Genomic DNA, 43,986 nt, shown 5'->3' on the forward strand with positions numbered 1-43,986 from the left:
TTTTATCGCGTAAAAAAGAAATATCGGATAAAGTAAAAGATCGATTTTTAGATTCAGCAAAGAAAGTAGGGTTTGATCCAAATAAATTAATTTGGCTATCTCAGCTGCGAATTACAAAATAAAATATTTAGAATTTAAACCTAACAAAAAACCTCTCAATTTTGAGAGGTTTTTTGTTTTATTTTAAGTTTTTCTTTTCCCAATCAATCGGAAATTCACAACTTTGATATTCTTTTCCAATTTTTACATAAGCATCACCAACTTGACGTTTTACCCAATCCATCAATAATGTACGTTCTTTGTCTTGAACAGCAAATTTTTGAATTCGATAATAATCATCTTCATAATTAATTTTATGTTCTGGATAGAATTTGTTAACCTTTAAGATTCTTAACGCTTTTCTATTGTCGAAATCATCTTCGAAAACTTGTGAGATATCTCCTTCGTTTAATGTCGCAACAGCTGTAAACATTGGTAATGGTAAGGTTATTTTCTCGAAACGGTCATCGCCAGAGTTTTGGTTCATGATATTTCCTGAGTTAAATTTTGTGTATTTATCATCAGAAAATCTTAGTGCTGCATCTTTGAAAGTCATTTTACCATCATTAATTAATACTCGAATTGAGTCTAATTTATTGTTAGCTGTTTTGATTTCTTCTTCAGTAGGTTTCAATGTAATTAAAATGTGACGTAAGTCTAATTCTTGACCACGACGTTTTTCTAATTTGATAATATGGTATCCAAAATCAGTTTTGAATGGATCAGAAATTTCACCTTCTTGTAAGTTAAACGCTACTGCATCAAACTCTTTTACCATTTTACCACGAGAAACCTTTTTGTATTCACCACCATTGCTCGAAGAACCTGGATCTTCTGAATATAAAATTGCTTTTGTTGCAAATGAAGCACCTTCTTCAATTTCTTTTTTGATTTCTTTTAATTGATCAATGATTTTTTGTTGATTTTCTTCTGAAATCTGAGGATACATCACAATATGGCTAATAGAAAGTTCGTCCTTAACATCAGGTAATTCCCCTTGGTGTTTTTCGAAAAACAAACGTACTTCTTCTGGTGTAGCATCTGCACCTTTTACAACCATTTCTCTTTTCTGACGCGCATAAATATTATCTTCAACGATATATTTAGTTTCGTTTTTCATTTCCGCCATTGTACGGAATCCGAAATAGTCTAAAATTTGTTTTTCACCTCCAGCTTGTGCAATCCAACCTTCGATTTGACCATTTAACTGACGTGTTACTTCGTCTTGAGTCACTTTAATTAAAGTATCTTGTTTTGCACGATCAACCAACATTTTGTCTAACATAATGTCGTTTAAGAAATCACATTTGTTTTCAACTTGCATTCCTTGTTGTTTTGACATTAAGTAATCACGATCTACATCAGACTCTAAAACAATCTGATCTCCTACAACAGCAGCAATACCATCTACTTTAGCCAGACGTTGTGGTGTTGATTTTGCTGTTTGTGCAAAAGTATTTACCGTCAATAATGTTGCAATTAACAACATCATACTCGATTTAAATTTCATATACTTTAATTTCATTTTAATATTATATGCTTGATAAAAAACTTATCAATGAGCAAATTTAACTTTTTTTGTTAAAGTCCAACATATTTTAATTTCCTTTAACAAAAGAATTGATTTTTTAGTTTATTGTTAAGACTAAATTAATCCAAATGTTTTTAATGAAACATTCCAAGCCGATTCAAAATCAAAAAGATTTAATCCATGCTTTTCTTTGTGTTCATTCGCAAAGCTAATCAACTTTTCGGTTGGCATATTACCAACCATATCACTTTTCGACATTGGACATCCGCCTAAACCTTTTATAGCACCATCAAAACGACGACAACCATTGTTATAAGCTGCTTTCACTTTTGTATGCCAATCGGTATAAACAGTATGAAAATGAGCACCGAATTCAATTTCTGGATAATGTGGAATTAAATTTTGGAACAAATCAACAATTGTTTTTTCATCTGCAACGCCTATTGTGTCTGAAAGATTAATAGATGAAATTCCGATATCAGCCATTTTTTTCGACCAATCTTTCACAATTTCTCCATTCCATACTTCGCCATAAGGATTACCAAATGCCATAGACAGATAAATTAACATGTGTTTACCATTTTCATTTGCAATTTGATTGATTTCTTGTATCATTTCAAAAGCTTCTTCGCGACTTTTGTTGGTGTTAAATTGTTGAAAATTTTCTGAAATAGAAAATGGAAATCCAATAATATCTACTTTTTCGTGTTCCGCAGCTTTCATCGCGCCACTTCTATTTGCGACAACAACAGACAATTTAGACTTCGAATTTGTTTTATCAATATGGTCCAAAACCTCTTTTGTATCTGCCATTTGCGGGATTGCTTTAGGAGAAACAAAACTTCCACAATCAATGGCTTCAAAACCAACAGTCAATAAACGATTTAAGTAATCTATTTTAGTATCGGTTGGAATAAAATCTTTGCGTCCTTGCATGGCATCACGTGGACATTCAATAATCTTAAAAGTAGTTGCACTCATTTTTTTGGTTTATTTGCGCCTTAAAGGTAGATAATTTAGTAATTTTGACAAAAATTAAAACGCAATGCAAACAGAATGGAGAGAAAAGTTGGTAACACGCTTTTTGAAATATGTTAAAACTTATACTGAAAGTGAGGCTTTCTTAGATAAATTTCCAAGTACAGATCGTCAATGGGATTTAGCAAATTATTTAGTAGACGAATTAAAACAAATCGGTTTAGAAGATGTTTCGATTGATGAAAATGGCTATGTTTTCGGTTATGTGCCTTCTACAGTAGATTACGAAGTGCCTACAATTGGATTTGTTTCGCATATGGATACTTCACCAGATTTTTCAGGAGAAAATGTACAACCTCAAATTTGGGAAAACTATGATGGAGGAGATATCAAATTGAACGAATCAATGATTTTATCTCCAAACGAATTTCCTGAATTAACTCAATATAAAGGTCAAACCATCATCACTACAGACGGAACAACTTTGTTAGGTGCTGATGATAAGGCTGGTGTTGCAGAAATTGTAACAGCTGCAGAATATTTGATCGCTCATCCAGAAATTAAACACGGACGTATCGCAATAGGATTTACACCAGATGAAGAAGTTGGTCGTGGTGCTGATTTCTTTAATGTAGAAAAATTTGGAGCAGAGTGGGGATACACAATGGATGGTTCTGAAATAGGAGAATTAGAGTACGAAAACTTTAATGCTGCTTCTGGTATTGTTACAATAAAGGGGAAATCTGTTCACCCAGGTTATGCAAAAGATAAAATGATCAATGCATCTAATATTGCAATGGAATTTGCTGCACAATTACCAAGTGATGAAGTGCCTGAATTAACTGACGGACGTGAAGGGTTTTTCCATTTAGCTAAAATAACTGGAAATGTTTCTGAAGCAAAAATGGTGTATATCATCCGTGACCACGATATGGAGCAATATGAAGCGCGAAAAGCTTTATTCTTGCAGATTGCAGCAGATATTCAAGAACGTTTTGATCACGAAGTGATTACAGCAGAGGTTTCTGATCAATATTTTAATATGATTGAGAAAGTAAAAGAAAAATTCCAATCTGTTGAAATCGCAGAACAAGCGCTTAAAGATTGTGGTGTTACTCCAAATATCAAACCTATTCGTGGTGGTACAGATGGTGCACGTTTGTCTTTTATGGGCTTACCTTGTCCTAATATTTTTGCTGGTGGTCATAACTTCCACGGACCGTATGAATATGTTCCTGTAGAATCTATGGAAAAAGCAACTGAAATTATTGTTCGTATTGCAGAGTTAACTGCTGAAGAAGCAAAATAGAAGTTACAATAAAGCATAAAATTAATAAGTTTTCTAGTTTGGTTTGAAATTTGTGTAAATATCAAGACCAAATTAGAAAACTTTTTTTATGAAAAATATAGTATTATCAGCAATAGCTTTATTCGGTTCTTCGTTTGTATTTGCACAAGAAGAAATAAATATTGGGGATTTTAATATCTTAAAGGTTTATGATAAAATACCTGTTGAATTAATTTCTTCTGATAAAAATTTAGTCGAAGTTGACGGAGTGAATGCGAGTGATGTGCAAGTAGAAAACAACAAAGGTGAACTGAAAATTAAAATGACAGGAACTAAGTTGATGCAGGGAGGTGAAGCGACGGTAAAGGTTTACTATAAATCGTTGTACGAAATTCAAGCCAGTCAAGGTTCTCGCATTTATTCTGACGACAAATTGAAATCTCAATCTTTAAATCTAACTTCTAACGAAGGTTCTTCGATTAAATTACCAGTTGATATCAATAAATTAGAAGTTAAAATTAATTCCGGTGCAGAAGTTATTTTAACTGGAAATGCAGAATTTCAGACGGTTGTTGCTAATTCAGGAGGAAAATATTACTCAAAAACTTTATCAGCAGAACACTCAACGCTTACAACTAATGCAGGTGGTTTTATCGAAACAACTTCTACAAAATCTGTTGATGCAAAAACAAGAGCGGGTGGTGTAATTGATGTTTATGGTGATCCTGAACAAAAAAATCAGAAAAAATTAGCAGGAGGAAAAATTAATTTTAAGTAATCATAATTTTTGTTAAATAAGAAAGCCACTCGGTTGAGTGGCTTTTCTACTTATAATAAGTGGATGTTTATTTATCTAATACTTCCATGTCAAAGTATAAAGTTGCGTTTGGTGGAACAACTCCTCCAGCACCTCTTGCACCATAACCTAATTCTGCAGGAATGATTAAGAATACTTTTGCACCTCTATTGAACATTGTTAAAGCTTCCATCCAACCTTGGATTAATCCTGTAACTCCAACTGTTGCGTCTAATGGTTGATTGCGATCAAATGACGAATCTAATTTTTCACCATCGTTTAAACGTAAAGTGTAGTGAACTTGAATTGGATCTCCTTGAACAGGTTTAGCTCCATTTCCTTCTTCTAAAATAACGTATTTTAAACCAGATGGAGTAGACAATGCTTTCGCTTCTAATTCCTTTTGACGAGCAATTTCTGCGTCTTTTTCTGCTTTTAATTTAGCTTCTGCTTCTGCTTGTTTTTTTGCATGATTTGCTTTTGCAGCATCAAATGCTTCAGCACCATTATATTTTGCATATTTATCACCTTTGCGAGCGATTTCTACTTTCTCAATAGTAACTGGAACAACTGGTTTATCGTCTCTTGTTTTTTCTACATTTGCAATAGAATCAACAACTTCTAAACCTTCAACAACTTGTCCAAAAACAGTGTGACGACCGTCTAACCATGGAGTTGGAACTTCTGTAATAAAAAATTGAGATCCGTTTGTTGCTGGTCCTGAATTTGCCATAGATAAAACTCCTTTTTTATCGTGTTTTAAAGTTGCGTCAAACTCATCTTCGAAATCGTAACCAGGTCCTCCTGTTCCTCTTCCATCTGGATCACCTCCTTGAATCATGAAATCCTTAATTACACGGTGAAAAATAATTCCATCGTAAAAAGGAACTCCTTTTGCCTTTGCTTTATTTTCTTTTGTTCCTTCAGCTAACCCAACAAAGTTTGCAACTGTCATTGGCGCTTGTTCTTCGTATAATTTGATTGTCATTGCACCATGATTGGTTGTCATTTTTGCATACAATCCGTCTTCTAAACTTTTAAATTCTTCTTTACTCATCGATTTTGGAATTTTAACGCCACAACTAACAAGGGTAGTGATGACCGTTAAGATTAATAATATTTTTTTCATTTTACTTTATCGTCTTTTTTGTGTCTATTAGTGTTTTTTAATTTTTAAGACTTTTACATCCATAATTATAGGAGTGTCTGGCGCTATTTTTTGAGTATCACCATAACCTCCATAAGCTAAAAACGAAGGTAACAATAATTTTGCATTTTCACCTTCTTGGATTAATTGCAAACCAGCATGCAGTCCTCTTGCAATATCAGCTTTCCCTAAAATTATTTTCTGAATTTTATTTTCGTTGTACGAATATAAAATGTGATTATCAAGATCAGTTACTTGGTATTCAAATTCGATATAATCTCCGTTATTTGCTGTTAAAGGAGTTCGTTGTCCATTGTTCGAAATCCAAAATCCAGAATTAGTTTTTACAAATTTTAGGTCAGATGTTTTCATATACTCATCAAACCATTGCAATTCTTCTTGATGCAATAATTTTCCACGCTCTTGCGAACGCTTCATAAAATCGTCGTTGGAATAGGAAACAGGATATTGTATCACTTTTTGATCACAACTCATCAATGCGAAGATGGTGAAAGTGAATAAAATAACTTTTTTCATTAAATCACGATATTGGCTAATTTTTCTTGGTATTCTGGTAAAAGTGATTGGAAATATGCAATCGTTTCTTCCATGTTTAAATCAGATCTACCTCCGGCTGCATTCATGTGTCCTCCACCATTAAAATGTTTGCGAGAAAATTCATTGACATCAAAATCTCCTTTCGAACGTAACGAAATCTTAATGAAATTATGATGTGTATCTTCGATAAAAATAACTGAGAAAATAAAATTTTCTACACTTAACCCATAATTAACAAAGCCTTCTGTATCTCCTTTCTGAAAACCATTTTGCAACAAATCTTCACGTTTTAAGAACATAAAAGCTGTACGATGTTCTGGTAAAAAAGTGAGATTATTTAACGTCAAAGACAATAATTTTAAACGACCTTGTGTTTGCGAATCATTTACATACGAAGTTACTTTGTCAACTTCAACACCTTTATCGATTAATTCAGCGACAATTCTGTGCGTATTTGCAGATGTATTACGAAAACGGAAACCACCTGTATCAGTCATTATTCCAGTATAAATACATTCAGCTATACCTTTATTGATTTTGTCTAAATCATTCATTGCTTCGATAAAATTGTAGACCATTTGACAAGTCGCAGGCATTTCAATATCCGAATACATAAAATCAAACGTATCGGGTTCTCGGTGATGATCGATTAATATTTTTGGTGCTTTCGAACGTTCAACCCAGTTTCCTAAATCGTCAATTCGTTTAACCGTATTAAAGTCTAAGATAAAAATTAATTCTGCTTGATGTATAATTGCTTCAGCAACTTTTGGTTTATAATCTGCAATTACAATCTCCTTCGCTGAAGGCATCCATTTTAGGAACTTCGGAAAATCATTTGGCGAAACAATGTTACAAGTATGCCCCAATTGTTTCAAATAATGATACATAGCCAAAGTAGAACCTATCGCATCTCCATCAGGATTTTTGTGCGGTAAAATTGCAATTTTCTTTGGTGTTGATTTTAAAAGAACTTTTAGCTCCTCGAAATTTGTCATTTGCATAGTTGCAAAGATAAACAAACAACTTAAAAAGTAGAATGACTTTTTTAAAATATAGTTATAACAATACTTTGATATAGAAATAATTTAATTATAATTATTATTTTTGAAGTCAATTTAATAGAAAAATTATGTCAGAACTTCCAATGATATTATTGATACTAGTTGGTTTTTTCTTTTTTCTTTTTTTTAAAAATATGAATAAGAAAAAAACAGGTAAGAATAGTAATTATATAGACGAAACTATGAATTTTACAAATCATTCCTTAAAAAAAATAAAAAAAGGAATAGAAAAAGAGATTAGTAAATCATACATAACTGGTAAATCTTGGGCTTTGTTAGAAGATAAATCTAATGATAGTTTTTTATTTACTTTTATAAATAATGGAGATTTGTTAATGACAATTAATGGAATAGTAAAACATGGTGCTTATGAACTAATTGTTGATAACAATTCAATTCTAATGACAATTAATGGAATAACAGAGCAATATGATATTTTAAATATTAAAGACGATTACATTTTTTTATATAAAATATCTACAAATGAGAATATGACTCTTGTAAATAGAACAAAGTTAAAAGATGGGTTAAAGAAGAATTTAGAAGTTGTTAATGATTTTTCTAATAATGAATTTCAAAAATATACTTTGCCAGAGAATTATTTACACGATCATTTTTTTCTAAGTGCTGTAACTAATTGGGAAATTAAAAATCCTAAAAAAAATGTATTTGATTTTATAAATGAAAAAGAAAAAATGTATAAAGATATTTATATATATGACAAGTGGAAAGAGTATAATCCCACAAAATCTCGATATAATTTTGGAGAATTTTTAGTTTATAAAGAAAGAGAATTTAAAAAAGGTAGTTAAATTAACTACCTTTTTATATGATTTACAAATCTCTTTTTTTGATAATCAGTAAAGATAAACCTAAAAATAAAATGATGTAAAAAACGTTGATTCCAAAATATTCCCATTGAATAGAATCTGGAACAAATAATTTACTTTTCATCAAGGCTTGTTGTATATCTACTGAAGGATAATCGATGATTTTTCCGTTTGAATTTAAAGGTAAATAATTTGATAATAGCTTTATTTCTTCAGGATTACTTGGTGGTTGTTTTCCAAATCGAACTAAAAATTCGATAGCTTTTACAACAGATTCTACGATGTTTAATACAATTAAAGATAAAATTGCAAAAGCACTTTTCTTTAATAAAAATGATAAAAACATGGCAAATACGATATAAGCGAAGATTTCAATAAAATATCCACCTAAAAACTCAATACCGTTCACGAAATCAAATTTTTCGCTAAAATAAGAGCCTAATCCAAAAACCAATACACCAACTAAAAAAGTTGAAATCAATGAAATAACAACATTCATTAAGACTTTTGAATTGATAAATTCTGTTTTAGATAAACCGTCTATTGTGTTTTGTTTGAATGTACCGAAAGAATATTCATTGGTAATATTATTAATAACAATAATGGCTAAAAAGAATTTTCCGAATGCAACTAACCATGTGATATTGTGCCAAATTACTGGGAACTCTAATGCACCAAGTTTAATGAAATCTATTTCAACTCCATTCATCATTGGTTTGAAATTAGGTAGTGTAATTCCCATTAAAAGAATCATCAAGAAATATAAAATGATGAAGATTCTCGTTCCTTTGTTGTAGAATAATTTGTTCCATTCTATGTTGAATAATCTGATCATGTTAATTTTGTTTTTGGATAAGTTGGAAAAATTGTTGCTCTAAAGATTCTTTGCGTTTTACTAAATGATTCACGACAATTCCTTGTTCATAAAGCATTTTGTTAATTTCTGCAGGTTCCTTTTCTTCTGCAAGCACAGCTAAAAGTTTGTTATTTTCTTTGGTTACTTTCGAAACAAAAGAGAAAGTTTTTAAGGTGTATTCTAAACTTTCCATATTTTGTGCAGCAACTTCAATACTTCCAAAACTCGAATTCATTTGGTCTACAGAACCGGCATACAACATTTTTCCTTGATTAAGCACCACTACATGCGAACATACTTTTTCAACCTCGTCCAATAAATGACTTGCTAAAATAATAGTTGTTCCTTGCTGTGCAATTTTAATAATCAACTCACGAATTTGAATAATTCCTTGTGGATCTAAACCATTTGTAGGTTCGTCTAAAATCAAAACTTCAGGATCATTTAACAAGGCTGCAGCAATTGCTAAACGTTGTTTCATTCCTAAAGAATATTGTTGAAATTTATCTTTTTTACGAGAAAGTAAGCCAACTAATTCAAGTTTTTCATCAATCTTCGCATAATTTGCTTCTTTGATATCGGCTACAATTTCAAGATTTTTTTGAGCTGATAAATAAGGATAAAATTTAGGACTTTCGATAATAGCACCAATTTTCTTCAACGAATCGTTGTCTGGTTCTTTTCCGAACCATTTCCAAGAGCCTGCTGTAGGGTTAATTACGTTAAGAATCATTCCTAATGTTGTCGATTTTCCACTTCCATTTGGTCCAAGTAGTCCATACACGTTTCCTTTCTCGACAGAAAAAGTAACGTCGTTGACAGCTGTAAAACTGCCAAATTTTTTAGTTAGTTGAGTTATTTCAAGAACTTTATTCATCGTAGTTGAATTTGTTTATCTTTATTGGTATAGTTTTTCGTTAATTTGTTACAATTTAGAATTAATTTAAATAATATGAAAACCATTTTATACACCTTATTTATCATTGTTTCGATACAGTTAAATGCGCAAGACAAAAAAGTTTATCAAATTTATAATAAGAACGAAAGAAAAACTGATTTTGGTAAAATGATCAAAGAATTATCGAAATATGATGTTGTTCTTTTTGGTGAACATCATAATAATGCGGTTAATCATTGGTTACAATTGCAGACAACAAAAGCGTTGTACGAAGTAAAAGGAAATCAGTTGATTCTTGGTGCGGAAATGTTTGAACGACATCAACAAAATCAATTAACAAATTATCTGAAAGGTACTATTTCGGATATTGAATTTCAGAAAAACACAAAACTTTGGAGTAATTATAAAACGGATTATAAGCCATTAGTAGATTTTGCGAAAGAGAAGAATTTAGATTTTATTGCAACAAATGTAACACGTCAATATGCATCCTATGTGTCAAAAAATGGTTTAGAATCGTTGGATACCATATCAACAAATGAAAAATTGCTTTTAGCGAGACTTCCAATTACGATAGATTATGAAGCACCTGGTTATCCGGAAATGATAAAAATGATGGGAGATCATGCTGGTATAAAAGCGAAACAATTTGTCGCGGCACAAGCATTAAAAGATGCAACGATGGCAGAATCTATTTTAAATAATTGGAACGAAAACGCTCTCTTTCTTCATTACAATGGAGATTATCATTCGAAAAATTATGGTGGAATTTATTGGTATTTGAAATTTTTTCGACCAAATCTGAAAATTGCAGTAATTGAAATTCTGGAAACAGCTGATTTAAATGAAAAATTATCTGTAATCAAATCCAAAAACGAAAATATTACTACAACAGAATTTATTATAGTTTTTCCTAAAGACTCACCAAAAAGCTATTAATTTTAATTGATCACAGCGTAGTTTATTGATTTTTTTTAATATTTTGCATCTTCTAAATTTTAAGTAAACAAATAAAAATACAATGGACAGAAGAAATTTTATTAAATCAACTGCAGCTGCTTCAACAGTCGCATTAGTATCACCTGACTCTTTGTTTGATTTTTCATCAAAAATCGATAAAGTGAGAGTAGGTTTAGTTGGTTGTGGAATGAGAGGGCAGGTGCATTTGGATGAGCTGTTAAAAAGAAATGATGTAGAAGTTGTTGCAATTGCTGAACCAGACCAACGAATGATAGATCGTTGTAATAAGATTTTTGCAAAACATAATAAAAAGCCTGTAACGTATTTTAAAGGGTTAGATGGTTACAAAAAATTATATTCAGATAAAAAAATACATGCAGTAGTTATTTCTACGCCTTGGGAGTTTCATGAAGAACAAACCATTGCAGCGATGAATGCTGGTAAAATTGTTGGTTTAGAAGTTTGTGGAGCAATGAATTTACAAGAATGCTGGAATTATGTAGATACATACGAAAAAACTAAAGTCCCAGTATTTATGATGGAAAATGTATGTTACCGTCGTGATATTATGGCTGTAATGAACATGGCACGTAAAGGAATGTTTGGTCAAATTTTGCATGGACAAGGTGGATATCAACATGATTTGAGAAATGTATTATTTAATGACGGTGTCAAAGCCTATGGAGGTGGCGTTGAATTTGGAGAGAAAGGTTTCTCAGAAGCTGCTTGGCGTACCAATCATTATGTGAAACGCAATGGAGAATTATACCCGACACATGGATTAGGACCAATCGGAACAATGATGGATGTTAACCGTGGAAATAGAATTACACATATTACTTCAATGGCTTCTAAACAAGCGGGATTGACGGATTATATCGTTAAAAATGGCGGTGCCGATCATCCAAATGCGAAAGTAGAATTTAAATTAGGACATATCGTTCAAACTATGTTAAAGTGTGAAAATGGAGAAACCATCTTATTAACACACGACACTTCTTTACAACGCCCATATAACTTAGGTTTCCGTCTACAAGGTACGGATGGTATTTGGCAAGATATCGGTTCGGGCGGATTTAGCCAAGGGTTTATTTATTTTGAAGATGAAATGAAACATTCACACAAGTGGGCAAGTTCAGAAGATCATTTAAAAACGTATGATCATCCGTACTGGAAAAAATATGAAGCTCAAGCTGAAGGTGCTGGACATGGTGGAATGGATTTCTTCTTGATGAATGATTTTATCGAGTGTATCAAACAAAACAAAGAATTTCCATTTGATGTTTATGATTTAGCAACTTGGTATGCTGTGACACCATTAAGTGAAAAATCTATCGAAGGTAATGGAGCGTCTCAAGAAATGCCAGATTTTACAAGAGGAAAATACAAAACAAGAAAACCAGTTTTTGGAGCAGAAGATTATGGAATCTAAAACCTTATCATTAGTCATATTAGCAGGAGGAATGGGAAGTCGCTACAAAGGTCAAAAACAAATTGACCCGATTGGCCCAAGTAAAGAAACCTTGATGGAATATTCTATTTATGATGCGTTTTCATGTGGAATAAAACATTATGTTTTCATTATAAATGAACAATTTGATGCTGATACAAAAAAATATTTTCAAACGATAATCGAGAAAAAAGGTGGTTCGGTTGAATTTGTCCTTCAAACGACCTATACTTCAGTGCCAAGAGGTATTTATGATAAAATAGAAAAACGTGAAAAACCTTGGGGAACCGGGCATGCATTAATGATTACAAAAAATCATTTAAACAATCCATTTATCGTAATTAATGCGGATGATTTTTATGGTCGTAAAGCTTACGAAAAAGCAAACGAGTTAGTACAAGCAGAACAAATTACGGCAAATACGTACGGAATGGTTGCATATAAATTGGCAAATACAATTAGTGAAAATGGATCAGTATCTCGTGGAATTTGTACAGTGCAAAACGGACTTTTAGAGAATGTGGTAGAACGTACAAATATCTATGCCAACGAAAATGGAGAAATTGTTTTCGAAGAAAATGAACATGTCGAATCGTTGGATGAAGATGTTGAAGTTTCGATGAATTTCTTTGTATTACATCCTTCAATTTTTAGAAATTTAGAAGATAAATTTGCTGATTTTTTAAAAGAAAATGCATCACATTTGAAAGCTGAATTTTTCTTGCCAAAAGTTATCAATGATATGATCAAAGAAGATCAATTGGAAGTGATTGTACAAAATTCTGATGAAAATTGGTTTGGAATGACATATCCTGAAGATAGAGTAGTGGTTGTTAATTCGATTCAACAATTAGTAAAAGATCAAAAATATCCAAATTCACTTTGGACTTAAAAATAGAATGGAAGAAATATTAAAACATTATTTCGAAAATATTGATCAAATAGTTGTTAATCCAATCAGTTCTGGTTGGATTAACTCTACTTATGAAATCAATCAGCAAGGAAAAAAATACATTTTACAGAAAATAAATACAAAGGTTTTTCCTCATCCCGAAATTATTTCAAACAATATTCAACAAGTTTCTACTCATCTTAAAGCAAAGAATTATCCCAAACAACTCATCGAAATTATTCCAGATTTGAAAGGAAATCTTTTAGCTGTAGAAAATGAAGAAACTTGGCGCTTAACATCCTATATTTCTAATTCTGTTTGTTTTGATAAAGTAGAATCTGCTGAACAAGCTTATGAAGCGGCGAAGACTATAAGTCAATTTCATTCGTTTCTATTGGATTTAGATATTGAAGAAATTCATCCGTCGATTGATGGTTTTTTGGATTATCAAAAACGAATGCAAGATTTTAATGAAGCCTTACAAAATGCTTCAGAAGAACGATTACAAGAAACAAAATACGAAATCAATTATATTTTAGACAATGCATCAAAAGTAAAAGAATATTTAGCAATTGATTTTCCAAAACGTGTCGTTCATGCGGATGCAAAATTGAGTAATTTTTTGTTTAATAGTGAAAATCATTCACAAGCAATCGCTCTAATAGATTGGGATACAATTATGCCAGGAAACATTTTGTGCGATTTTGGTGATATGATAAGAACCTATGCGAATCTAAAACAAGAAGATGATCCAACGGCAGAAAATATTTTTGAATCAAGCTATTATGAAGCAGTTAAACGTGGGTTTTTAGAACATTTAAAAAATGATTTACAAACTGTTGAAGTAGAAAATATGGATTTTGTTGCGTATATTGTAATTTATATCCAAGCGGTTAGATTTTTAGGCGATTATTTGAATAATGATGTTTATTATTCGATTACTTATCCAAAACAGAATCTTAATCGTACGATAAATCAAATCAATTTATTAAAAGCATTAACAAAATTTCATGAAGAAACTTCGATTCGAAAAGTATAAACCTTCAGATTTTAACGAATATTACACGCTTGTTCAGGACGATGATCAAATGAAGTATATTACCGGAAAAGGTCTGAATAAAGAACAAGCAAATCATAAATTCACTTCTATTTTAGAGAAAAGCTCGGTTGATGAAAACTTAGGGTTTTTTAAAGTTTATGATGATGAAGATAATTTTTTGGGAGATTGTAAATTAGTTTATAATAAACATATCGAAAATTCGCTGGAAATAGGTTATATGTTAAAGAAAGAATTTTGGAGAAAAGGTTTTGGTACAATGGTTTGCGAACATTTACTTTCTGAATCTCGAAATAAATTCCCCGATTTGAAAGTGATGGCGGTTATCGATCCTGATAACATTGCTTCGCGAAAGTTGTTAGAAAAATTTAATTTTGAATCGTATTGGAAAGGAATCGAACACGATCTTCCAACTGAAAAATTGATTTTGAATAAAATAAAATGATACACGTAAAAGATGTCGCTTCTGCGATGGAAGAAATAGCTCCTTTGGCTTATGCCGAAGATTTTGACAATGTAGGATTATTGGTTGGTGATTACAACGATGAGGTTACAGGTATTTTGGTCACACTTGATACAACACCTGAAGTAGTTGAAGAAGCGATTGAGAAAAATTGTAATTTAATTGTTAGTTTCCACCCAATTATTTTTTCTGGTTTAAAGAAATTGAATGGAAAAACTTATGTTGAAAAAGCTGTTATGACAGCTATAAAGCATGGAATTAATATTTATGCAACACATACAGCCTTAGACAACTCTAAAGTTGGCGTAAATTTTAAAATCTCCGAAAAATTAGCGTTATTCAATACAAAGATTTTAATTCCAAAAACGCAAACACTTAAGCAGTTGATTACTTATGTTCCTACAGAACATGCAGAAACATTGAAAAATGCATTGTATAAAGCTGGAGCAGGAAAAATTGGTAATTATGATTCGTGTGGTTTTACCGTAGAAGGAAAAGGAAATTTCAGACCAATTGATGGCGCAAATCCGTTTATTGGAGAAGTAGGCAAGTTAGAAACGGTAAATGAAACGCGAATAGAAATTGTGATGCCACAACATTTGGAAGGTGATATTATGAACGCTTTATTTAAAAATCATCCGTACGAAGAGGTTGCATATTCTGTTATTTCATTGAATAATTTAAATAATTATGTAGGAATCGGAATGATTGGTGAATTGGAAAATGAAATGGATGAAATGGATTTTTTCAATTATCTAAAATCACAGATGAATACGCCTGCTATTCGTCATTCGAAATTATTGAATAAAAAAATTAAAAAAGTAGCAGTACTTGGTGGGTCTGGTGCTTTTGGAATAAAAAATGCAATTTCGGCCGGAGCGGACATTTATATTACTGCAGATTTGAAATATCACGATTTTTTTACTGCTGAAAATAAGCTTGTTTTGGCAGATATTGGACATTTCGAGTCAGAACAGTTTACAAAAAACTTAATAACTTCGTATCTTAAAGAAAAATTTACTAATTTTGTGGTCTTTAATTCTGGAATTAATACCAATCCTGTTAATTATTGTTAACTATGTCTGAAACAAAAAATATCAAAGAACTAAGCGTCGAAGAAAAGCTTCGCGCGTTATACGACTTGCAATTAATTGATTCACGTTTAGATGAAATCAGAAACACAAGAGGTGAATTACCTTTAGAGGTTGAAGATTTGAGCGACGATGTTGCACAATTAGAAACGAGAATCCAAAAAGTAGTTGACGAAACGAAAGGTTTGGATGAAGAAATTAAATTGAAGAAAGAAGCAATTAAAAATGCAGAAGCTTTAATTAAGAAATACACAAAGCAACAAGATAACGTTCGTAACAACAGAGAGTTTGATGCTTTAGCAAAAGAGGTTGAATACCAAGGTTTGGAAATCGAATTAGCTGAAAAACGTATTCGTGAGTTTACAATCAAAATTCAACAAAAAAATACTCAAATCGAAGAGTTTAACACAAAATTAGCTTCGATGAAAGAGCATTTAGAGCACAAAAAAGCGGAATTAGATACAATTGTAAAAGATACAGAGAAAGAAGAAAATACATTAATGAAATTATCTATTGAGTATTCTGCTAAAATCGAACAAAGATTATTAGACGCTTACAACCGCATTAGAGGTTCTGTTAAAAATGGTTTAGCTGTTGTTCCAGTTCAACGTGGTGCTTCTGCTGGATCTTTCTTTACAATTCCACCTCAAAGACAAATGGATATTGCTCAACGTAAAAAAATTATTGCTGATGAGCATTCAGGTCGTATTTTAGTTGACTTGGAATTGGCTTTAGAAGAGCAAGAAAAAATGGAAATTGTCATCAAAGGATAATCTTCATTCTTAAAATATTTTATTTAAAACCAAAGTGTTGCATCATTTAGCAACACTTTTTTTTATATCAATAATTAATGTTCTAATTATTTTAGCACGTTATTTGTATTGAGCAAACAAGATTAGTTTGAAAATTTAGAAATTATGAAAAAAATTATATTTTTAGCAATGTTAGCTGTCTCATCAATTACGTTAACATCATGTATTAATGATGATGACGGGTATTATGATTATGTACCTGATATTGTAAACGTTGGTGAGATCAATTATGATGGTGTTTCGTTTCCGCTTAGAAATGCAGTTGTTGCGGATATTGAACAAGCAGATGGGGGATATTATTATAGTGTAGAGTTATCGACGAATCCTGTTCCTAAAAATGGTAAATTGAATGGATCTTATCTGTATTTAGAAGTTTACCAAAGAGACGATTTGAAATTTAACGGTACATATGTAACAGAATCTAATGAAAGAGGATTAGATTATATTGAGTATTATGAAAATCCGATTATGCAAGATTATGTACCCGTACTAAATTCAGGTTCATTTGCCTTATTAGATTCAGATTTTTCTTCTGGCTCTATTAATCTTACAAATTATTTTGATCCTTATGGTAGAAGTTTATTATCATCTAATTTTGCGCTAAGAGTAGTAAACGGAAAAATGTTAACAGGTGATTTTGATGGATTATTTGAATTTATTCAATTATACAACAAATCGGCAAAAGGTGAAGTAAGTGCAAAGTCAGCTTCTACGAATAGAGTAAAATCAGGTGTTAGAAGACCTTCAGCAAGAAAATAAAATTTGATTATCAATCATAAAAAAATCCGCTACAAATAGCGGATTTTTTTTATTGAATAAAGTTTTTTAAGCTTCTATTTCTTTTTCACGATTTTTAGGGAAACGTCTGTAACCTTTCAAATTAAATCTAAAATCTTTTTTCGTAGGACGAACAATAATACGTAATGAGGAATCATTCGTAAAATATGTTTGTGCCCAGTTTAAGAAAATAGCCAGTTTGTTACGAACTGTTAAGATTAACATCAAGTGTAAGAACATCCAAGTAAACCAAGCTATTCGTCCAGAGAATGAAAACTTAGGTAAATCTACAACTGCTTTACGCTTACCAATTGTTGCCATAGAACCTGGATCTTGATATTCGAAAAAAGTTAATTTATCTTCAGATAAACCTTGCCCCAATTTGTCAAAATTCTTAGCCAATTGTACAGCTTGGTCTCCAGCAACACGTGCTAATTGAGGATGTCCATGAGGGTACTTCGGTGTTTCCATCGAAGCAATATCTCCAATTGCATAAATGTTATTTGTTCCTAAAACTTTAGACGTACGATCTACTTTCAAACGATTTCCTCGTTGTAAATCTTCTCTTGCAACAGCACCTTCAGGCACATTTCCCATAACTCCAGCAGCCCAAATCAAATTACGAGTTTTGATTGTACGACCATCTGCTAAAGAAATTGTTTTTCCATCATAGTCTGTTACGCGACCATCTGTCCAAACATTAACACCCATATTCGTCAAATATTCGTAAGACTTTTTGTGTGCTAAATCAGACATAGGACCTAATAAATTTGGACCTCCTTCAATTAAATAAATATTTAATTTAGAGAAATCTAAATCTGGGTAATCTTTCGGAAGAATAAATTTTTTCATTTGCGCAATTGCACCTGAAAGTTCAACTCCTGTTGGTCCTCCACCTACAACGACAATATTCATTATTTCTTCCAATTCTTCAGGAGTTTCTGCAGAATATGCACTCTCGAAGTTTGTTAGTAATCGATTTTTAAGCGTTAGTGCTTCATTCGTCGATTTCATTGGGAATGATAATTCCTCAATTTGTTTGTTCCCGAAGAAATTTGTGGTACATCCCATGGCAACAACCAAATAGTCATAAGAAAAATCACCAATTGTGGTTTCAACTTCGTTTTTCTCTTTGTTAATTCCAGTTACTTCTGCTAATCGTACGCTTACATTTTTACTGTTTTGAAAAACTTTACGTATCGGGAATGAAATATCACTCGCGTTGATAGCAGCTGTTGCAACCTGATAAAAAAGAGGTTGAAATTGATGGTAATTATAGCGGTCAATAAGTGTAACAGAAAAGTGTGGGTTATTATTTAATTTACGGGCTAATTTAAGTCCGGCAAATCCAGCACCTAAAATGACAATCTTTTTCTTTTCCAAAATTCACTTTTTTGTAAAATTACGAACAAACTAAGAAACAATGCAAGATTTATTAAAAATTATTCTGAACCTTAGAGATTTACTATGATATCGGATTGATTATTAGATTTTTTAAAATTTATGTTTTTTGTCAGCTTTTGATAAAATGTTAAAAACATTTATGATTTAACGATTTTCGTCTCGTTTTAAACTTGAAAAATGAGATGAAATAGAAATTATTTTAAGGTAAATCATTTTAAGAATTGAATCAAATTGTCGAATTTTAGTCAAAATTATATTTAAAGAATACAGGTTATGAGTAAATTATTTGAACCGATTAAAATAAATGAATCAATTTCATTAAAAAATAGAATAATCATGTCGCCAATGTGTCAATATTCTTCCGAAGATGGCTTTCCTAATGATTGGCATTTTCAGCATTATGTTTCTCGTGCGGTAGGAAATGTTTCGGCAATTATTGTAGAAGCTACAGCAATTGTTCCCGAAGGTAGAATTTCATATGGAGATTTAGGGATTTGGAAAGATGAACACATCGAAGCTTATCAAAAAATTACAAAAGAAATTAAACGTTACAATTGTGTTCCTGGAATTCAATTAGCGCATGCAGGACGTAAAGCAAGTACTGAAATACCTTGGAAGGGTTATCATCAAATAAAATCAAACGAAGAAAATGGTTGGAAAACGGTTTCAAGTTCAAATTTACCTTTCAATGAAACAGATGAAATTCCAAATCAATTATCAGTTGATGAAATTAATGCAGTAACAAAAGAATGGGGAAAAGCTACAGAACGTGCTATAAAAGCTGGTTTTGAGATTATAGAAATTCATGGTGCACATGGTTATTTGGCTCATCAATTTTTATCGCCATTGATTAATAATCGAACAGATGAATACGGTGGAAGTTTTGAAAATAGAATTCGCTTTGTTTTGGAAATTGTTGATGAAATAAAAAAATACATGACGACTCAATCACTTTGGATTCGTTTATCCGCTTCGGATTGGGCTGAAAATGGATGGAATTTAGTAGAAACAATAGAATTGTGTAAAATTCTGAAATATAGAGGTGTTGAAGTAATTGATGTTTCGTCTGGAGGTGGAGTGAGTCATCAAAAAATTGAAGTGAAGAAAAATTATCAAGTTCCATTTTCTAAAGAGATTAAAAATCAAGTAAATGCTATAACAGGAGCAGTTGGATTAATTTTTGAACCCAATCAAGCAGAAGAAATTTTACAAAATAATGAAGCAGATTTAATCTTTTTAGGAAGAGAATTGTTAAGAGATCCTTATTTCGCATTGCATGCAGCGAAAGAGTTAGGAGAAGACATTAAATGGTTGCCACAATATGAAAGAGCAAAAAATAATCATTACAAATAAATAGATGTTAACATTAAATAAAATTCATCACATAGCAATTATTTGTTCCGATTACCAAAAGTCAAAACAGTTTTATACTGAAATTTTAGGGTTTGAAGTTGTACAAGAAGTTTATCGAAAAGAACGTGATTCTTATAAATTAGATTTAGCTTTGCAAAATTATTACTGCATCGAATTATTCTCTTTTCCAAAACCAGCAAAACGTATTTCTCGACCAGAGGCCTCTGGCTTGAGACACATTGCTTTTGCTGTTGGGAATATTGAAAATGAAGTTGAAAAACTAAAGCAGTTAGAAATAAAGGTAGAACCAATTCGTGTGGATGAATACACGCAGAAAAAGTTTACTTTTTTTGAAGATCCTGACGGTTTACCTATAGAATTATACGAAGAATAAAAAAATAAATGGTACAAAAGAGTTTACTTGCTTTAGCAATGGGAGGTTTAGCCATCGGAATGACGGAATTTTCGATGATGGGAGTTTTAGAGGATTTTGCAAAAGATTTGAACATATCAATTCCAAAAGCAGGGAATTTTATATCAATGTATGCGATGGGTGTAATGGTTGGCGCTCCAACATTAATCATGGCTACAAGTAAGTATTCACCTAAAAAAGTATTGATATTTTTTATGTTGTTGTTTACTATTTTTAATTCACTTTTTGTCATAGCTCCAAGTTACACCACATTATTAATTGCTCGCTTTATGTCTGGTTTGCCTCATGGTGCATTTTTTGGAGTTGGCTCTGTTGTTGCAGCACAATTAGCTACTAAAGGAAAGGAAGCGCAAGCGATATCAATCATGTTTGCAGGATTAACTTTTGCCAATTTAGTAGGTGTTCCTTTGGGGACAAAATTAGGGCAGTTGTATTCTTGGCGTTTAACATTCGGAATTGTAGCAAGCCTTGGATTAATCACAATGTTAGCCATATCGTTATGGGTGCCTAATATCAAAAATACAAACAAAGGAAGCTTGATAGAACAACTTAGTTTTTTCAAAAAATGGGAAGCTTGGGTTTTAATCGTCATGATTTCAATCGGTACATCAGGTTTATTTGCTTGGATTAGTTACATCTCTCCATTAATGACAAATGTCGCAGATTTGCCAAAAACACAGGTTCCTATTATTATGACATTAATTGGTTTGGGAATGTTTGTTGGAAATTTTATTGGAGGAAAATTAGCCGATACAATGTCTCCAAATAAAGCAGCAATTATATCATTTGCGTCAATGGCAGTTTGCTTAGTTATTGTTTATTTTACGTCACATATTCAAGCAATGGCATATATAATGTCGTTTATTACAGGATTGATCGCTTTTACAATTGGTTCTCCAATTCAAATGATGCTAATCAATAACGGAAAAGGATCAGAAACTTTAGCAGCAGCAGCTGGACAAGCGAGTTTTAATATTGGAAATGCGTTAGGTGCATTCTTAGGAGGAATTCCAATTGCATTGGGATTAGGTTTTAATTCGCAATTATGGGTCGGGTTTATAATGGCAGCTGTAGGAGCTATCATCGCAGCACTATTTTTTCAATTAAAATCAAAAAAAATATAAATCAAGAATTACTTGATTAAAAAAGGGATGTTCTATAGAGCATCCTTTTTTGTTTATATTTGTATTAAATACGCTAAAATGGACAATTATAAAGCTCTTATCATTGATGATGAACACTTTGCTCAACAAGGGTTAAAGAAAATTATTCAACATGCTTTACCTAATTTTTTTAAGTTGATTGATACCGCAAGTTCTGTAAAAGAAGGTGTTGAAAAAATAAAAGAAAATCAACCTGATATTGTTTTTTTAGATATTCAAATGCCAGATGAATATGGCTTCAAATTATTTGATTATTTTGATGACATTACTTTTGATGTGATCTTTACTACAGCTCATTCAGACTATATTTTACAAGCAGTTAATCAATGGGGATGTCTGGGATATTTGATGAAACCAATCGCAATTTCAGATTTGAAAATTTTATTGAATCGTTTTGTAGAACGTCAAAGTCAATTGAATCATAATAATGAAGTAGTTACTGTCAACGACGATTTTGAAGAAGAAGTTGAAACAGAAAATTTAAAAGATACCTTTAAAAATGAACATGGAATTATTTTTATTCCATCTATAACAGAAGTCTTGGTTCTTAAAATAGACGATATCATTTATTGCAAAGCAGACGATAGTTATTGTACGATATTTACAAAAGATGATGCATATATGGTTACAAAAACCTTGAAAGAAGTCGAGAATTTAATTGATCAAACTAACTTTTTTCGCGTCAATCGTTCATATTTGGTCAATATAAATTTTGCTAAAAAATTCGATAAACGAAACAATGTATTGATTCTTGCATGTAAACCAAAAGAAGGCGAATCAAATTTACCTGTCACGTCGCTTGGCTATAAAATAGTATCAAATGTGGTTTCGTAACTTCATTCTACTAATCGCTATTTTTTGTTCAAATTGGCTTTCTGCGCAATTTGTCCTTACAAAACAATATACCTATGAGAACGGTTTACCTGCTAACGAAATTTTAAGTATTTACAAAGATTCACGGAATATTGTTTGGGTTGGTACTCGTTTTGGTGTTTTTGTAAAGGATATGGATAATTTCAAAATTATGAAGAGTTTTGAGAAAGTTCAGTACAATAATATTTGGAAAATTATCGAAGACAAAGATCATAATATTTGGTTTGGAAGCTATGGACAAGGAATATTGAAATTTACTGGTCAACAATACGAACTTATTAATACATCTAAAGGATTAGTTTCGGATAGGGTGCGTAATTTGTTTTATTTAAATGATTTAATCTATATTGCTACTCAAGGTGGAGTTTCTATAATTGATACAAAATCAAATAAAATTTATAATCCAGCTTTCGAGAAAAACAATAATATTGTATTCGAGGCTGTCTCTTTTTTTGAGTATCAAAACAAAGTGTATGTTACCACAATTGATCATGGTGTGTACGAAGTTCAACCGAATAAATTAAAATTAGCCAATTCCTATAATCGTATTAATTATAGCTTTGTGGATGAAAATAAACTGTATTTATCTTCAAACAAAGGTCTAAAAGTAATTCCAATCAACGATTTTTTAAATCATAAAACGAATTTTGAAACCTATGATTTACCAGTTTTTAGAAACCATAATAAATCTGAAAAACGACAATCTATTTTACTTGCAGGTTATGATATTGGCGCAGGAAACGGAATGATTGCGGAGTTAAGGAATAATCAAATTTTAAATCAAACCGATAAGTTTAGAATTGCTTCAGATTTCCCATATCGTATTTTTAGTAGCAAAACAGATGATTTGATTTATGTAGGAAGTGCTGATAAAGGGCTTTTTGAAGTTCATTTTAATCATTTTTTAGAGTTCTCGACAATTGATAATAAGCGAATAATTGAAACTTTTAAAATCAACAATACACATTATTTTCTAACACCAGAAGGACTTTATTTTAAACAAAATGATGTTGTCAATAAATTGATAAAAAGAGAAGAATTTTATGATTTTATGCTTCGTAATAAAGCAAAATATAAAGATTTTCTTAATCAGTTGAACAAAGATTTTTATGAAATCGATTTCAATTTAAAAGAAAAAAATCTTCGGTTTTATAAACTAATTATTCATGGAGATTCGTTTGTTATTGCTACAAATTTGGGCCTTTTTGAATTGGATTTTGAAGGAAATTTCAAAAGATATTTACCAAACAGAACAAGTCAGTTTACGTTTTTTAACAATCAATTTATTCAAACAAGTCCTGTCGGAGGAATTTTAATTTTTGAAGATTTTAATTCGTTGAATTATCGTGCCTATTCACCAGAACAAGGAAATGTACCGAAAGATGTGGTATCGATTTGTAAAAATAAAAAGGCTGTTTTTTTCGGCTCTTCTTTGGATGGATTGTTTAAATATGAAAATGGAAAATTTGTTTCGTATTTAGAAAATAATCAGTTTACAGAATCAAAAATTAAAATGATAAAATGTATTGGCGATAACCTTTTGATGGTTGCGACAGAATTTGCGAAAGTATACATTTTAGAAGTGAAAGGAGATGAATTGAAAACTAAAAAAATGTTTGATATTCGTCAAATTGGAGGAGAAAATATCAGTTCGATTGATATTTTTGATGAAAGTATTTTAATCGGAACGAATCGTAATTTATTGGTTTTTAATAAGGGAAAAACTTATATGATTAGTAACGAACAAGGTTTTGTCAATAAAGATATTCATTCATCAAATTTTGATGGAAAAATTGTGACACTTGGAGTTGAAAACGGATTTTATAAATTGAATTTAGAAAATTTGTTTAAACAAAATAATCATCCGAAAAAAGTTATCATTACAAGTTTTAAAGTGAATGATGAAGATTATGGAATTGATAAATTTGCATGGTTTGATTTGATTGATAAAAACTTAAAACTGAAAAATAATGAAAATAATGTCACCATTAATTTTTCTGTTGTTGATGTAAATTTTGCTCAAAATTTTAAATATCGTTATCGAATTAATCCAGATGAAAGTTGGAACGAATATTTTGGAGATGAGACAATTCATTTACGAAATTTACAATACGGAAAGTATAAAGTTCAGCTCGAAATTACAGATACCAATAATGGAACAAAGCAAATTATTGACCTTATTTCGCTTGATATTGACGAACCTTTTTATTTGAATATTTATTTTATTTTATCATCTATTCTTGTTGTTAGTTTAATTATTTATCGATATAATGCAAATAAAATCAAAACTTTAAATAAGTTTAACCAATTAAAAATTAATCAATTGAATGAAAAGAATCGACAAGAAAATCAACGATTGTTGTTGGAGCGTCAATTGACAGAAACTAAATTAACAGCGTTACAATCGCAGATGAATCCGCATTTTATTTTCAATGTTCTGAATTCTATACAGTTTTATATTTTGGACAATGATATTGATAATGCATTGAATTCGCTTGGTCGTTTTTCTCATTTAATTCGTCAAATGCTGAATCTATCAACAAAAGATGAAATTAGTTTGAAAGATGAAATTGATTTTTTAAAATTATATGTTGAGGTAGAAAATTTTAGATGGAATAATAAGATACAATTTACTATCGAAAAAGATGAAAATGTAGATATTCATCGGATTAAAATCCCTCCAATGTTGATTCAACCTATTATCGAGAATGCGTTTGTTCATGCGTTTGATCAATACAGTTTACAACCAACCATTAACTTGAAGTTAGCTTTGCAACAGAATTTCTTAGAAATTACGGTAGAAGATAATGGAAAAGGAATTTTGAATCAGGAAAAAGGTAATAAAAATTACGAATCAAAAGCGTTGAAAATTATCAACGAACGATTACAACTGTTAAATCACAATTTAGATGAGAATATTTTTATTTCTTTTCAAGAAAAAGGGTCAAGAGTAAGGCTGATTTTAAAAATCATTTAAAATTTTCACCCGATTGGTTGCTAATTTCACCTTGCTAAAAATACAATTTACGAAGTTAGATTCCGTTTTTTGTGATAGAATATATTCAGTATCTATATTTGTGTATCGATTTCAAACTAAGTATTAAACTTAGATACTTCGTTTTCTAAACCTATGAAGACATCATAAGTATCTTAAAAGGTACATTTGTTCGACGTGTGATTCAAAAAATTTTACACCAGGAAGCTACTGCAAAGTAGCTTTTTTTTATCTTTATACCTATGAAAAAGGTACAATTAGGAAATACAGACTTAGAGATCGAGCCAATTTTTTTTGGAGGAAACGTTTTTGGATGGACATTGAATGAAGAAGAATCATTCCGAATTTTGGATGCTTTCATCGATAGAGGATTTAATGCCATAGATACTGCAAACAATTATTCTTATTGGGTTCCTGGTAATGTTGGAACAGAATCAGAGAAAATAATTGGAAATTGGTTAAAGTCAAGAGGCGGTAGGGATCAGCTTGTTTTGGCAACGAAAGTTGGTGGACGAAATATGATTCAAGATAAACCAAATACAACCAAAGCACATATTCTAAAAGAAGTTGAAGAGTCACTTTCTCGTTTACAAACAGATTATATCGATTTGTATCAAACACATTATGATGATATCAATACACCTGTAGAGGAAACTTTATCAGCCTACAATAAATTAGTAAAAGAAGGAAAGGTTCGCTTCATTGGAGCGTCAAATTTTTCTTCAGAACGTTTGGGTGAATCTCTTGATAAATCAGAGCTTTATAATTTACCTCACTATAAGACGTTGCAGCCTGAATACAATTTGTATGATCGTCAACATTTCGAAGAGTTTTTGCAACCAATTGCTGAAAAATATAATTTAGCGGTAATACCTTATTATAGTTTAGCAAGCGGGTTCTTGTCTGGAAAATATAGAAACGAAGAGGATTTGCAAAAAAGTTTGAGAGGTGATGGAATAAAGAAGTATCTAAATGAAAAAGGTTTTCGAATTTTAGATGCATTAGAAACAATTTCTAATCGATACAATATCTCATATTCGGCAGTTTCGTTAGCTTGGTTATTAGAACAAAAAACGGTTGTTGCGCCAATTGCAAGTGCTACAAAAGAGCAACATCTTGATGCTTTTGTTGAAGCTGTTAATGTGAAATTATCTCATGATGATGTAAAACTTTTAACAGAGGCAAGTAATAATTAAATTGTATTAAATTCATAAAATGAAAGATTTTACTTCTGAAATTAATTATAAAACTGCAAGGAGTAGTGGAGCTGGAGGACAGCATGTAAATAAAGTTGAAACAATGGTTTTAGCTAAATGGCATGTTTTCGAATCTCAATTTTTTTCAGATGAAGAGAAGACGATGATTTCAGAAAAATTAAAAAATAAAATTAATGCTGAAGGTTATTTACAACTAAGTTCTCAACAGTCACGATCGCAATTAGATAATAAAGAAAAAGTGACAAAGAATATGATGGAATTGGTTGAAAAATCATTGATTATACCGAAGTTTAGAAGGAAAACAAAACCTACGAAAGCTTCTCAACAAAAAAGATTGAATCAAAAGAAACAACTCGCAGAGAAAAAAGACAGTCGTAGGTTTAGGTATTAAAATTAAATACGATCCATTAGAAATATCAAAGCACTACATTGTAGAACTGCAATAAGGATTATTTTAAAAATAAAAGATTTTTTTCTTGTTTTGTGACGATAAATTTGCATAGACATTAATGAACCTATTGTTCCACCAATTAATGTAATTAAACAAAGCGTCCATTCGGAAACTCTTCGTTTTCCTAAAATTGAGTTTCTTTTATCTATTTTGAATAGAAGAAACGCTATGGCGTTAATTGTAAGTAAAGCAATAATTAAAAAAGTAGTCATGTTATTAGTGTGTAATTTGAAAACTAAATTAATTAATCTTAAGAAAATATAAAAATTTTTAATGCAATACTTTGTTGTTTATCTTTGTATATCAAAATCATAATTAAAAAACTTCCAAATAATTGTAAAACATAAATTTAAAAATTATTATGCAAGATTTAAAAGGTAAAAAAGCCTTAGTTACTGGCGGTAGTAGAGGATTAGGAAAAGCAATTGCTTTGGCATTGGCGAAAGAAGGAGTAGATGTAGCAATTACGGGAAGAAATAAAAACAAATTAGAAGAAACCGTTACTGAAATCAAAAATTTTGGTGTAAAATCTGATTATTCAATTTTTGATGTTGCAGAAAAAAATGAAGTAAAAACACAATTAGAAAAATTAATTACATCATTTGGTGCATTTGATATTTTGATCAATAATGCTGGAATTGCAGCTTTCGGTAGTTTTTTAGAGATGGAAGAAAACGATTGGGAAGAGATTGTTCGTACAAATCTATTTGGACCTTATTACGTTTCCAAAACAGTAGTTCCTTCAATGGTCGAATTAGGAAGTGGGGATATTATCAATGTTTCTTCAACTGCTGGTTTAAAAGGAAACGCTGTAACTTCTGCTTATTCAGCATCTAAAGCGGGATTAATTGGTTTGTCTGAGTCGTTGATGTTCGAATTGAGAAAGAAAAATATTCGCGTTACAACTTTAACGCCAAGTACCATTGCATCTGAAATGTCAAAAGATGTTTTAAAAATTACAGATGGTAACCCAGAGACTGTTCTTCAACCAGAAGATTTTGCTCAATTAATTGTCGATTTATTAAAATTAGACAAACGTGCAATGTTAGCATCAGCTTCTTTGTGGTCAACAAATCCTTAAGAATTGATATTATAACATAATTAAAATCCAATTTCAAACTGAAATTGGATTTTTTTGTATTAAAACGCTTCACAATAAAGTAAGTTATATGTTAAATGTTTTCAGCCCAAAAGAAGAAAGTTATACTAACTAAGTTTAGTATTAAATTTTTTTAAAAATATATGTTTTAAGATTTGTTAACAAAGAAAGATTAGAACATTCCTAATATACAAAGTTTAAATTTTGATAAATATAAAAATTATTATTCATATCTGTCAAATTTATAATTTAGCTATGCATTTATCGAATAAATCGACTAAGTTTAAGGCTTGAAAATGCAATTGTAGTAATTTGCAGACCAATTTTTTGAATAGTAAGAATTAATAGATATATGAGAAATAGAAAGTTAAACAATGTATTAACACTTGGATTTGCGTTATTTGCAATGTTTTTTGGAGCAGGAAATCTTCTTTTGCCTCCGATGATTGGAGTAGAAGTAGGCTCTAATTATTTTGTTGCAATGCTTGCATTTGGTTTAACTGGAATTTTATTGCCATTTACTGGAATTTTGTCGGTAGTTTTTTCTGGAAATAATTTTAATGATTTAGGAAATCGTGTAGACAAACGATTAGCAGCTATTTTAGGAACAATTATTATGATTTGTATTGGACCTTTAATTGCCATTCCACGTACAGCTGCAACTACTTTTGAAGTTGGAATCAAACCATTTTTTCCGACGTTAGATCCTATTTGGGGTTCAATGATTTTCTTTGCAATTACAATTTTACTGGCAATCCGTCCTTCTAAAGTTGTAGATGTTATAGGGAATTATCTTACTCCTGTTTTATTAGTGTTATTATTTTTGCTAATAACGATGGGAATTTTGAATCCAACAGCCGATTTTATGCCTTCTGAATTAACAATGATGCAATCATTTTCCAAAGGTTTTATCGAAGGTTATCAGACATTAGATGTGTTGGCATCGGTTATTTTTGCAGGAATTATTATCGCAGCAGCGCGTAATAAAGGCTATACAGATACGAAAAGTAAATCTCAAATTGTTATCATTTCGGGCTTGTTATCTACAATGTGCTTATTATTTGTTTATGGTGGTTTGATTTATTTAGGAGCCACTTCAGGGGAAACAAATCCAACTATTACACGAGCAGAATTATTGATCGAAATTTCAAGAAATACATTAGGACATTATGGTTTAATTGCAATTGCCTTGTGTATGGCTTTCGCTTGTCTTACTACTTCTATTGCACTAACTTCTGCTGTAGGAACGTTCTTTGGACGATTAACAAACGGAAAACTAAGTTACTCTGTTTTAGTCGTTTTGTGTACCTTAATTTCATTTGGTTTATCCATAAAAGGTGTAGATGAGATAATCAATTTTGCTTATCCGCCTTTGGCATTTGTATACCCAATTACAATTACTTTAGTTATTTATATCGTGTTATTTGGTAAAATAGTAAAAAGTAAAATACCATTTGTTTTTGCTTTATTGGCATCTACAATTATTGCAATTTTAGGTTTACTAAAATTATTAGGTTATTTTGATGAATCGACTGTTTCAAGTTTAAATAAAATACCATTCTTCGAATATGATTTAGGTTGGGTAGTTCCTTCAATTATTGGATTTGGATTTGGTTTATTGATTGATAAAATAAAGAAATAAAAAAATCCTCTGAATAACTTTCAGAGGATTTTAACCAATCAAAACTACTATAAAAACACTAAAAGAATAATGATAATGTCTATCTTTTATTCTTTTACAAAGTTCTTAAAGTTATGATTATAAATAATTTATTTACGAAAGATTAATATTATGTCTGAATAGAATTAATTTATATTCATTTATTAATCATAATTACAAAGGTATTCAATCATTAATTTTAATATAAGTTTAAGATTATTTATTAACTTGAAAGAAAATCAATAAAAATAAAATGGAAGAAACTTGCTCGCGTTGTAATAAAGAAATAACGTGTAATGTAAATGATATTAATAATTGCAGTTGCTCTAAAATTGAATTGAAACCAGAAACGAAAGAGTTTTTAACAAAAACGCATTACAAGTGTTTATGCACTAATTGCTTGGAGCAATTGAATTATTTCGAAACTTTAGATAAAGAATACAAGTACCCAACCATGCCTTCAGAATTTGTTCCGCATATACATTATTACATCGAAAACGGGAATTGGGTTTTTACAGAATTTTTTCATTATCAAAAAGGTAAATGTTGCCAAAATGGGTGTAGACATTGTGCATATGGTTTTAAGAAATAAAAAATGGTTCAATTTGCATTGAACCATTAACCAACCTAAAAATACTATAAAAAAACTCTATTTTTATTAAGGATTCCTCTTCAAAAGATCAATCTCCATTATCCTTAACAACTATGAATAAATTATTTATACGACAAATTTAGGTCTATTTCTTGAATTGATAAATAATATCTTATTTATTTTTTTATCTAACAATAGATTAGATTTATGAAATTGGTAATGAAATGTTAAACCTACCTATATATGAGTAGTTTATTGGTAATCAATAAACCGTTTACGAGTGTTGTATTTTTAAGAAAAAATTTCCATTATTTTTTTAGAGACTTTTGTTGCTGTTGTATTATCTCCAGTTTCTTTTAAAGTTGTTGCGTAATCTTCTAAAAATGATTTAACTTCTTGATGATTAGAATTTTCGAAGTTTGCTAAATAATCTTCTAAACTCAAATTATTTAAAACCTTGTCAAAATAAATTTTAGCTTCGTCAAATTTGTTCATTTTTACTAACAATGGCGCAATGCTATGGCTAATGTAAAATTCGTTTACCGCAGCTTGTTCTGCATTTTCCTCTTCTTTAAAGTGTGTAGTACTTAAATAATTGATGTAAGCATTAACAGCATTTTCATTTTCTTCTAAAACTTCATAACAACGAGCTTTAAAAAATTTAATTTCGTAAAATTCATCTTCATTTAGTTTATTGAAAAATGTAATACTTTCTTTCGGATTTGTATAGAACTTTCTGTAACCGATAATAAAATCTTCAACAAAATCTACCTCTGTTTGTTCAATAGCAAAATTCAATAGATTTTGAGATTGCTCCTCTGTTAATTGTCCAATAAAAGCTTCCCAATAATTAACTAAAGTATTGAAATCGTATGCCAAATCTTCAACGAAAATCTGTGCTGCAATTCGTAAGAATTTATCTCCCAAAGAGTCAATTATCGTATGGTCTTCGTCAGAAAAATCAGTTGGATTGTACAATAAGTTTTCAATAATTTCTGATGCATTTTCTTCTGAATACTCAGTGTTTAATTGTTTCAAAGCATTGGTTACATTAAATTCCATTTGACTATAAATTTTAAAGTTAAAATCATTACAAAGATAGCGGATTTAGTGTAATAAGGAATCGCCAACTTCAAAAGTTAATGTCTTATTTTTAATGAGAAATAAAGATGTACTTTTTTGTGAGAATATAATTTTAGTTATCTTGTGGAAGTTTAAAAGATTAGTTTAGTTAAAATAAACGACTTATGTTCCGAATCTATACCATTGTATTATTTATTTGTAGTTTATCCTTTGTTAAAGGACAACATTTGAATGTAGGTGATCAATTTCCTGTTCATAAAATTGAGAATTTAGGTCAATCTCAAGATCTTAAAATAATTGTTTTTACGCCAAGTCTTTACAAAACAAATAATTACGCAAGTATGTTAACGACTTCTCTGCATCATTATTTTGTGAAAGGATTAGCTTTTGCTACAACAAATCCTCCTAAAATTAATGTAGTTTATGTTGTAAACGAAGAAGATAAATGGAGGAAGGATGCGCAACAATCATTAACGTTTAATGATTCATCGAATCAAAATAAGTTAGAAGGTGCGAAAGTAATTTATGATGAAGCTGGTAAAATTTATACTGCAATTGGGCTTAAACCTTTTAAACAGAATTCTATTTCAACTATAATTCCAACCTCTAATTCTAATTCACTCTTAGTCGAAAGTTCGATACTTTTTTTAGTGGATCAAAATAATAAAATTTTGATGAGAGATAATGATTATCGAGCACAAGGAGAGCATTTAAAACCCTTAGAGAAATTAGTTAAAAGAGCTTCTAAAATAGAAGAATTGAATGTAGATTTCACTAAAAATGTTACCTTAAAAGTAGGAGACAAAGCACCTAATTTTATTTTGAAAGGTCCTAATTACGCTATGAATTCAACAGAAAAACTATTGGATGATCAATCAAACTTCAAAGTGTTGACATTTTATCCTGCAGCTTTTAGTGGGCAAATATTACCTAATTTTAATACAATAGACACAAAAGCGCCAATGACATGTGCTGCTCAAATTCAATTAATAGATCATAACCCATTGTTACAAAATGTAAAAAGTTATGCAATTTCCAGTTCTACAAATTCTTTGTTAACATTATGGAAGACAGCTTTACGTACAACAAACATCACGTATTTAAATGATGAGGATTATGGGATTTCTTTGGCGTATAATTCGTACAATCGATTAGGATACAACAATAGAGCAACTTATGTAATTGATAAAAATGGAACTATTGTATATGCGAATCCAAATTTAACATTCGAAGATGAAGCAAAATTTCCTACAATTTTGGAAAAAATAATTTTGAAAAGTAAATAATAAGCTAAGAAAATTAGATGTCGAATTGAGTAATATCTTCAAATTTAGCATCGATTATATTTCCTAAATCTTCTGCATTTAGTAAAATTTGCAACCCTTTTTTTCCTGCGCTAATACAAATCTGATCTTGTATAAGTGCTAACTCCTCAATGTAGGTAGGAAATTGTTTTTTCATTCCAATAGGTGAACAACCACCACGAATATATCCTGTAACTTTTAATAAATCTTTCAAAGGAAGCATCTCGCAATTTTTATTTCCAGAAACTTTGGCAAACTTTTTCATATCAAGATGCGTATTCGCGGGTATTACCGCAACAAGATAAGGCGCTATATTTCCTTTCAAAACCAACGTTTTATAAATGCCTTCAGGATTTACACCCAAAGATTTTGCCACATGCAAAGCATCTATATGTTCTTCATCGACTTCATATTCGCGTAATGTATACGAAACATTTTGTGTATCCAATAATCGGACTGCATTTGTTTTTGCAGTTTTATTACTCATTCTAACTAAATTTAGACAAAGTTAAAACGAAAAACTATTTTTTGACTATTTATGAATTGAAGATTACGACAAAATTTTGAAAGAAAATCCTTAAACTAAAAAACTATTGCTACCTTTGTACCACTTATGAAGTTTTTACAACATATATTACGTTTACCTTTCTTTAGCACTTATTATCGTACAATATTTGCTCGGGTAGACTATGTGTATACTTCGTATTAATTTTGTACGTCAAAAATTTAATCATAATCTACAAGCCCGAGCAGTTTTGCTCGGGCTTTTTTATTTTCAATCATATGGAAAGTTTAAAAAGTTTAAAAGAAAATGTAGCCATTTTTTTACCTGAGAATGGATTAGAAGAAAAATTAAAATTAGCTGAAAAAGAAAATCGTTCTCTACGAATTAAATTAGGATTTGATCCAACTGCACCAGATCTACATTTGGGTCATGCAGTAGTTTTAAAAAAATTAAAAGAGTTTCAAGATTTAGGGCATCAAATTGTTATTTTAGTAGGTAGTTTTACAGCTCAAATCGGTGATCCAACAGGAAAAAACAAAAGTCGTCAACCATTAAATGCAGATCAAGTTCAGAAAAATGCTGAAACTTATATCAATCAATTATCAAAAATAATTAATATTGATAAAGCAGAAATTGTCTTTAATTCGGATTGGTTAGATCATTTACCTTTTTCGGACGTAATTCAATTGTTGTCAAAAGTAACGGTTGCACAATTAATGCATCGAAATGATTTTAACAAACGATTTACAGAGAATACACCAATTGCGATGCACGAGTTGGTTTATCCTATTTTACAAGCTTATGACTCTGTTCAAATAAATGCTGATATCGAAATGGGAGGTACAGATCAATTATTCAATTGTACGATGGGACGTCAGTTACAAGAAACGAATGGCGATGCTGCACAAATTGTATTGTGTATGCCACTTTTAAGAGGAACAGATGGAAAAGAAAAAATGAGTAAATCGTTGAATAATATTATCGGATTGACAGATGAACCAAACGAAATGTTTGGAAAAACAATGTCTATTCCTGACGATTTATTGGAAGAATACATTGCATTAGCAACAGATTTTTCAATTGAAGAAAAAGCAAATTTGAATGAACGATTAAAATCGGATAATCCTATGTTAATCAAAAAAATAGTTGCTAAAAATATCATTACGCAATATCATTCAGAAAAAGATGCTGAAGCTGCTGAAGCGTTTTTTAACAATCAATTTCAAAAAAGGAATGACGACAATAGAGTGTTTGAACCGATTGAAATAGATTCATTGCAAATCACAACTGAAAAAATTTCTGTATTAGAGGTTTGTCATCAATTAAAAAATGATTTATCAAAAACGGCTGTTAGACGTTTGATAGAAAGTGGTGCGGTGCAAATTAATGGTGAAAAAAGTACAGATCCTTTGGCTGATTTTTTAGTCGAAAAGGAAACTAAAATCAAAATAGGAAAACGAGATTTTTTCGAATTAAAATAAATTTCATTTATAACAAAAGCCTCTATTTTAGAGGCTTTTATATTATAATTCTTTTTTCATTTCGTATTGTTTATCATACAATTTTAATCCCAATGATTGTATGAAATCGTTTGTTGAGGTTTCTCTTTCGTCAACATTTATCATTTTGATTTCTTTATTTTTCAAATCGCTGAATAGAATAGAAGCCAAGTAACGATTTCTATAATCGTGATGTACACCAAATTGATAAATACGTGTATTATTTTTATTGATGATTTTGTAAGCAACTAAAATCCCGTCTTCGTAAATTCCGTTTATTTGGCAATTATCAATGATATTTTTTACACTTTGAATATCGTTTTTCCATGTTGGTTTTATATCCCAAAAATTTTCTCCTGTTACCAAGTCTAAATCTTCAAAATCAACAATTTCATGTAAAGGATTTACGACAAGAATTGGAATTCCTTTGTAACTATTTAATGTTCTTGTTTTTTCAAAACCACAAGCTTCGTAAGCGTTTATTGCAAAATCATTTTGAGTATTTACTTCTAAAAAAATGTTTTTAACATGAGATTCTTTTAATTTCGGAAAACTAAAATCAAGCATTTGTTGGGTGATTTTTTTGCCTCTGTGTGTAGGGCAAACTCCCGTTCCTCCAATGTAAGCTGTTTTTATACCGGCATTATTTCGTATACCATAAAGTAAAAACCCAACTAATTTTCCATCAATACTTGCACCAACAGAATAGTCAAGATTGATATCTTCCATTTTTAACTTTCCTTTAAATTGATCTAAAGAAAGATGAATAGAAATGTAGTAATTTTGATAAGAAAGATTGTACAAAGCAGATAATTCTTCCAAATCTACATGAGCTAATGAATGTATTTTAATGTTTGTTTGCATAGTCATAATTTGCAAAGCAAAAATAGCCCCAACATTTAATAAATTTCTAAAAAAAATCTTAAAAAATTCACCTCAACCGAATAATCGTTTACCTTCTAATTCCGAATTTGATAAATAATTATATGTTTTAATAAATCAGAATGAATTTTTATTCAAAAAAGTTATGTTTAAGTTAAGTTACTTTGAATAAAATTAACAAATAAACTTTTGTTTATGATTTAACATAAGCTTATTATTGGTTTTTAGTGTACAATATTCTCTATTTAATAAATTTGCATACATTTTTAAAACTAAAACTACGAGAGAAGAAAAATTTCTCCTCATTTGTTGAAATACCTATTCTTCTCTCGATTTTTTATAAAAATCTTGAAGTAGAATTTCAGCAAAGGTGTAATTAATACACTATTTAAAATGTGATTTTCATAAAAATTCTTTCTTATTTATTTTCAAAAATACCTAATTCTCAAAAAAACTATTTGCAAATCGTCAATTTGATAATGTTAATAACTTTTATTCAAAAATGAATAACGAACATTTGTTAGTTTTTTTCTTTTTGTTATTTTAGTCGCTCAAATTATCACAAAAAAATGAGTAAAAATTTAACAAAATTGGCTTCCATTGCCTTGTTTTGCTGCTATTCCTATGTCGTTGCTCAACAGCGTATAAATGACACTATAGTTGTAGAAAAAGTTGAGGTAATACAACCCCAAGAAAACAAAGATAAAGTTGATGTTCAATTTTATGGATTTATCAGAAATGATATTTTTATGGATACACGTCAAATGATCGGAGCAGGAGAGGTCTTGGTTCCTCTTTATCCAAAAGATCGATTATTAGATGTGAATGGTGCAGATATTAATGATGCATCAAAATTTCATATGCTATCAATTGTTTCGAGAGCGGGTGTTAATTTAAAAGGACCAGAACTACTTGGTGCTAAAACTTCGGGTATTTTAGAAGGAGAATTTTTTGGTGCAACAGAAGGAGGAATTAATGAATTTCGTTTACGCCACGCCTACGTGATGTTAGATTGGGAGAAAACGCAATTAGGGATTGGTCAATATTGGCATCCGTTTGTTGTTTTAGAAGCTTTGCCAAATGTTGCTAATTATGGAACTGGCGCTCCTGTTTATGCATTGAATAGAAATCCACAAGTGCGATTAACCCATAAGGTAACAGATAAATTTAAAGTGATCGCTGCTTTACATTCTCAACGCGATTTTACACCGAACACAGAACCTTTTAGAAACAGTGGAATGCCAGCTGCTCATTTACAATTGCAGTATAAATCTCCAGTTTTTACAGCAGGAGTTGGTGCTCAGTATGAGAATTTAAAACCAAAACTATCTTCGGGTAATCCACCGATAAAATCAAGTGAACGAGTAGAAAATGTTTCGTTCATGGCTTACTCAAAATTAAATACAAAACCGCTTCAAGTCACTGTTGCAGGATATTTGATGCAAGACGCATCATCATTTGTGCAATTAGGAGGAATTGTAGGGTATCAAAAAAGTCCTTTAGAAGTTGAAACATATAAACCGATGAATACACACAGTATGTGGATTGATTTGCAACAAAATTCCACAGGTAAGTTTTCGTTCGGATTATTTGCAGGATATGTCAGAAATAATGGAGTTAAAAATCCAGTAGAAGATGCAAGTGCAACTTCTTATGGTGTAACAACCAATTGGGGAGCTATTTCTGCTACTCCAGGAACACGAACAGTTAATTATTTGTATAAAGTAGTTCCTCGTTTAGATTTTACATTAAGCAAAGCATTAAAATTTAGATTAGAGTATGATCGTAGTACGGCTCAATGGGCTGATGCGACCATAAAAGGAACAGGAACTGAGAATAAATATTTAGCAAATAACAACAGATTTCAATTAACGACATTATTTAACTTCTAAAAATCACACAAAAAATGAGTACAAGCACTTTAAATACTTCGCAAACAGAAGCGAAGAAGGATAATATTTTCCAAATTATTTTAGCATCATCAGTCGGAACATTGATTGAATGGTACGATATGTTCTTAGCAATCATCTTAGCAAGTGTACTTTCGACACAATTATTTCCGAATGACGGTTCGTCACATTTCTTAGAAACACTTGCAGTTGTTGTTTCGTCTTTTATGTTTAGACCAATTGGATCTTTAATTTTTGGAAGTATTGGTGATCGTATTGGTAGAAAATATTCATTCCTAGTTTCTTTAATTATGATGGGAGCAGCTACATTTTTAATAGGTTGTATTCCAACTTTTGAGGATGTTGGTTGGTTAGCTCCAGTTTTATTATTGGTTTGCCGCATCATGCAAGGACTTGCAATTAGTGGAGAATATGCAGGTGCGGTAATTTATGTGGCTGAGCATGCTCCAGCAGAGAAAAGAGGGTTTTACACAGGGTTTATTCAAGCAACAGTTCCTATCGGATTATTGTTATGTTTAACAGTTGTTTTCTTAACTCAGTCTGTTTTATCAGAAGAAGCATTTAGCAGCTTCGGATGGAGAATTCCATTTTTATTTAGTGGAATATTAGTTATTTTAAGTTATTTTATTCGTCAGCGTTTACATGAAAGTCCAATTTTCGAGCAATTGAAAAAAGAAGGAAAAACATCTAAGACTCCAATTAAAGATGCTTTTACAACACCAGGAAACGTAAAATTGATGCTAAAAGCTATTTTTGGTGGAAATGCAGCTCAAAGTACAATTATGCAAACAACGTTATTCGTAACATTATTCTTTTTACAAAGAGCAGTTAATTTACCATACGAGACTGTTCTAATCTTAGTTTTATGTTCTCCTTTATTTAGGTCGTTTTTCTAGCAATGGTTCGGAGCGGTGTGTGATCAAATTGGTCGTAAGCCTGTTATGTTAGGAGGAATGATTAGTAGTTTTATTTTGATTCCATTGTCATTCTTTTTATACATGCAATTAGGAAATCCAGATGGATTAAAAGAAATTCATGATATTTCGAATTTAGCTGTAGTCGGGATTATTGTAGTAAGTTTAATTACTTCTATTGCTGGAGCAGCGACATACGGACCACTTGGTGCATTTATGTTAGAAATTTTCCCTACTAAAATTCGCTATACAAGTATGGGATTTGCTCAAAATATGGGGAATGGATTTATTGGAGGTGCAACAACCTTTGTGACGGAATTAATCAAAAGTACCATTATCGTTTCGGCAGCAATGTCACCATATATTGGTCTTGTATATCCTTTAGTTTTAATATTTATTGCGATTTTAGTGAATTATTTCACAATTCCAGAAACATATAAAACAGATTTGACTGAAGATAATTAATTCTTTATAATTCATTGATTACAACTAAAAATGCTTCAAGATTTCTTGAAGCATTTTTAGTTTTTAATGATTTCTGTTGTATGATTTTATTGTCAACTTATTTGTTAATTTTTAAATAGATACATTGTATTGTTGTGTTTTGTCTTACAACAATCGTGCATTATCACGTAATAAAATTTAACTTTACAAAAATTTAATAGAATGACTTTAGCTGAGTTAAAGCAACTTTTTATTTCAGAATTAGAATCTATTTATGATCAAGATGAAATTGAAGGTGTTTTTTTAATTTATTTAGAAGATAAATTTGATATTCAATTTATTCCTTCTAATGAAATCGATTATACATCAGAAATTTCATCAGATATTAAGCAATTAAAAAAAGGAAAACCCGTACAACATATTACAGGAAAAGCTTTTTTTTATAATGATTTTTTTATCGTCAATGAAAATACATTAATTCCGCGTCCAGAGACGGAAGAATTAATCGAATTGATTCGAAATGATTATAATCCTGAAACTGAATTATCACTGATTGATTTAGGAACTGGAAGTGGTTGTATACCTATTTCTTTGGCCAAATTATTTCCGAACTCAAATGTTTCGGCTATTGATATTTCTGAAAAAGCTTTAGAAGTAGCTCAATCGAATGCCCAAAATTTGAATGTTAAAATTGATTTTTATCAACAAAATCTTCTCGAAGATATTCAGTTAAATCAAAAATTTGATGTTATTGTTTCTAATCCTCCTTATATCAGAAATTTAGAGAAAGAAGAAATGCATCAAAATGTATTAAATTTCGAACCTCATTTGGCTCTTTTTGTCGAAAATGAAAATGCCCTTATTTTTTATGAACGTGTGCTTGTTTTTGCAGAGAATCATCTGAATCAAAATGGAACAATTTATTGTGAAATTAATCAATATTTAGGACAAGAAACAAAACAACTTTTTGAGAAAAATTATGAATTTGTAACTATTTATAAAGATATTTCAGGAAATGATCGCATGTTAAAAGCTTCAAACACACAATAATGAAAATATTTTTTTCGTTTATATAGTAAAACCTCTTGTATTTCAAATAAAATTGGTATTAAAATTGTTAGGTTTTACATTATTAAAAAACAATTAAATAAACAACTATGAAAAAATTATTTGTATTAGTAGCAGTCGCATCATTATCTTTTGCTACATCTTGTAAACAAGAAACAGCTAAAACGACTGAAACTAATGTTACGGTAGATTCTTTAGCAAACGACTCGACTGCAATTATTACGGAAACAACTACAACGACTACAACAGTTTCTGAAACGGAAGCGAAAGCTAGATTGGATGAGGCGAAAGCTAAATTAGATGAAGCGAAAGCTAAAGGTGATAAAGCGGCAGAGGAAGCAGCTCAGAAAGCGTATGATGATGCTAATACAGCTTGGAAAAATACTAAAGAAGCAGTGAAAGACGCTGCACAAGACGTAAAAGCTGGTGTAAATAATGCAGTAGATAAAGTTGATGAAAAAGCAACTAAAGCAAAAGAAGACATCAATACTGCAGCGAAAGATGCTAAAGCAGACATTAATGCAGCGGCAAAAGATGTAAAAGCGGAAGCAAAAGAAGCTGGAGAAAAAGCGAAAGAAGGGTATAACAATACCTTAGAAAAATTGAAAGCAAAATAATATCAATATTATTATTGTTAACTTAGCCTTGAGAAATCTCAAGGCTATTTTTTATGTTAAATTTTAGAGAAGCAACAAAAGAAGATGCTGCATCTATCGCAAAATTGATGATGTTAGCAATGGATAAAATTGTGTTTGATTTTATTGGAAAAACTGACTACGAAGAAGGAATTTTATTCTTAAAAAAATTAATCGAACAAGAGAATAATCAATACAGTTATCAAAATACAGTTGTAATTGAATATGAAAATCAATTTGCTGGTACAACAACTTTTTATGATGGAGGAAAATTAAATGATTTAAGAAAACCCGTTTTAGATTTTTTAAAAACTAATTATAATCAAACTATACAACCTCAAGATGAAACGCAAGCTGGAGAAATTTATATAGATACAATTGCTGTTTCTGAAGATTTTAGAGGGAAAGGAATTGGTTCTAAAATATTAGATTATTTGATTGAAGAAATTGTTCATCATCGAAAACAAACGTTAGGCTTATTGGTTGATTTTACCAATCCGAATGCTAAAAAGTTGTATGAAAGAAAAGGTTTTGTTGTCGTTGGCGAAAAAATGTTGATGAATGAAAATCATGAACATATGCAGTACAAATCTGTTTAATATCACAATAATTTATCAGATAAAAAGTAAGTTTAATCACTTACTTTTTTTGTGAACACATTTCTGTAAAGAATGCAATAATAGTTAACTTTGTAAAATGAAATATTTAATTTTATTTGTTCTTATTTTAATTATTTTAGTGCTTTACAAAAAAATGAATTCTAAGAAAACAGTAGTCAAAAATATTGAAATAGAAGAACCAAAAGTATCGTTTATTGCAATTGATAAATCAAACGAAAAGAAGGATAATTTTGAACACAATGCGTTGCCTTATAATTTTGTAATTTCTTCGATTACAAAAAAAGAGAAAACGTTAGAACTATTGATTTCTATAGAAAATCATACCCATAAAACAATTCGAATTAATTTGAAAGAAGCGACTTATTTTTCTTCTACTTTACAAGAGAAAATAAAGGCAGACGTAACTTTTTATGGAGAATTGAACATGGGAACAAATGATATTTTACTTAAGAATACGATTCTTCCTGAAGCGCATGTCATTCGAAATATTTATTTTTTTGATCACAATTTTTCAAATTTTAATGAAATGGATTTTGTGGAGATTACATTAGAAATTCATCAACAAGTTATTCATTTGAAACAATATTTATACGAGTCAAATCTTGATTCAGTTAAATTCGTTCATTAATTATAGTTAAAAAATTAGATATATGCTTAATTTTGCAAGCAAGAATAAGTTTATATGAAACATTTACAATTGATGTTGGGAAGTGTAATGCTTTTTGGTTTAACAGCTTGTCAAACACCGAAAGTAGCTATACAAGAGCAACAGAAAACAACAACAAATCATAGTTTACAAGTTGATGGTAAAATATATGCCGCTTTTTTTCAACAAAGAGCAGCTGAGTATCAGGCTTTAAGTCAACAAGCTTATAACGTTGCGAAATTGCGTTTAGATGAAGCGATCGCAGCGAAAGGCGAAAAACCCATCGCTATTGTATCAGATATTGATGAAACATTTTTAGATAATTCATATTACGCAGTAGAAATGGCGAAACAAGGTAAAACTTGGTCGCAAGATACGTGGGCAAATTGGACTTCAAAAGGGATTGCAACTCCATTAGCAGGATCTTTAGAGTTTTTTCAATACGCAGCGAGTAAGGGAGTTCAGATTTTTTATATCACGAATAGATACGAAGAAGAACGTCCAGGAACTTTAGCTAATTTGATGAAATACAACTATCCGTTACAAAGTCCTCAAAATTTGATTTTGAGAAGCAAAGAGAGTAGTAAAGAAACTCGTCGTCAAAATATTGCAAAAGATTTTGATATTGTTCTATTATTAGGAGATAGTTTAACAGATTTTTCTAATTTGTTTGATAATCATAAATCTGAAAATGAAAGAGCTGCAGCAGTTGAGACTTTGAAAGCTGAATTTGGAAAAAGATTTATTGTTTTACCTAATGTTGGCTATGGAGATTGGGAATCTGCAATTTTTGATTATAAATATGATTTGACCCAAGAACAGAAAGATTCAATTATTTACGAAGCAGCAAAAGAAACGCCAAGTCATTAATATTTATTAAAATAGAATAAAAAAATCCACTCAATGAGTGGATTTTTTTTATCAGAAAATTATTATTTCTTTTTTGCATCAACTGCTCCTGATAATTCAGATCCAGCTTTAAATTTAGCTACAGTTTTAGCAGCAATTTTGATTTCTTTTTTAGTTTGTGGGTTGATACCTGTTCTTGCAGCTCTCTCCGACGTAGAGAAAGTCCCGAATCCTACTAAAGCAACTTTATCTCCACTTGCTAAAGCTTTAGTTACATTTTCTGTAAATGAGTTTAGGGCTTTTTTAGCGGCTTCTTTAGAAATTCCAGCGTCAGCTGCAATTGCATCAATAAGTTCTGATTTGTTCATAGTTGTAACTTTTTAAATTAATTTATACACAAATATACTCTTTCCCTTTATTTGTGCAAGTTTCAAGGCTAAAAAAATCAATAAATTTTGCACTTTTCTTCAAATTTGTGTCAAAAATCAGTAAATAAGTACTTATTTTACGAATAAGGTATCTTCGTTTTGATGTCCGTTGATAAAATCTTTGGCAGACATTCGACGTTTTCCTTCGGGTTGAAGTTCTAAAATTTCGTAAACTCCCTGAGGTAGTTTAATATATAGATTATTTTTTTGTAGAACTAATTGAAAATTTTCAGCCTCTAAAACCAAATCAGTTTTTAAACCACCATATAATTTTAAAGATTTATAGTTTTCTCCATTGCCAAAAGTTGTCCAAGCACATGGATAAGGAGAAAGTCCTCTAATTTTATTATGAATAGTATTGGTTGATTGATTCCAATCAATTTTACAATCTTCTTTAAAAATTTTAGGAGCGTGTTTTAATTCGATTATTTCTTCTTGTGGATGAGGTTTCAACGATTTGTTTTCTACGCCA

General features: G+C 30.5%; 44 protein-coding genes and 1 pseudogene. 31 read left to right on the plus strand and 14 right to left on the minus strand.

The annotated features are described in order from the left end of the window. Positions 1 to 178: 178 nt before the first annotated feature. Both Q0616_RS09085 and Q0616_RS09090 read right to left on the minus strand, forming a co-directional pair. Positions 179 to 1,549, minus strand: a complete 1,371-nt coding sequence (locus Q0616_RS09085; protein WP_298776629.1) for a peptidylprolyl isomerase — start codon at positions 1,547 to 1,549, stop codon at positions 179 to 181. Between the two features lie 135 nt (positions 1,550 to 1,684). Continuing rightward, complete coding sequence (locus Q0616_RS09090) at positions 1,685 to 2,551, minus strand: hydroxymethylglutaryl-CoA lyase (RefSeq protein WP_225539004.1); 867 nt, start codon at positions 2,549 to 2,551, stop codon at positions 1,685 to 1,687. Between the two features lie 64 nt (positions 2,552 to 2,615). Here Q0616_RS09090 and pepT point away from each other — a divergent pair, with 64 nt between their 5' ends. Both pepT and Q0616_RS09100 read left to right on the plus strand, forming a co-directional pair. Beyond that, positions 2,616 to 3,857, plus strand: coding sequence for a peptidase T (pepT, locus tag Q0616_RS09095; protein WP_171621672.1), 1,242 nt, complete (start codon positions 2,616 to 2,618; stop codon positions 3,855 to 3,857). Between the two features lie 88 nt (positions 3,858 to 3,945). Beyond that, positions 3,946 to 4,614 (plus strand): head GIN domain-containing protein, encoded by a 669-nt coding sequence (locus Q0616_RS09100; RefSeq protein WP_260543422.1) that lies wholly within the window; start codon positions 3,946 to 3,948, stop codon positions 4,612 to 4,614. A gap of 67 nt (positions 4,615 to 4,681) precedes the next feature. Here Q0616_RS09100 and Q0616_RS09105 read toward each other — a convergent pair whose 3' ends face one another. Genes Q0616_RS09105 through Q0616_RS09115 form a run of 3 tightly spaced genes read right to left on the minus strand, consistent with a single transcriptional unit; the run spans position 4,682 to position 7,341 of the window. Next, positions 4,682 to 5,761, minus strand: a complete 1,080-nt coding sequence (locus Q0616_RS09105) for a peptidylprolyl isomerase (protein ID WP_298776636.1) — start codon at positions 5,759 to 5,761, stop codon at positions 4,682 to 4,684. A 27-nt stretch (positions 5,762 to 5,788) separates the two neighbouring features. After that, positions 5,789 to 6,316: an FKBP-type peptidyl-prolyl cis-trans isomerase gene (locus Q0616_RS09110; protein WP_286483671.1), complete on the minus strand. Its 528-nt coding sequence runs from the start codon at positions 6,314 to 6,316 to the stop codon at positions 5,789 to 5,791. Beyond that, complete coding sequence (locus tag Q0616_RS09115; protein ID WP_298776642.1) at positions 6,316 to 7,341, minus strand: bifunctional oligoribonuclease/PAP phosphatase NrnA; 1,026 nt, start codon at positions 7,339 to 7,341, stop codon at positions 6,316 to 6,318. Before Q0616_RS09115 ends, Q0616_RS09110 begins: the two co-directional genes overlap by 1 nt. Positions 7,342 to 7,469: 128 nt before the next feature. Between Q0616_RS09115 and Q0616_RS09120 the strand changes: the two genes are divergently transcribed. Then, complete coding sequence (locus tag Q0616_RS09120) at positions 7,470 to 8,213, plus strand: hypothetical protein (protein ID WP_298776644.1); 744 nt, start codon at positions 7,470 to 7,472, stop codon at positions 8,211 to 8,213. A 22-nt stretch (positions 8,214 to 8,235) separates the two neighbouring features. Here the strand turns inward: Q0616_RS09120 and Q0616_RS09125 are convergent, their stop codons facing one another. Both Q0616_RS09125 and Q0616_RS09130 read right to left on the minus strand, forming a co-directional pair. Then, positions 8,236 to 9,066 carry an ABC transporter permease gene (locus tag Q0616_RS09125; RefSeq protein ID WP_171621676.1) on the minus strand — a complete coding sequence of 277 codons (831 nt, stop codon included), beginning with the start codon at positions 9,064 to 9,066 and terminating at the stop codon, positions 8,236 to 8,238. A 1-nt stretch (position 9,067) separates the two neighbouring features. Further along, positions 9,068 to 9,964: an ATP-binding cassette domain-containing protein gene (locus tag Q0616_RS09130; RefSeq protein WP_225539001.1), complete on the minus strand. Its 897-nt coding sequence runs from the start codon at positions 9,962 to 9,964 to the stop codon at positions 9,068 to 9,070. A 75-nt stretch (positions 9,965 to 10,039) separates the two neighbouring features. Here Q0616_RS09130 and Q0616_RS09135 point away from each other — a divergent pair, with 75 nt between their 5' ends. From Q0616_RS09135 to Q0616_RS09170, 8 genes are all read left to right on the plus strand, one after another. After that, the gene (locus Q0616_RS09135) at positions 10,040 to 10,924 is read left to right on the plus strand and encodes a ChaN family lipoprotein (protein WP_225541587.1); all 885 of its coding nucleotides are present in this window, start codon (positions 10,040 to 10,042) and stop codon (positions 10,922 to 10,924) included. Positions 10,925 to 11,006: 82 nt separating this feature from the next. Next, positions 11,007 to 12,377, plus strand: coding sequence for a Gfo/Idh/MocA family oxidoreductase (locus tag Q0616_RS09140; protein ID WP_298776649.1), 1,371 nt, complete (start codon positions 11,007 to 11,009; stop codon positions 12,375 to 12,377). Then, the gene (locus Q0616_RS09145) at positions 12,352 to 13,287 is read left to right on the plus strand and encodes a sugar phosphate nucleotidyltransferase (RefSeq protein WP_298776652.1); all 936 of its coding nucleotides are present in this window, start codon (positions 12,352 to 12,354) and stop codon (positions 13,285 to 13,287) included. Before Q0616_RS09140 ends, Q0616_RS09145 begins: the two co-directional genes overlap by 26 nt. A gap of 7 nt (positions 13,288 to 13,294) precedes the next feature. Further along, positions 13,295 to 14,326 carry an aminoglycoside phosphotransferase family protein gene (locus Q0616_RS09150; protein WP_260543413.1) on the plus strand — a complete coding sequence of 344 codons (1,032 nt, stop codon included), beginning with the start codon at positions 13,295 to 13,297 and terminating at the stop codon, positions 14,324 to 14,326. After that, complete coding sequence (locus Q0616_RS09155; RefSeq protein WP_171621681.1) at positions 14,298 to 14,789, plus strand: GNAT family N-acetyltransferase; 492 nt, start codon at positions 14,298 to 14,300, stop codon at positions 14,787 to 14,789. Before Q0616_RS09150 ends, Q0616_RS09155 begins: the two co-directional genes overlap by 29 nt. Next, entirely contained in the window at positions 14,789 to 15,883 is a 1,095-nt protein-coding gene (locus Q0616_RS09160; RefSeq protein WP_171621783.1) for a Nif3-like dinuclear metal center hexameric protein, read from the plus strand. The genes Q0616_RS09155 and Q0616_RS09160 overlap by 1 nt, the downstream gene beginning before the upstream one ends. 2 nt (positions 15,884 to 15,885) lie before the next feature. Continuing rightward, positions 15,886 to 16,671 (plus strand): hypothetical protein, encoded by a 786-nt coding sequence (locus Q0616_RS09165; RefSeq protein ID WP_171621682.1) that lies wholly within the window; start codon positions 15,886 to 15,888, stop codon positions 16,669 to 16,671. Positions 16,672 to 16,815: 144 nt separating this feature from the next. After that, positions 16,816 to 17,469, plus strand: a complete 654-nt coding sequence (locus Q0616_RS09170; protein ID WP_298776657.1) for a hypothetical protein — start codon at positions 16,816 to 16,818, stop codon at positions 17,467 to 17,469. Positions 17,470 to 17,535: 66 nt separating this feature from the next. Here the strand turns inward: Q0616_RS09170 and Q0616_RS09175 are convergent, their stop codons facing one another. Next, the gene (locus Q0616_RS09175) at positions 17,536 to 18,870 is read right to left on the minus strand and encodes an NAD(P)/FAD-dependent oxidoreductase (protein WP_260543410.1); all 1,335 of its coding nucleotides are present in this window, start codon (positions 18,868 to 18,870) and stop codon (positions 17,536 to 17,538) included. A gap of 294 nt (positions 18,871 to 19,164) precedes the next feature. On the opposite strand from Q0616_RS09175, the gene Q0616_RS09180 reads away from it, so the two are divergent. The 7 genes from Q0616_RS09180 to arfB all read left to right on the plus strand — a co-directional run bounded on the left by Q0616_RS09180 (position 19,165) and on the right by arfB (position 27,316). Next, the gene (locus Q0616_RS09180) at positions 19,165 to 20,244 is read left to right on the plus strand and encodes an NADH:flavin oxidoreductase/NADH oxidase (protein WP_298776660.1); all 1,080 of its coding nucleotides are present in this window, start codon (positions 19,165 to 19,167) and stop codon (positions 20,242 to 20,244) included. A gap of 4 nt (positions 20,245 to 20,248) precedes the next feature. Further along, the gene (locus tag Q0616_RS09185) at positions 20,249 to 20,638 is read left to right on the plus strand and encodes a VOC family protein (protein ID WP_260543406.1); all 390 of its coding nucleotides are present in this window, start codon (positions 20,249 to 20,251) and stop codon (positions 20,636 to 20,638) included. 8 nt (positions 20,639 to 20,646) lie between these two features. Further along, positions 20,647 to 21,801 (plus strand): MFS transporter, encoded by a 1,155-nt coding sequence (locus Q0616_RS09190; RefSeq protein ID WP_260543404.1) that lies wholly within the window; start codon positions 20,647 to 20,649, stop codon positions 21,799 to 21,801. Between the two features lie 78 nt (positions 21,802 to 21,879). Further along, positions 21,880 to 22,674, plus strand: coding sequence for a LytTR family DNA-binding domain-containing protein (locus Q0616_RS09195; protein WP_284583809.1), 795 nt, complete (start codon positions 21,880 to 21,882; stop codon positions 22,672 to 22,674). Continuing rightward, positions 22,661 to 25,690, plus strand: coding sequence for a histidine kinase (locus Q0616_RS09200; protein WP_298776668.1), 3,030 nt, complete (start codon positions 22,661 to 22,663; stop codon positions 25,688 to 25,690). Before Q0616_RS09195 ends, Q0616_RS09200 begins: the two co-directional genes overlap by 14 nt. Positions 25,691 to 25,950: 260 nt before the next feature. Then, complete coding sequence (locus Q0616_RS09205; protein ID WP_298776671.1) at positions 25,951 to 26,904, plus strand: aldo/keto reductase; 954 nt, start codon at positions 25,951 to 25,953, stop codon at positions 26,902 to 26,904. A gap of 19 nt (positions 26,905 to 26,923) precedes the next feature. Next, positions 26,924 to 27,316, plus strand: coding sequence for an alternative ribosome rescue aminoacyl-tRNA hydrolase ArfB (gene arfB / locus Q0616_RS09210; protein ID WP_188320151.1), 393 nt, complete (start codon positions 26,924 to 26,926; stop codon positions 27,314 to 27,316). Positions 27,317 to 27,318: 2 nt separating this feature from the next. Here the strand turns inward: arfB and Q0616_RS11905 are convergent, their stop codons facing one another. Beyond that, positions 27,319 to 27,588: a DUF1294 domain-containing protein gene (locus tag Q0616_RS11905; RefSeq protein ID WP_188320150.1), complete on the minus strand. Its 270-nt coding sequence runs from the start codon at positions 27,586 to 27,588 to the stop codon at positions 27,319 to 27,321. Positions 27,589 to 27,737: 149 nt separating this feature from the next. Here Q0616_RS11905 and Q0616_RS09215 point away from each other — a divergent pair, with 149 nt between their 5' ends. The 3 genes from Q0616_RS09215 to Q0616_RS09225 all read left to right on the plus strand — a co-directional run bounded on the left by Q0616_RS09215 (position 27,738) and on the right by Q0616_RS09225 (position 30,727). After that, on the plus strand, positions 27,738 to 28,457 hold the full coding sequence (locus tag Q0616_RS09215) for a 3-ketoacyl-ACP reductase (protein ID WP_171621693.1): 720 nt from the start codon (positions 27,738 to 27,740) through the stop codon (positions 28,455 to 28,457). Between the two features lie 370 nt (positions 28,458 to 28,827). Beyond that, positions 28,828 to 30,117: a branched-chain amino acid transport system II carrier protein gene (gene brnQ / locus Q0616_RS09220; RefSeq protein WP_298776676.1), complete on the plus strand. Its 1,290-nt coding sequence runs from the start codon at positions 28,828 to 28,830 to the stop codon at positions 30,115 to 30,117. A 271-nt stretch (positions 30,118 to 30,388) separates the two neighbouring features. Beyond that, positions 30,389 to 30,727 (plus strand): cysteine-rich CWC family protein, encoded by a 339-nt coding sequence (locus tag Q0616_RS09225; RefSeq protein WP_171621695.1) that lies wholly within the window; start codon positions 30,389 to 30,391, stop codon positions 30,725 to 30,727. 291 nt (positions 30,728 to 31,018) lie between these two features. On the opposite strand, the gene Q0616_RS09230 is transcribed toward Q0616_RS09225, so the two are convergent. Further along, entirely contained in the window at positions 31,019 to 31,789 is a 771-nt protein-coding gene (locus Q0616_RS09230; RefSeq protein WP_225541571.1) for a hypothetical protein, read from the minus strand. Positions 31,790 to 31,974: 185 nt separating this feature from the next. Here Q0616_RS09230 and Q0616_RS09235 point away from each other — a divergent pair, with 185 nt between their 5' ends. Then, on the plus strand, positions 31,975 to 33,096 hold the full coding sequence (locus Q0616_RS09235; RefSeq protein ID WP_171621697.1) for a redoxin domain-containing protein: 1,122 nt from the start codon (positions 31,975 to 31,977) through the stop codon (positions 33,094 to 33,096). Positions 33,097 to 33,109: 13 nt separating this feature from the next. On the opposite strand, the gene ybaK is transcribed toward Q0616_RS09235, so the two are convergent. After that, the gene (gene ybaK / locus Q0616_RS09240; protein ID WP_171621698.1) at positions 33,110 to 33,601 is read right to left on the minus strand and encodes a Cys-tRNA(Pro) deacylase; all 492 of its coding nucleotides are present in this window, start codon (positions 33,599 to 33,601) and stop codon (positions 33,110 to 33,112) included. 296 nt (positions 33,602 to 33,897) lie between these two features. Here ybaK and tyrS point away from each other — a divergent pair, with 296 nt between their 5' ends. Next, positions 33,898 to 35,100, plus strand: coding sequence for a tyrosine--tRNA ligase (tyrS, locus tag Q0616_RS09245; RefSeq protein WP_298776680.1), 1,203 nt, complete (start codon positions 33,898 to 33,900; stop codon positions 35,098 to 35,100). Between the two features lie 42 nt (positions 35,101 to 35,142). Here tyrS and Q0616_RS09250 read toward each other — a convergent pair whose 3' ends face one another. Further along, positions 35,143 to 35,982: a GNAT family N-acetyltransferase gene (locus Q0616_RS09250; protein WP_298776683.1), complete on the minus strand. Its 840-nt coding sequence runs from the start codon at positions 35,980 to 35,982 to the stop codon at positions 35,143 to 35,145. A gap of 587 nt (positions 35,983 to 36,569) precedes the next feature. Here Q0616_RS09250 and Q0616_RS09255 point away from each other — a divergent pair. The 8 genes from Q0616_RS09255 (at position 36,570) to Q0616_RS09290 (ending at position 43,107) form a co-directional block, all read left to right on the plus strand. After that, positions 36,570 to 37,892: a DcaP family trimeric outer membrane transporter gene (locus tag Q0616_RS09255; RefSeq protein WP_298776686.1), complete on the plus strand. Its 1,323-nt coding sequence runs from the start codon at positions 36,570 to 36,572 to the stop codon at positions 37,890 to 37,892. A gap of 14 nt (positions 37,893 to 37,906) precedes the next feature. Then, positions 37,907 to 38,806 (plus strand): MFS transporter, encoded by a 900-nt coding sequence (locus Q0616_RS09260; RefSeq protein ID WP_298776689.1) that lies wholly within the window; start codon positions 37,907 to 37,909, stop codon positions 38,804 to 38,806. 15 nt (positions 38,807 to 38,821) lie between these two features. After that, on the plus strand, positions 38,822 to 39,289 hold the full coding sequence (locus tag Q0616_RS09265; protein WP_298776691.1) for a hypothetical protein: 468 nt from the start codon (positions 38,822 to 38,824) through the stop codon (positions 39,287 to 39,289). 201 nt (positions 39,290 to 39,490) lie between these two features. Beyond that, a complete protein-coding gene (gene prmC / locus Q0616_RS09270) occupies positions 39,491 to 40,318 on the plus strand; it encodes a peptide chain release factor N(5)-glutamine methyltransferase (protein WP_171621703.1) in 828 nt (275 codons plus the stop codon). A 107-nt stretch (positions 40,319 to 40,425) separates the two neighbouring features. Then, a complete protein-coding gene (locus Q0616_RS09275; RefSeq protein ID WP_284583803.1) occupies positions 40,426 to 40,953 on the plus strand; it encodes a hypothetical protein in 528 nt (175 codons plus the stop codon). Between the two features lie 53 nt (positions 40,954 to 41,006). Further along, positions 41,007 to 41,570, plus strand: coding sequence for a GNAT family N-acetyltransferase (locus Q0616_RS09280; RefSeq protein WP_171621705.1), 564 nt, complete (start codon positions 41,007 to 41,009; stop codon positions 41,568 to 41,570). 154 nt (positions 41,571 to 41,724) lie between these two features. Then, positions 41,725 to 42,219, plus strand: a complete 495-nt coding sequence (locus Q0616_RS09285; RefSeq protein WP_298776695.1) for a hypothetical protein — start codon at positions 41,725 to 41,727, stop codon at positions 42,217 to 42,219. A gap of 54 nt (positions 42,220 to 42,273) precedes the next feature. Continuing rightward, a complete protein-coding gene (locus tag Q0616_RS09290; protein WP_260543389.1) occupies positions 42,274 to 43,107 on the plus strand; it encodes a 5'-nucleotidase, lipoprotein e(P4) family in 834 nt (277 codons plus the stop codon). A 62-nt stretch (positions 43,108 to 43,169) separates the two neighbouring features. Here Q0616_RS09290 and Q0616_RS09295 read toward each other — a convergent pair whose 3' ends face one another. Then, positions 43,170 to 43,454: an HU family DNA-binding protein gene (locus Q0616_RS09295; protein ID WP_171621708.1), complete on the minus strand. Its 285-nt coding sequence runs from the start codon at positions 43,452 to 43,454 to the stop codon at positions 43,170 to 43,172. A 132-nt stretch (positions 43,455 to 43,586) separates the two neighbouring features. After that, positions 43,587 to 43,986: pseudogene (locus tag Q0616_RS09300) on the minus strand (methionyl-tRNA formyltransferase); the annotation flags it as partial.

It is taken from the genome of uncultured Empedobacter sp. (assembly GCF_937930195.1).
Lineage (GTDB): Bacteria > Bacteroidota > Bacteroidia > Flavobacteriales > Weeksellaceae > Empedobacter > Empedobacter stercoris.

Coding starts and splice junctions, on each gene's coding strand:
- Q0616_RS09085 (WP_298776629.1), bottom strand. CDS start 1,549: ATGAAATTTAAATCGAGTATGATGTTGTTAATTGCAACATTATTGACG.
- Q0616_RS09090 (WP_225539004.1), bottom strand. CDS start 2,551: ATGAGTGCAACTACTTTTAAGATTATTGAATGTCCACGTGATGCCATG.
- pepT (WP_171621672.1), top strand. CDS start 2,616: ATGCAAACAGAATGGAGAGAAAAGTTGGTAACACGCTTTTTGAAATAT.
- Q0616_RS09100 (WP_260543422.1), top strand. CDS start 3,946: ATGAAAAATATAGTATTATCAGCAATAGCTTTATTCGGTTCTTCGTTT.
- Q0616_RS09105 (WP_298776636.1), bottom strand. CDS start 5,761: ATGAAAAAAATATTATTAATCTTAACGGTCATCACTACCCTTGTTAGT.
- Q0616_RS09110 (WP_286483671.1), bottom strand. CDS start 6,316: ATGAAAAAAGTTATTTTATTCACTTTCACCATCTTCGCATTGATGAGT.
- Q0616_RS09115 (WP_298776642.1), bottom strand. CDS start 7,341: ATGCAAATGACAAATTTCGAGGAGCTAAAAGTTCTTTTAAAATCAACA.
- Q0616_RS09120 (WP_298776644.1), top strand. CDS start 7,470: ATGTCAGAACTTCCAATGATATTATTGATACTAGTTGGTTTTTTCTTT.
- Q0616_RS09125 (WP_171621676.1), bottom strand. CDS start 9,066: ATGATCAGATTATTCAACATAGAATGGAACAAATTATTCTACAACAAA.
- Q0616_RS09130 (WP_225539001.1), bottom strand. CDS start 9,964: ATGAATAAAGTTCTTGAAATAACTCAACTAACTAAAAAATTTGGCAGT.
- Q0616_RS09135 (WP_225541587.1), top strand. CDS start 10,040: ATGAAAACCATTTTATACACCTTATTTATCATTGTTTCGATACAGTTA.
- Q0616_RS09140 (WP_298776649.1), top strand. CDS start 11,007: ATGGACAGAAGAAATTTTATTAAATCAACTGCAGCTGCTTCAACAGTC.
- Q0616_RS09150 (WP_260543413.1), top strand. CDS start 13,295: ATGGAAGAAATATTAAAACATTATTTCGAAAATATTGATCAAATAGTT.
- Q0616_RS09155 (WP_171621681.1), top strand. CDS start 14,298: ATGAAGAAACTTCGATTCGAAAAGTATAAACCTTCAGATTTTAACGAA.
- Q0616_RS09165 (WP_171621682.1), top strand. CDS start 15,886: ATGTCTGAAACAAAAAATATCAAAGAACTAAGCGTCGAAGAAAAGCTT.
- Q0616_RS09170 (WP_298776657.1), top strand. CDS start 16,816: ATGAAAAAAATTATATTTTTAGCAATGTTAGCTGTCTCATCAATTACG.
- Q0616_RS09180 (WP_298776660.1), top strand. CDS start 19,165: ATGAGTAAATTATTTGAACCGATTAAAATAAATGAATCAATTTCATTA.
- Q0616_RS09185 (WP_260543406.1), top strand. CDS start 20,249: ATGTTAACATTAAATAAAATTCATCACATAGCAATTATTTGTTCCGAT.
- Q0616_RS09190 (WP_260543404.1), top strand. CDS start 20,647: ATGGTACAAAAGAGTTTACTTGCTTTAGCAATGGGAGGTTTAGCCATC.
- Q0616_RS09195 (WP_284583809.1), top strand. CDS start 21,880: ATGGACAATTATAAAGCTCTTATCATTGATGATGAACACTTTGCTCAA.
- Q0616_RS09200 (WP_298776668.1), top strand. CDS start 22,661: ATGTGGTTTCGTAACTTCATTCTACTAATCGCTATTTTTTGTTCAAAT.
- Q0616_RS09205 (WP_298776671.1), top strand. CDS start 25,951: ATGAAAAAGGTACAATTAGGAAATACAGACTTAGAGATCGAGCCAATT.
- arfB (WP_188320151.1), top strand. CDS start 26,924: ATGAAAGATTTTACTTCTGAAATTAATTATAAAACTGCAAGGAGTAGT.
- Q0616_RS11905 (WP_188320150.1), bottom strand. CDS start 27,588: ATGACTACTTTTTTAATTATTGCTTTACTTACAATTAACGCCATAGCG.
- Q0616_RS09215 (WP_171621693.1), top strand. CDS start 27,738: ATGCAAGATTTAAAAGGTAAAAAAGCCTTAGTTACTGGCGGTAGTAGA.
- brnQ (WP_298776676.1), top strand. CDS start 28,828: ATGAGAAATAGAAAGTTAAACAATGTATTAACACTTGGATTTGCGTTA.
- Q0616_RS09225 (WP_171621695.1), top strand. CDS start 30,389: ATGGAAGAAACTTGCTCGCGTTGTAATAAAGAAATAACGTGTAATGTA.
- Q0616_RS09230 (WP_225541571.1), bottom strand. CDS start 31,789: ATGGAATTTAATGTAACCAATGCTTTGAAACAATTAAACACTGAGTAT.
- Q0616_RS09235 (WP_171621697.1), top strand. CDS start 31,975: ATGTTCCGAATCTATACCATTGTATTATTTATTTGTAGTTTATCCTTT.
- ybaK (WP_171621698.1), bottom strand. CDS start 33,601: ATGAGTAATAAAACTGCAAAAACAAATGCAGTCCGATTATTGGATACA.
- tyrS (WP_298776680.1), top strand. CDS start 33,898: ATGGAAAGTTTAAAAAGTTTAAAAGAAAATGTAGCCATTTTTTTACCT.
- Q0616_RS09250 (WP_298776683.1), bottom strand. CDS start 35,982: ATGCAAACAAACATTAAAATACATTCATTAGCTCATGTAGATTTGGAA.
- Q0616_RS09255 (WP_298776686.1), top strand. CDS start 36,570: ATGAGTAAAAATTTAACAAAATTGGCTTCCATTGCCTTGTTTTGCTGC.
- Q0616_RS09260 (WP_298776689.1), top strand. CDS start 37,907: ATGAGTACAAGCACTTTAAATACTTCGCAAACAGAAGCGAAGAAGGAT.
- prmC (WP_171621703.1), top strand. CDS start 39,491: ATGACTTTAGCTGAGTTAAAGCAACTTTTTATTTCAGAATTAGAATCT.
- Q0616_RS09275 (WP_284583803.1), top strand. CDS start 40,426: ATGAAAAAATTATTTGTATTAGTAGCAGTCGCATCATTATCTTTTGCT.
- Q0616_RS09280 (WP_171621705.1), top strand. CDS start 41,007: ATGTTAAATTTTAGAGAAGCAACAAAAGAAGATGCTGCATCTATCGCA.
- Q0616_RS09285 (WP_298776695.1), top strand. CDS start 41,725: ATGAATTCTAAGAAAACAGTAGTCAAAAATATTGAAATAGAAGAACCA.
- Q0616_RS09290 (WP_260543389.1), top strand. CDS start 42,274: ATGAAACATTTACAATTGATGTTGGGAAGTGTAATGCTTTTTGGTTTA.
- Q0616_RS09295 (WP_171621708.1), bottom strand. CDS start 43,454: ATGAACAAATCAGAACTTATTGATGCAATTGCAGCTGACGCTGGAATT.